The 56,948-nt window shown below is 72.1% G+C and carries 47 protein-coding genes, 1 tRNA gene, 2 pseudogenes and 1 riboswitch (2 of these 51 cut by a window edge); of the genes and pseudogenes, 28 read left to right on the top strand and 22 right to left on the bottom strand.

The features are described 5' to 3' along the window. Positions 1-218, top strand: the final stretch of a protein-coding gene (locus ACZ7LU_RS33985) for a trans-aconitate 2-methyltransferase (RefSeq protein ID WP_471918924.1). Its footprint begins 616 nt before the window's first position; the window shows 218 of its 834 coding nt (coding positions 617-834); its start codon lies beyond the left edge, outside the window; its stop codon occupies positions 216-218. Here the strand turns inward: ACZ7LU_RS33985 and ACZ7LU_RS33980 are convergent. The 4 genes from ACZ7LU_RS33980 to ACZ7LU_RS33965 are packed head-to-tail and all read right to left on the bottom strand — an operon-like array spanning position 193 to position 2,442. Then, on the bottom strand, positions 193-444 hold the full coding sequence (locus tag ACZ7LU_RS33980) for a type II toxin-antitoxin system RelE family toxin (protein WP_468555813.1): 252 nt from the start codon (positions 442-444) through the stop codon (positions 193-195). The two genes, ACZ7LU_RS33985 and ACZ7LU_RS33980, sit on opposite strands and share 26 nt — an antisense overlap. Further along, positions 441-695 carry a type II toxin-antitoxin system Phd/YefM family antitoxin gene (locus ACZ7LU_RS33975; protein ID WP_468304695.1) on the bottom strand — a complete coding sequence of 85 codons (255 nt, stop codon included), beginning with the start codon at positions 693-695 and terminating at the stop codon, positions 441-443. The genes ACZ7LU_RS33980 and ACZ7LU_RS33975 overlap by 4 nt, the downstream gene beginning before the upstream one ends. A 59-nt stretch (positions 696-754) precedes the next feature. Continuing rightward, positions 755-1,441 carry a TetR/AcrR family transcriptional regulator gene (locus ACZ7LU_RS33970; protein WP_398303459.1) on the bottom strand — a complete coding sequence of 229 codons (687 nt, stop codon included), beginning with the start codon at positions 1,439-1,441 and terminating at the stop codon, positions 755-757. Then, positions 1,438-2,442, bottom strand: a complete 1,005-nt coding sequence (locus ACZ7LU_RS33965) for an acyl-CoA desaturase (protein WP_398303461.1) — start codon at positions 2,440-2,442, stop codon at positions 1,438-1,440. Before ACZ7LU_RS33965 ends, ACZ7LU_RS33970 begins: the two co-directional genes overlap by 4 nt. A 278-nt stretch (positions 2,443-2,720) precedes the next feature. Between ACZ7LU_RS33965 and ppc the strand changes: the two genes are divergently transcribed. Next, a complete protein-coding gene (gene ppc / locus ACZ7LU_RS33960; RefSeq protein WP_398303463.1) occupies positions 2,721-5,465 on the top strand; it encodes a phosphoenolpyruvate carboxylase in 2,745 nt (914 codons plus the stop codon). A 129-nt stretch (positions 5,466-5,594) separates the two neighbouring features. Here the strand turns inward: ppc and pth are convergent, their stop codons facing one another. The 6 genes from pth to ACZ7LU_RS33930 all read right to left on the bottom strand — a co-directional run bounded on the left by pth (position 5,595) and on the right by ACZ7LU_RS33930 (position 10,725). Further along, positions 5,595-6,197, bottom strand: coding sequence for an aminoacyl-tRNA hydrolase (gene pth, locus ACZ7LU_RS33955; protein WP_468610198.1), 603 nt, complete (start codon positions 6,195-6,197; stop codon positions 5,595-5,597). Between the two features lie 103 nt (positions 6,198-6,300). Next, a complete protein-coding gene (locus ACZ7LU_RS33950) occupies positions 6,301-6,894 on the bottom strand; it encodes a 50S ribosomal protein L25/general stress protein Ctc (protein WP_398303467.1) in 594 nt (197 codons plus the stop codon). 179 nt (positions 6,895-7,073) lie between these two features. Next, positions 7,074-8,048, bottom strand: a complete 975-nt coding sequence (locus ACZ7LU_RS33945; RefSeq protein WP_150168841.1) for a ribose-phosphate diphosphokinase — start codon at positions 8,046-8,048, stop codon at positions 7,074-7,076. Positions 8,049-8,161: 113 nt separating this feature from the next. Beyond that, positions 8,162-9,610 carry a bifunctional UDP-N-acetylglucosamine diphosphorylase/glucosamine-1-phosphate N-acetyltransferase GlmU gene (gene glmU, locus ACZ7LU_RS33940; protein ID WP_468087298.1) on the bottom strand — a complete coding sequence of 483 codons (1,449 nt, stop codon included), beginning with the start codon at positions 9,608-9,610 and terminating at the stop codon, positions 8,162-8,164. Between the two features lie 130 nt (positions 9,611-9,740). After that, positions 9,741-9,813: transfer RNA gene (locus ACZ7LU_RS33935), tRNA-Gln, on the bottom strand. Between the two features lie 27 nt (positions 9,814-9,840). After that, on the bottom strand, positions 9,841-10,725 hold the full coding sequence (locus ACZ7LU_RS33930; protein ID WP_471918923.1) for a hypothetical protein: 885 nt from the start codon (positions 10,723-10,725) through the stop codon (positions 9,841-9,843). Between the two features lie 167 nt (positions 10,726-10,892). Here ACZ7LU_RS33930 and ACZ7LU_RS33925 point away from each other — a divergent pair, with 167 nt between their 5' ends. Beyond that, positions 10,893-12,215 carry a sensor histidine kinase gene (locus ACZ7LU_RS33925; RefSeq protein ID WP_398303473.1) on the top strand — a complete coding sequence of 441 codons (1,323 nt, stop codon included), beginning with the start codon at positions 10,893-10,895 and terminating at the stop codon, positions 12,213-12,215. A 44-nt stretch (positions 12,216-12,259) separates the two neighbouring features. On the opposite strand, the gene ACZ7LU_RS33920 is transcribed toward ACZ7LU_RS33925, so the two are convergent. Beyond that, positions 12,260-12,790 (bottom strand): SUKH-3 domain-containing protein, encoded by a 531-nt coding sequence (locus ACZ7LU_RS33920; protein WP_471918922.1) that lies wholly within the window; start codon positions 12,788-12,790, stop codon positions 12,260-12,262. A 70-nt stretch (positions 12,791-12,860) separates the two neighbouring features. After that, complete coding sequence (locus ACZ7LU_RS33915; protein ID WP_471918921.1) at positions 12,861-13,526, bottom strand: YwqJ-related putative deaminase; 666 nt, start codon at positions 13,524-13,526, stop codon at positions 12,861-12,863. Positions 13,527-13,799: 273 nt separating this feature from the next. Between ACZ7LU_RS33915 and ACZ7LU_RS33910 the strand changes: the two genes are divergently transcribed. The 3 genes from ACZ7LU_RS33910 to ACZ7LU_RS33900 all read left to right on the top strand — a co-directional run bounded on the left by ACZ7LU_RS33910 (position 13,800) and on the right by ACZ7LU_RS33900 (position 19,143). After that, on the top strand, positions 13,800-14,792 hold the full coding sequence (locus tag ACZ7LU_RS33910; protein ID WP_398303477.1) for an SMI1/KNR4 family protein: 993 nt from the start codon (positions 13,800-13,802) through the stop codon (positions 14,790-14,792). A 7-nt stretch (positions 14,793-14,799) separates the two neighbouring features. Beyond that, positions 14,800-18,006: an SUKH-4 family immunity protein gene (locus tag ACZ7LU_RS33905; protein ID WP_471918920.1), complete on the top strand. Its 3,207-nt coding sequence runs from the start codon at positions 14,800-14,802 to the stop codon at positions 18,004-18,006. 234 nt (positions 18,007-18,240) lie between these two features. Then, positions 18,241-19,143 carry a cellulose-binding protein gene (locus ACZ7LU_RS33900; RefSeq protein WP_468087306.1) on the top strand — a complete coding sequence of 301 codons (903 nt, stop codon included), beginning with the start codon at positions 18,241-18,243 and terminating at the stop codon, positions 19,141-19,143. Positions 19,144-19,155: 12 nt separating this feature from the next. Here the strand turns inward: ACZ7LU_RS33900 and ACZ7LU_RS33895 are convergent, their stop codons facing one another. The 3 genes from ACZ7LU_RS33895 to ACZ7LU_RS33885 all read right to left on the bottom strand — a co-directional run bounded on the left by ACZ7LU_RS33895 (position 19,156) and on the right by ACZ7LU_RS33885 (position 22,861). Beyond that, positions 19,156-20,754 carry a sodium/solute symporter gene (locus tag ACZ7LU_RS33895; RefSeq protein ID WP_471918919.1) on the bottom strand — a complete coding sequence of 533 codons (1,599 nt, stop codon included), beginning with the start codon at positions 20,752-20,754 and terminating at the stop codon, positions 19,156-19,158. Further along, positions 20,751-21,230 (bottom strand): DUF485 domain-containing protein, encoded by a 480-nt coding sequence (locus ACZ7LU_RS33890; RefSeq protein WP_471117054.1) that lies wholly within the window; start codon positions 21,228-21,230, stop codon positions 20,751-20,753. Before ACZ7LU_RS33890 ends, ACZ7LU_RS33895 begins: the two co-directional genes overlap by 4 nt. A 107-nt stretch (positions 21,231-21,337) precedes the next feature. Beyond that, complete coding sequence (locus ACZ7LU_RS33885) at positions 21,338-22,861, bottom strand: MDR family MFS transporter (RefSeq protein WP_471918918.1); 1,524 nt, start codon at positions 22,859-22,861, stop codon at positions 21,338-21,340. A gap of 377 nt (positions 22,862-23,238) precedes the next feature. Between ACZ7LU_RS33885 and ACZ7LU_RS33880 the strand changes: the two genes are divergently transcribed. Beyond that, the gene (locus ACZ7LU_RS33880) at positions 23,239-24,027 is read left to right on the top strand and encodes an ABC transporter ATP-binding protein (RefSeq protein WP_398303489.1); all 789 of its coding nucleotides are present in this window, start codon (positions 23,239-23,241) and stop codon (positions 24,025-24,027) included. Continuing rightward, complete coding sequence (locus ACZ7LU_RS33875; RefSeq protein ID WP_471918917.1) at positions 24,024-26,606, top strand: ABC transporter permease; 2,583 nt, start codon at positions 24,024-24,026, stop codon at positions 26,604-26,606. The genes ACZ7LU_RS33880 and ACZ7LU_RS33875 overlap by 4 nt, the downstream gene beginning before the upstream one ends. Positions 26,607-26,698: 92 nt before the next feature. Here ACZ7LU_RS33875 and ACZ7LU_RS33870 read toward each other — a convergent pair whose 3' ends face one another. From ACZ7LU_RS33870 to ACZ7LU_RS33860, 3 genes are read right to left on the bottom strand one after another with little or no spacing between them, the layout of a single operon-like run. Next, positions 26,699-28,180: a DUF2079 domain-containing protein gene (locus ACZ7LU_RS33870; RefSeq protein WP_471918916.1), complete on the bottom strand. Its 1,482-nt coding sequence runs from the start codon at positions 28,178-28,180 to the stop codon at positions 26,699-26,701. An 8-nt stretch (positions 28,181-28,188) separates the two neighbouring features. Next, complete coding sequence (locus ACZ7LU_RS33865; RefSeq protein ID WP_468715480.1) at positions 28,189-28,626, bottom strand: hypothetical protein; 438 nt, start codon at positions 28,624-28,626, stop codon at positions 28,189-28,191. Next, positions 28,619-29,137 (bottom strand): SigE family RNA polymerase sigma factor, encoded by a 519-nt coding sequence (locus tag ACZ7LU_RS33860; protein WP_468304653.1) that lies wholly within the window; start codon positions 29,135-29,137, stop codon positions 28,619-28,621. The genes ACZ7LU_RS33865 and ACZ7LU_RS33860 overlap by 8 nt, the downstream gene beginning before the upstream one ends. A gap of 297 nt (positions 29,138-29,434) precedes the next feature. Here ACZ7LU_RS33860 and mfd point away from each other — a divergent pair, with 297 nt between their 5' ends. Beyond that, positions 29,435-32,965 (top strand): transcription-repair coupling factor, encoded by a 3,531-nt coding sequence (gene mfd, locus ACZ7LU_RS33855; protein WP_398303499.1) that lies wholly within the window; start codon positions 29,435-29,437, stop codon positions 32,963-32,965. Positions 32,966-32,989: 24 nt separating this feature from the next. Here mfd and ACZ7LU_RS33850 read toward each other — a convergent pair whose 3' ends face one another. Continuing rightward, entirely contained in the window at positions 32,990-33,415 is a 426-nt protein-coding gene (locus tag ACZ7LU_RS33850) for a nuclear transport factor 2 family protein (RefSeq protein ID WP_471918915.1), read from the bottom strand. 97 nt (positions 33,416-33,512) lie between these two features. Further along, positions 33,513-33,932 (bottom strand): hypothetical protein, encoded by a 420-nt coding sequence (locus tag ACZ7LU_RS33845; RefSeq protein WP_468304647.1) that lies wholly within the window; start codon positions 33,930-33,932, stop codon positions 33,513-33,515. Between the two features lie 90 nt (positions 33,933-34,022). Here ACZ7LU_RS33845 and ACZ7LU_RS33840 point away from each other — a divergent pair, with 90 nt between their 5' ends. The 3 genes from ACZ7LU_RS33840 (at position 34,023) to ACZ7LU_RS33830 (ending at position 36,769) form a co-directional block, all read left to right on the top strand. Continuing rightward, on the top strand, positions 34,023-34,739 hold the full coding sequence (locus ACZ7LU_RS33840; RefSeq protein WP_398303505.1) for an MOSC domain-containing protein: 717 nt from the start codon (positions 34,023-34,025) through the stop codon (positions 34,737-34,739). After that, a complete protein-coding gene (locus ACZ7LU_RS33835; protein WP_471918914.1) occupies positions 34,736-35,458 on the top strand; it encodes an HNH endonuclease family protein in 723 nt (240 codons plus the stop codon). Before ACZ7LU_RS33840 ends, ACZ7LU_RS33835 begins: the two co-directional genes overlap by 4 nt. Positions 35,459-36,010: 552 nt before the next feature. Then, positions 36,011-36,769: a GNAT family N-acetyltransferase gene (locus ACZ7LU_RS33830; protein ID WP_471918913.1), complete on the top strand. Its 759-nt coding sequence runs from the start codon at positions 36,011-36,013 to the stop codon at positions 36,767-36,769. A 60-nt stretch (positions 36,770-36,829) separates the two neighbouring features. Here the strand turns inward: ACZ7LU_RS33830 and ACZ7LU_RS33825 are convergent, their stop codons facing one another. Next, entirely contained in the window at positions 36,830-37,585 is a 756-nt protein-coding gene (locus tag ACZ7LU_RS33825; RefSeq protein WP_468087334.1) for a hypothetical protein, read from the bottom strand. 198 nt (positions 37,586-37,783) lie between these two features. Here ACZ7LU_RS33825 and ACZ7LU_RS33820 point away from each other — a divergent pair, with 198 nt between their 5' ends. From ACZ7LU_RS33820 to ACZ7LU_RS33745, 16 genes and pseudogenes are all read left to right on the top strand, one after another. Beyond that, positions 37,784-39,859, top strand: coding sequence for an N-6 DNA methylase (locus tag ACZ7LU_RS33820; RefSeq protein ID WP_471918912.1), 2,076 nt, complete (start codon positions 37,784-37,786; stop codon positions 39,857-39,859). Between the two features lie 99 nt (positions 39,860-39,958). Further along, positions 39,959-40,549 (top strand): hypothetical protein, encoded by a 591-nt coding sequence (locus ACZ7LU_RS33815; RefSeq protein ID WP_471918911.1) that lies wholly within the window; start codon positions 39,959-39,961, stop codon positions 40,547-40,549. A 2-nt stretch (positions 40,550-40,551) separates the two neighbouring features. Beyond that, entirely contained in the window at positions 40,552-42,081 is a 1,530-nt protein-coding gene (locus ACZ7LU_RS33810) for a serine/threonine-protein kinase (RefSeq protein ID WP_468715489.1), read from the top strand. Between the two features lie 145 nt (positions 42,082-42,226). After that, positions 42,227-42,901: a SurA N-terminal domain-containing protein gene (locus tag ACZ7LU_RS33805; RefSeq protein WP_471918910.1), complete on the top strand. Its 675-nt coding sequence runs from the start codon at positions 42,227-42,229 to the stop codon at positions 42,899-42,901. A gap of 53 nt (positions 42,902-42,954) precedes the next feature. Then, positions 42,955-43,965, top strand: a complete 1,011-nt coding sequence (locus tag ACZ7LU_RS33800) for a nucleoside triphosphate pyrophosphohydrolase (RefSeq protein WP_471918909.1) — start codon at positions 42,955-42,957, stop codon at positions 43,963-43,965. Positions 43,966-44,008: 43 nt separating this feature from the next. After that, on the top strand, positions 44,009-46,018 hold the full coding sequence (locus ACZ7LU_RS33795) for a tetratricopeptide repeat protein (protein ID WP_471918908.1): 2,010 nt from the start codon (positions 44,009-44,011) through the stop codon (positions 46,016-46,018). A gap of 45 nt (positions 46,019-46,063) precedes the next feature. Continuing rightward, positions 46,064-47,395, top strand: a complete 1,332-nt coding sequence (locus ACZ7LU_RS33790; protein ID WP_471918907.1) for a cytochrome P450 family protein — start codon at positions 46,064-46,066, stop codon at positions 47,393-47,395. A gap of 119 nt (positions 47,396-47,514) precedes the next feature. Continuing rightward, a complete protein-coding gene (locus ACZ7LU_RS33785) occupies positions 47,515-48,582 on the top strand; it encodes a LysM peptidoglycan-binding domain-containing protein (RefSeq protein WP_471918906.1) in 1,068 nt (355 codons plus the stop codon). A 195-nt stretch (positions 48,583-48,777) separates the two neighbouring features. Continuing rightward, positions 48,778-48,929: riboswitch (cyclic di-AMP (ydaO/yuaA leader) on the top strand. A 4-nt stretch (positions 48,930-48,933) separates the two neighbouring features. Next, a pseudogene (locus ACZ7LU_RS33780) lies at positions 48,934-49,329 on the top strand (transglycosylase family protein); the annotation flags it as partial. 123 nt (positions 49,330-49,452) lie between these two features. After that, positions 49,453-49,656 (top strand): annotated as a pseudogene (locus ACZ7LU_RS33775) (LysM peptidoglycan-binding domain-containing protein); the annotation flags it as partial. A gap of 333 nt (positions 49,657-49,989) precedes the next feature. After that, positions 49,990-51,270 (top strand): phosphopyruvate hydratase, encoded by a 1,281-nt coding sequence (gene eno, locus ACZ7LU_RS33770; RefSeq protein ID WP_362998513.1) that lies wholly within the window; start codon positions 49,990-49,992, stop codon positions 51,268-51,270. Between the two features lie 129 nt (positions 51,271-51,399). Then, positions 51,400-51,879 (top strand): septum formation initiator family protein, encoded by a 480-nt coding sequence (locus tag ACZ7LU_RS33765; RefSeq protein ID WP_398303525.1) that lies wholly within the window; start codon positions 51,400-51,402, stop codon positions 51,877-51,879. 43 nt (positions 51,880-51,922) lie between these two features. Further along, positions 51,923-52,480, top strand: a complete 558-nt coding sequence (locus ACZ7LU_RS33760) for a DUF501 domain-containing protein (RefSeq protein ID WP_468304613.1) — start codon at positions 51,923-51,925, stop codon at positions 52,478-52,480. Then, positions 52,477-53,418, top strand: a complete 942-nt coding sequence (locus ACZ7LU_RS33755) for a Ppx/GppA phosphatase family protein (protein WP_471918905.1) — start codon at positions 52,477-52,479, stop codon at positions 53,416-53,418. Before ACZ7LU_RS33760 ends, ACZ7LU_RS33755 begins: the two co-directional genes overlap by 4 nt. Positions 53,419-53,761: 343 nt before the next feature. Continuing rightward, positions 53,762-55,165, top strand: coding sequence for an NAD(P)/FAD-dependent oxidoreductase (locus ACZ7LU_RS33750; protein WP_398303531.1), 1,404 nt, complete (start codon positions 53,762-53,764; stop codon positions 55,163-55,165). Positions 55,166-55,392: 227 nt separating this feature from the next. After that, positions 55,393-56,691, top strand: coding sequence for a class I SAM-dependent methyltransferase (locus ACZ7LU_RS33745; protein ID WP_468087353.1), 1,299 nt, complete (start codon positions 55,393-55,395; stop codon positions 56,689-56,691). Between the two features lie 118 nt (positions 56,692-56,809). On the opposite strand, the gene ACZ7LU_RS33740 is transcribed toward ACZ7LU_RS33745, so the two are convergent. Then, positions 56,810-56,948 carry the end of an ABC transporter permease gene (locus tag ACZ7LU_RS33740; protein ID WP_471918904.1) on the bottom strand. It continues 2,387 nt past the right edge of the window, so only the last 139 of its 2,526 coding nucleotides appear in the window; its start codon lies beyond the right edge, outside the window — the gene reads right to left on this strand; it ends in the stop codon at positions 56,810-56,812.

The following is a 56,948-nucleotide window of genomic DNA, read 5'->3' as shown; positions in this document are numbered from 1 at the left end:
ACCTCCTCACGGGTGAGGACCCGGTCCTCGACTGGGTCAAGGGCACGGGCCTGCGCCCGGTCCTGACGGCCCTGGCCGACGACCCGTCGGCGACGGAGGCGTTCCTCGCGGAGTACGGGGAACTGCTGCGCAAGGCGTACCCGCCGACTGAGCACGGCACGGTGTTCCCGTTCCGCAGGGTGTTCGCGGTGGCTACGGCGTGCGGCCGAGGTGCGTGACGAGGATGCGGATGACGGTGTCGTCGATGATGTACAGAACCCTGTAATCGCCGACGCGAAGGCGGCGAAGGTCGGCCGATCCGTACGCTCTGGAGCCCACTGGGCGTGGATCGTGAGCCAATCCGTCGATGGTGTCCAGGAGCGCGGCGAGGCCGCTCGGGTCCTCCTTCAGGAACCGGGCCGCGGCATCGAGGGCGTGTGGCTCGAAGAGGATCTCGTAGGTCACGGGCGTTCGAGCCCCAGCCGCTTGCGCACCTCGGCCATGGGGATACCCGGCTCGAGGGTGCCCTCCGCCTTGCGGCGCTGGTAGTCGGCGAGTGCCAGAGCGTCTTCCAGATCCTCTATGACATGCGGTGAGACGAGCAGCGCGGCCACGTGTCCGTGGTCGGTGAGGGCGATGGTCTCCCGGCTGTGGGCGGCCCGGCGCACCAGGTCGCCGAGTTGTGCACGGGCCGCGCTGATCGCAATCTCGGTCATGCGCCAAGAGTGCATGACATTAATCTAGTGGTCAATGTGTGGCCAAAGCTCGATGGGCCTCAGCTCTTGCGGTGACCTATCAGGCGCGGCTTGGGCTCAAGACCGTCCAGACCGTGCCACGCCAGATTGACCAGATGCGCCGCCACCTCCGCCTTCTTCGGCTTCCGCGCGTCCAGCCACCACTGGCCCGTCAGCGCGACCATGCCGACCAGCGCCTGCGCGTACAGCGGCGCCAGCTTCTGGTCGAAGCCGCGGCCCTTGAACTCCTGGCCCAGGATGTCCTCCACCTGCGTCGCGATGTCGGAGATCAGGGAGGCGAAGGTGCCGGTGGACTGGGCCACCGGCGAATCGCGGACCAGGATGCGGAAACCGTCCGTGTACGTCTCGATGTAGTCGAGGAGGGCGAACGCCGCCTGTTCGAGGAGCTCCCGGGGGTGCCCGGCGGTGAGCGCCCCCGTCACCATGTCCAGGAGCTGACGCATCTCGCGGTCCACCACGACCGCGTAAAGCCCCTCCTTGCCGCCGAAGTGCTCGTACACGACGGGCTTGGAGACGCCGGCCTTCGCGGCGATCTCCTCCACCGACGTGCCCTCGAACCCCTTGGCGGCGAACAGCGTGCGACCGATGTCGAGGAGCTGCTCCCGGCGCTCGGCACCCGTCATCCGGGTCCGGCGGGTGCGCCGGGGCTGCTTCTCTTTGCCGGCAGGGCTTGAATTGCTGGAGTCGGTCGCCACGTCGTCCATCATGCCGCGTCAGCGGCCTGCGGCTGGCGGCGGGAGTCGATGCGCGACTTCGACGGCCACCGCACGTCGTACGCCCAGCCGAGCCGCTCGCACCAGCGGATGATCCGCGCCGACGAATCGATCTGGCCCTTCATCACGCCGTGCCGCGCCGACGTCGGGTCGGCGTGGTGGAGGTTGTGCCAGGACTCGCCGCAGGACAGCACCGCGAGCCACCACACGTTGCCCGAGCGGTCACGCGACTTGAAGGGCCGCTTGCCCACCGCGTGACAGATCGAGTTGATCGACCACGTGACGTGGTGCAGCAGCGACACGCGGACCAGCGAGCCCCAGAAGAACGCCGTGAAGGCGCCCCACCACGACATCGTCACCAGACCGCCCACCACCGGCGGGATGGCCAGCGACACGATCGTCCACAGCAGGAACTGCCGGGAGATGCGGCGGATCGCCGGGTCCTTGACCAGATCCGGGGCGTACTTCTCCTGCGAGGTCCGCTCCTCGTCGAACATCCAGCCGATGTGCGCCCACCACAGCCCCTTCATCAGGGCCGGGAGCGTCTCGCCGAAGCGCCACGGGGAGTGCGGGTCGCCCTCCGCGTCCGAGAACTTGTGGTGCTTGCGGTGGTCGGCCACCCAGCGCACCACGGGACCCTCCACCGCCATCGACCCGGCCACCGCGAGCGCGATCCGCAGCGGCCGCTTCGCCTTGAAGGAGCCGTGCGTGAAATAGCGGTGGAAGCCGATGGTGATGCCGTGGCACCCCAGGAAGTACATGAAGACGAGCAGGCCGAGGTCCAGCCAGCTCACCCCCCAGCCCCAGGCCAGCGGCACCGCCGCGACCAGGGCGAGGAACGGGACGGTGATGAAGAGGAGCAGGGCGATCTGTTCGACCGAGCGCTTCCGCTCACCGCCCAGCGTCGCGGGGGGCGGCGAGCCGGCCGGGCCGGTCGCCCGCGGAGCGTCTTGGATCACATCGGCGTCGGAGTACGCATCGGAGGTTGTCGTCATGGGCACGTCCCCTATGGGGTCGAGGGCTGGGGTGGGAGTAGTGCACGGGCACGGTTCCTGCAACGGCTGCGATACCACGTTACCTACGGTTCCGTAACCTACGGCTACGTAAGTATGGCAGGACGGAGCTCCGGGGCAAGAGCCCGCGAGCTCTGTGCCCGAAGTGACACCTATCCTTGGACACGGTCGGACAGCGCGGTCCGCTCTGTATCTCCCCGGTTTCCCACGGAAACCCCTCCCAGTCTTGAAGCGCTTCAACACTGCAAGGAGCCGCACCTGTGAGCAGTGCCGACGACCAGGGCCAGCAGGCCACAAGCACCGCCAGCGCCGAGCTGCGCGCCGACATCCGCCGCCTCGGCGACCTGCTCGGCGAGACCCTCGTACGCCAGGAGGGTCCCGAACTCCTCGAACTGGTCGAGAAGGTCCGCCGTCTGACGCGCGAGGACGGCGAGGCCGCCGCCAAGCTCCTCGGCGGCACGGAACTGGAGACCGCGGCCAAGCTGGTCCGCGCCTTCTCCACGTACTTCCATCTGGCGAACGTCACCGAGCAGGTCCACCGCGGCCGCGAGCTGCGCGCCCGGCGCGCCGCCGAGGGCGGCCTCCTCTCCCGCACCGCGGACCGCCTCAAGGACGCCGACCCCGAGCACCTGCGCCAGACCGTGCAGAACCTCAACGTGCGCCCCGTCTTCACCGCGCACCCCACCGAGGCCGCCCGCCGCTCCGTGCTCAACAAGCTCCGCCGTGTCGCCGAGCTCCTGGAGACCCCGGTCATCGAGTCCGACCGGCGCCGCCACGACACCCGACTGGCCGAGAACATCGACCTCGTCTGGCAGACCGACGAACTCCGCGTCGTCCGCCCCGAACCCGCCGACGAGGCCCGCAACGCCATCTACTACCTCGACGAGCTGCACGCCGGCGCCGTCGGGGACGTACTGGAAGACCTCACCGCCGAACTGGAGCGCGTCGGCGTCCAGCTGCCCGAAGGCACCCGCCCCCTCAGCTTCGGCACCTGGATCGGCGGCGACCGCGACGGCAACCCGAACGTGACCCCCCAGGTCACCTGGGACGTCCTGATCCTCCAGCACGAGCACGGCATCAACGACGCGCTCGACATGATCGACGAGCTGCGCGGCTTCCTCTCCAACTCGATCCGCTACACCGGAGCCACCGACGAGCTCAAGGCCTCCCTCCAGGGCGACCTGGAGCGGCTGCCCGAGATCAGCCCCCGCTACAAGCGCCTCAACGCCGAGGAGCCCTACCGCCTCAAGGCCACCTGCATCCGGCAGAAGCTGGAGAACACCAAGCAGCGCCTGGCCAAGGGCACCCCGCACGAGCCGGGCCGCGACTACCTCGGCACGAGCGAGCTCCTCGAGGACCTCACCCTCATCCAGACCTCGCTGCGCGAGCACAAGGGCGCCCTCTTCGCCGACGGCCGGATGAACCGCACCATCCGCACCCTGGCCGCCTTCGGCCTCCAGCTCGCCACCATGGACGTACGCGAGCACGCGGACGCCCACCACCACGCCCTCGGCCAGCTCTTCGACCGCCTCGGCGAGGAGTCCTGGCGCTACGCGGACATGCCCCGCGAGTACCGCCAGAAGCTCCTCGCCAAGGAGCTCAGGTCCCGGCGCCCGCTCGGCCCGTCCCCGGCCCCCGTGGACGCCGCCGGCGAGAAGACCCTCGGCGTCTTCCAAACCGTCAAGAAGGCCCTCGAAGTCTTCGGACCCGAGGTCATCGAGTCGTACATCATTTCGATGTGCCAGGGCGCCGACGACGTCTTCGCCGCCGCCGTCCTCGCCCGCGAGGCCGGGCTCATCGACCTGCACGCCGGCTGGGCGAAGATCGGCATCGTGCCGCTCCTGGAGACCACCGACGAGCTGCGCGCCGCCGACGTCATCCTCGACGAGATGCTCGCCGACCCGTCGTACCGCCGTCTCGTCGCCCTCCGCGGCGACGTGCAGGAGGTCATGCTCGGCTACTCCGACTCGTCCAAGTTCGGCGGCATCACCACGAGCCAGTGGGAGATCCACCGGGCGCAGCGACGCCTGCGCGACGTCGCCCACCGCTACGGCGTGCGGCTGCGCCTCTTCCACGGCCGCGGCGGCACCGTCGGCCGCGGCGGCGGCCCGTCCCACGACGCGATCCTCGCCCAGCCCTGGGGCACCCTGGAGGGCGAGATCAAGGTGACCGAGCAGGGTGAGGTCATCTCCGACAAGTACCTCGTGCCGTCCCTGGCCCGCGAGAACCTGGAACTGACCGTCGCGGCCACCTTGCAGGCCTCCGCCCTGCACACCGCGCCGCGCCAGTCCGACGAGGCCCTCGCCCGCTGGGACGCCGCCATGGACGTCGTCTCGGACGCCGCGCACTCCGCGTACCGGCGCCTCGTCGAGGACCCGGACCTGCCGACGTACTTCCTCGCGTCGACCCCGGTCGACCAGCTCGCCGACCTGCACCTCGGCTCCCGGCCGTCGCGACGCCCCGGCTCGGGCGTCTCGCTCGACGGCCTGCGCGCCATCCCGTGGGTCTTCGGCTGGACCCAGTCGCGGCAGATCGTCCCCGGCTGGTTCGGCGTCGGCTCGGGCCTCAAGGCGCTGCGCGAGGCCGGTCTGGACACCGTCCTCGACGAGATGCACGAGCACTGGCACTTCTTCCGCAACTTCATCTCCAACGTCGAGATGACCCTCGCCAAGACGGACCTGCGGATCGCCAGGCACTATGTCGACACGCTCGTGCCGGACGAGCTCAAGCACGTCTTCGACACGATCGAGGAGGAGCACGAGCTGACCGTGCGCGAGGTCCTGCGGATCACCGGCGGGGACGAACTCCTCGACTCCCACCCGGCGCTCCAGCAGACCTTCGCGATCCGCGACGCGTACCTCGACCCGATCTCGTATCTTCAGGTCGCGCTCCTGAAGCGGCAGCGGGATGCCGCGGCGGCGGGGCAGGAGCCTGATCCGTTGCTCGCGCGCGCCTTGCTGCTCACGGTCAACGGTGTGGCGGCGGGGTTGCGTAACACCGGCTGACGCGCCGGCCCACGTGACAGGGCCCCGCATCGCTTCGGCGGTGCGGGGCCCTGTGTGTTTTTGACCGCGGGTTCGCCGTGGCCGGGCGCGCAGTTCCCCGCGCCCCTGAAGCGGCGCTTTGCGCGCCCCTCAGGAGTTGTATGTGCTCTGGGCGCGTTCCAGGCCCTCGATGATCAGGGCCTCCACCGCGTCCGCCGCCCGGTCCACGAAGTAGTCCAGCTCCTTGCGCTCCGTCGAGGAGAAGTCCTTCAGGACGAAGTCCGCGACCTGCATCCGGCCCGGCGGGCGGCCGATGCCGAACCGCACCCGGTGGTAGTCGGAGCCCATCGCCTTCGTCATCGACTTCAGACCGTTGTGGCCGTTGTCGCCGCCGCCCAGCTTCAGCCGCAGCGTGCCGTAGTCGATGTCCAGCTCGTCGTGGACCGCGACGATGTGCTCCGTCGGGACCTTGTAGAAGTCGCGGAGCGCCGTCACCGGGCCGCCGGAGACGTTCATGTACGACATCGGCTTCACCAGGATCACCCGGCGGTTCGCGGGGCCGGGCGGACCGATGCGGCCCTCGATCACCTGCGCCTGGGCCTTCCCGGCCCGCTTGAACTTGCCGCCCATGCGGTGCGCGAGCAGGTCGGCCACCATGAAGCCCACGTTGTGCCGGTTCATGGCGTACTCGGGGCCCGGATTGCCGAGGCCCGCGATCAGCCAGGGGGCGCTGGCGTCGGTCGTCACGTGCATGTCTCCTTCATACGCGGTCCTGCGCGCGTCTCTGACCTCATACGCGGCAGCCGCCGCCCCCCGAGGGAGCGGCGGCTGCCGTGCCGAACGTGCGTCGCGAGGCTCAGGCCTCGGCGGCCGCGTCGCCCTCGGCACCCTCGGCCGGGGCCTCCTCGGCCTGCGCGGAGAGGATCTGCAGGACGACGGTGTCCTCCTCGACGGCCAGCGTGGAGCCGGCCGGCAGCGGGATGTCCTTGGCGAGGACCGCGTCGCCGGCGTCCAGACCCGCGATGGAGACGGTGACCGACTCCGGGATGTGGGTGGCCTCGGCCTCGACCGGCAGGGTGTTCAGGACGTGCTCGAGCAGGTTGTTGCCCGGCGCCAGGTCGCCCTCGGTGTGGACGGGGATCTCGACGGTGACCTTCTCGCCGCGCTTCACGATGAGCAGGTCGACGTGCTCGAGGATGCCGATGCGCAGGGCGTCACGCTGGACGGCCTTCGGGATGACGAGCTCGCTGCGACCGTCGATGTCCAGGTTGATCAGGACGTTCGAGGTCTTCAGCGCCATCAGGGTGTCGTGGTGCGGAAGGGCGATGTGGACCGGGTCCGTGCCGTGGCCGTAGACGACGGCGGGCAGCTTGTCGGCGCGACGCAGACGACGGGCCGCACCCTTGCCGAACTCGGTACGGGTCTCGGCGGTGATCTTCACCTCGGACATGTGCACTCCTCGTATATGCAGTGACGGAAAAGAATCGGTCACCCGGCCACGAACGGCCTGCTACGAAGAGCGCGTCGATAACGGACAGCCACACAGAAAAGTGCGGCCTCCCTCGCCGAGCAACTTCAGCAGTCTACTCGGCGACGGAGGCCGCACCAAAAGGATCTTCCGAGCGGGTCCTACTGCTCGTCGAAGAGGCTCGTCACCGAACCGTCCTCGAAGACCTCACGCACCGCGTTCGCGATCGTCGGCGCGATGGAGAGCACCGTGATCTTGTCGAGCTCGAGCTCGCTCGGCGTGGGCAGCGTGTCCGTGAAGACGAACTCGCTCACCTTCGAGTTCTTCAGACGGTCCGCGGCGGGACCCGAGAGCACACCGTGCGTGGCCGTCACGATGACGTCCTCGGCGCCGTGCGCGAACAGCGCGTCCGCGGCGGCGCAGATCGTGCCACCCGTGTCGATCATGTCGTCGACCAGGACGCAGACGCGGCCCTTCACCTCACCGACGACCTCGTGCACGGTGACCTGGTTCGCCACGTCCTTGTCGCGGCGCTTGTGCACGATCGCCAGCGGCGCGCCGAGACGGTCGCACCAGCGGTCGGCGACGCGCACGCGGCCGGCGTCCGGCGAGACGACCGTCAGCTTCGAACGGTCGACCTTCGCGCCCACGTAGTCCGCGAGGATCGGCAGCGCGAAGAGGTGGTCGACCGGACCGTCGAAGAAGCCCTGGATCTGGTCCGTGTGCAGGTCGACCGTGAGGATGCGGTCGGCACCCGCGGTCTTCATGAGGTCCGCGATCAGACGCGCCGAGATCGGTTCACGCCCGCGGTGCTTCTTGTCCTGCCGCGCGTAACCGTAGAACGGCACGATGACCGTGATGGAGCGGGCCGACGCGCGCTTCAGCGCGTCGATCATGATCAGCTGCTCCATGATCCACTTGTTGATCGGAGCGGTGTGGCTCTGGATCAGGAAGCAGTCGGCGCCGCGCGCCGACTCCTGATAGCGGACGTAGATCTCGCCGTTGGCGAAATCGAAGGCCTTCGTCGGCACGATGCCGACACCCAGCTTGTGTGCGACCTCCTCGGCCAACTCGGGGTGGGCGCGGCCGGAGAAGAGCATCAACTTCTTCTCGCCGGTCGTCTTGATCCCGGTCACAGCACTGTCTCCTCAGAGAGTTCTTCCCGCTGCCGTACTCACGCGTCCCGGTGCGTCGAGTCGGCCGAATGTGCACTATCACGGTACGCCGTGTCAGACGCACCTGTTTCCGGTCAGCTTTCGCCGGCCGGCTCCCGGGACGCCGCCTCCGCCGCCTTCGCGGCCGCGCTCCCCGGACGCTTACGGGCCACCCAGCCCTCGATATTCCGCTGCTGGCCCCGGGCGACGGCCAGCGAACCGGCCGGCACGTCCTTCGTGATCACGGACCCGGCGGCGGTGTACGCGCCGTCCCCGACCGTGACAGGAGCCACAAACATGTTGTCCGAACCCGTACGGCAGTGGGACCCCACCGTCGTGTGGTGCTTCGCCTCGCCGTCGTAGTTCACGAAGACGCTCGCGGCACCGATGTTGGAGTACTCGCCGATGGTCGCGTCGCCCACGTACGACAGGTGGGGCACCTTCGCGCCCTCACCGATCGTCGCGTTCTTCATCTCCACATACGTACCCGCCTTGGACTTGGTCCCAAGCCGGGTGCCGGGCCGCAGATACGCGTACGGGCCGACGTTCGCCCGCTCGCCGATCTCGGCGTGGTCCGCCACGCTGTTGTCGACCCGGGCGCCCGCGCCCACCGTGGTGTCCCTCAGCCGCGTGTTGGGCCCGACCTCGGCGCCCTTGCCCACGTGCGTGGCGCCCTGCAACTGCGTCCCCGGGTGCACGACCGCGTCCCGCTCGAAGGTGACCGTGGCGTCCACCCACGTCGACGCGGGGTCGATGACGGTGACGCCCGCCAGCATCGCCTCGGTCAGCAGCCGGTCGTTGAACGTCCGTCGCGCCTGGGCCAGTTGCACGCGGTTGTTGATGCCCGCGATCTCCTCGTGGTCGTCGGCCACGGCCGCGCCCACCCGGTGCCCGGCCTCGCGCAGGATCCCGAGGACGTCCGTGAGGTACTCCTCGCCCTGGCTGTTGTCCGTGCGGACCTTGCCGAGGGCCTCCGCGAGGAGTCGGCCGTCGAAGGCGAAGACGCCCGAGTTGATCTCGCGGATCGCGTGCTGGGACTCGGTGGCGTCCTTGTGCTCCACGATCGCGGTGACGGCGCCGTTCGCGGCGTCGCGGACGATGCGGCCGTAGCCGGTCGCGTCCGGCACCTCGGCGGTCAGCACGGTCACGGCGTTGCCGTCGTCGCTGTGGACGGCGGCGAGCTTTTGCAGCGTCGCGCCGGTCAGGAGCGGGGTGTCGCCGCAGACCACGACGACGGTGCCGTCGACCGGGCCGCCGAGCTCCTCAAGGGCGATGCGGACGGCGTGCCCCGTGCCGTTCTGCTCGGCCTGGTAGGCGGTGCGGACCTGCGGCGCGACGGCGCCGAGGTGCTCCCTGACCTGCTCGCTCTGGAAACCGACGACGGTGACGAGCTGCTCGGGCGAGAGCGCGGAGGCGGCGTGGAGCACGTGCCCGATGAGGGAACGGCCACAGATCTCGTGCAGGACCTTGGGCAGGTCCGACTTCATACGGGTGCCCTCACCCGCTGCGAGGACGACGACGGCTGCCGGGCAGGTTGCGCTCACGGGGGATGCCCTTCGGCTTCGGATGGGTTGGGGTTCCTCTGGGGGGAGGACATCCGCAGGATACCGGGGCGTTGTGGGGCGGAAATGAGGGCGGGTCCCGACCTTGGCGGTCAGGACCCGGCAAAAAGTGCTCCCCCATCAGGATTCGAACCTGAACAGACGGTACCAAAAACCGCAGTGCTGCCTGATTACACCATGGGGGATGAAACTCGACTAAACCGGACACTGGGTCAAGTCGCCGAGTCGGCACCCAACACTATGCCGTACCAAGCCCCTTCCATGCGACGGTAGAGATCGGCGCTTTGGCGAACGTAGACGATGAGACAGCCGTGATAGGCCTCCCCGGTGTTCCTCCGGACCGTGCGAGGGTTGTGCCTACTCAGCGTCGCCCTGTTGAACGCGGTGGCTTCGACTCCGACGACGCCCGCCCAGAAGGCCTCGGCGGCGGGCACGTCGGCGCTCTCGTGGATGCTCAGGCGCAGGGTCAGCCGATCCTTCGTGACGCCTAGCGAGGCGAGCCAGCGCAGGTGGAAGCGGATCACGTCCGGGTCGCTGTTGATGAACTGCAGGACCTCGCTGCGGCGGTAGGTCTTGCTCTTGGTGCCCTCGGCCCAGTAGAGGGCCACCCCCGCGAGGAAAAGCTCACGCTCCGACAGGTGCCCCACTGTCCGCATCGCGGCGTCCTTCTGCGCTCGGCGTTCCCGCTCCTGCGCGGCGCGCAGTTCGGCGAGACCCGCGTTCATGCGCGTTCTCTGCTCCTCGGGTGTGCAGCGGGGCTCTGGCGAAGGCAGGTCCCGTACCCACAGCGAGACGGAACTCTTGGAGCAACCCAGCTCTGTCTGGATCTCGTTGTACGTCCACCCTTGGCGCCGCAGCTCGCGCGCTCGTCGCCGATGGCTGTCCTTCGCCCTCGGGCGTTTGGTCCACTCCGCGGGCGGCTCCCCCTGGACCAGTCGACTCAGGGTCTCCTTGCTGCGCACGTCGAGCTCGGCGGAGATCTGCCGCAGGCTCAGCCCCGCCCGCCGCAGCGCGACCGCCCTCTCCCGCAGTCCCTCGAAGTCCCCGTACTTGCCCGACTCGCCCGTGCCGCCCTCGGCGGGAGTGATCTCTGTCATGGGACGACCGTCGGGCGGAATGGGGTGTTCCGGGGTGGAACCGTGAAGGGTTCAACAGTTCGAGGGATAACGGTGCGTTTCGCTTTCGGTCGAACGGGGCGTGTGCTGGATCACCGAGCGGGAAACTCACCGGAAAACCGGGGCGGAACGCCCGTACGCTGGAAGGCATGACCACGACGGGGGACGACCGCACCACGGCCATGACCGGGCCGTGGTGGTGGGAGCGGTGGCGCGGTGCCGCGCTGGACGCCGGGCTCGCGGTGCTGTCCGCGGCGGAGTGCGGAGCGGAGGGAGTCGCCTTCGCGCGGGACGCGGGACTGCCCGTGCCGGTGGGCATCGCCTTCGGTGTGCTCGCGGGTGCCGCGCTGCTGATCCGGCGGCGCTGGCCCGTCGCCGTCGTGCTGATATCGATCGCGATCACGCCCGCGCAGATGGGCGTGCTCCTCACCGTCGTCGGCCTCTACACCCTGGCCGCCTCCGAGCTGCCGCGCCGCATCACGGGCGCCCTCGCCGGCATGTCGATGGCGGGGACGCTGATCGTCGCGCTGGTGCGGGCCAACCAGGACATGGCGGAGGGCAGCCCGTCGATCGGTAGCGAGTTCATTCCGTTCTTCGCGGTGACCGCGGCGATAGGGGTGACCGCGCCGCCGGTGCTGCTCGGCCTGTACGTCGGCGCGCGGCGCCGTCTCGTGGAGGGCATGCGGGAGCGGGCGGACAGCCTGGAGCGGGAGCTTCAGCTGCTCGCCGAGCGGGCCGAGGAGCGGGCCGAGTGGGCGCGGAACGAGGAGCGGACCCGGATCGCCCGTGAGATGCACGACGTGGTCGCGCACCGGGTGAGCCTGATGGTGGTGCATGCTGCGGCGCTGCAGGCGGTGGCCCGCAAGGACCCGGAGAAGGCCGTGCGGAACGCGGCGCTCGTGGGTGACATGGGCCGGCAGGCGCTGACGGAGCTGCGGCAGATGCTCGGGGTGCTGCGGACCGGGGACGGCACGGAGAGCGCGAAGCCCGTCGATCCGCTGCCGCTGGCCGCCGTGGGGTTCGCGGCGGCCGCCGCGGCGTCGCGCGCGGTCGACGAGGACGGCCCGTGCCTGGCGGAGCTGGAGGAGCTGGTGGGCCAGTCGCGGGCGGCGGGCATGGCGGTGGACCTGTCGGTGCAGGGCGAGCCGCGTGACTGTTCCGCGGAGGTGGAGCAGACCGCTTACCGGGTGGTGCAGGAGGCGTTGACGAACGTCCACAAGCACGCGGCGGGCGCGAAGACGTATGTGCGGCTTGCGTACCGGGGCGCGGAGATCGCGATGCAGGTGGAGAACGAGCCGCCGCCGGAGCCGGACGGGTCGGCGGACGCCCGCCTGCCGAGCGGTGGCAACGGCTTGGTGGGGATGAAGGAGCGGGTCACGGGCCTGGGCGGCGTCTTCGTGTCGGGCCCGACGGACGGCGGCGGCTTCCGGGTCTCCGCGGTGCTTCCGGCGGCGCCCGCGTTCGCGGGGTAGCGGCGCCGCCGGCGGGCGTAGTACGGGTGGGTCCCGGGCGGGCCCTAGAAGCTCGCGGTGGCCGAGAGGCGGGTGGGCTGGGCGCCGGTGATGAGGGTGGCGAGGGCCTGGTCGATGTGGGCGCCGAGGAACCAGTCGCCGCTGTGGTCGAGGCTGTAGACGCGGCCTTCGACGTCGATCGCCAGGAGCGCCTGGTTGTCGGGCTCTTCGCCGATGGGGCACACCTCGGTGCCGAGGGCGCGGCCGAGGTCGCCGAGGGTGCGGGCGAGGTGCAGGCCGTACATGGGGTCGAGGTGCACCGTGGCGGGGGCTATCTGGCGGCCGGGTCCCTGCGGCGTGATGTGCAGACCGCCGAATTCGGCCCAGGCCTCGACGGCGGCGGGAAAGACGGTGTGCCGGTGGCCGGCGGGTGAGGTGTGGCGGCGCAGGGCGTCGGCCCAGATCTCGGCCTGCTTTATGTCCCAGTGGCCGGGGCGCCAGCCGGCCGCGCGGAGGGCGGCGTCGACGGGGACGGGGAATCGCGTGCTGCCGCCGGCGGCGGGCGAGGTGGCCGTGGCGGGGTGTTCGGGGTGCATCGGGTGGCCCTCGTTCGGTCGTGGGGGCGGTCGTGCGGGCGGTCGTGGGGGGTGGTCGGCCGGTCGGCGGTCAGGCGTCGCTCGTCGTGGGGTCGACGACCCGGACGCCGAAGTGCGCGGTGAGGGCGGCGCAGGAGCGGCAGGGCTGGGCGAAGGCGCCGTGCAGCGGGTCGCCGTCCTCGCGGATGCGGCGGGTGGTGAGTTTGGCGTGCTTGAGGGCCTTGCGGGCCTCGCCGTTGGTCATGGGTTTGCGCGAGGCGCGTTTGGAGCGGCTCGCGTCGGCCGCCGTGAGGTGGCGGGAGATCAGGATGGCCTCGGCGCAGCGGCCGGTGAAGCGTTCGCGCTGGCCGCTGGTGAGGGCGTCGAGGAAGTCCTGGACGAGCGGGTGGAGCGCGGGCGGTTCGTCGCCGCGGCGTGCGGTGCAGGTGAGCGTGGTCTGCCCGCGTACGGAGAGGGCGGCGGCGACGGTGGGCAGGATGCCGTCGCGGCGCTGGCGCAGGATGGGCGCGTGGGCGGTGGTGGCGCTCCAGCCGACGCGGGGGTCTCCCGCGCGCGGGTCGCCTGCTGCGCGGGGATCGCCTGCGCGTGCGTCGCCTGCCCTCGGGGCGCCTGCGCGCGAGTCTCCGGTGCCCGGGATGGCCGCCGGAGCGTGCCCCCGCGCGGTGGTGTCGTTCGTCGTGGTGGCCGCCGTCGTGGACAGCGTGTGGCCGGACATGCCGCTCTGTGCCGTCTGCATCGTGCTCTTCCCTCCCCCTGCTCGCGGCGGTCACCGCGTGTGCCACGCCCCCGCGTTGCGGGGGACAGCCTGCCAAATGGGGCGGGTGGTGCGGAAGCTGGGGCACTGCGACACGCCTGGCTTTCCGTCGGGATTCGTCGCACGGTGACCGTCCGGTGGCTCGTGGTCATGGAACCGGAGGCCCGGTGACCGGTGCCGTTCTTGCGCATAGGCTGTGTCGACATCGCAGGACCAGAACCAGAACCTTCCACAGTGCCGCAGGGGGCAACCGCCATGACGACAGGTCGGCTGGGGCAGCAGTCCGCGCCGCCGAACGCGGCCTACGCCGGGCAGGTGGTGCACTTCCCTGACCCGGTCCGTGCCGCGCGCCATCCCAGGGGGGTGCGGGTGGACGAGCACGGTTTCCCGGACTTCTCGTCGTACGCGCGTGCCGCCGCGGAGATCGCCGAGCCGCCCGAGGGGTTCGGTGTCGACGAACTCCGCCTGACGGACTACGTGTCGGCGAACGCGGCGATGGCCGCGGCGGGCCACGAACTGTGGGACACGATTCCCGCGGTGGCGACCCCGCACGGCTGGACCTGGCACCACGCGGCGCACAGCCGCCGTCTGGAGCTGGTCCCCGTCGAGGTGAAGGCGCTGCTGCGGCATCACGGCGGGATCGCGACGACGGCCGTGGACCAGGAGAAGAGGGGCACCCGCCCGCTGCAGGAGACGCGTCCCGCGCACTTCGGTCTGCCGAAGGCCTCGGTCGCGGTGACCGAGCAGCAGGTGCAGGGCGTGGAGGAGGACCTCGGGTACCGGCTGCCGGGCGCCTACCGCTCTTTCCTGAAGGCGGCGGGCGGCTGCGCGCCGGTCGGCGCGGCGCTCGACGCCGAGCTGGGCCTGCTCGTGGACCAGCCGTTCTTCACGGTGCGGGACGAGGCCGCGGTCAACGACCTGGTGTACGTGAACAAGTGCCTGCGCGACCACCTGACCAAGGACTACCTGGGTGTCGGGTTCGTGCAGGGCGGCCTGCTCGCCGTGAAGGTCAAGGGCGACCGGATCGGTTCGGTGTGGTTCTGCGCGTACGACGACGCGCGCGACGTCTCGGAGGCGGCGGGGTGGCCGCCGGCCGAGCGGGTGCGGCGGCTGCTGCTGCCGTGCGGCGACGACTTCGACGTGTTCCTGTCCCGGCTCGCGGGCAATCCGCCCGAGCTGGAGACCGTGGCGAACCTGATGGTGGACGGCGGCTTCGCGCAAGCCGTCCCCGTGCCGGGTGGGGAGTGACGCAACAGTGGTGACCTTCGCGCAGGCGCAGGAGCGCGCCGAGGAGTGGATCAACGGCGACGTGCCGGGCTATCAGCACCGTGAGGTGCGGGTCCGGGAGTTCGACCTGGGGTTCGTCGTGTGGGCCGAGGACCGCGAGCACGGTCCGGTGTCGGACGGCGGCGGGCAGCGGCTCGTCATCGCGCGGGACAGCGGCGACGCGACGCTCTGGCCCGCACTTCCGGTGGGCGAGGTGATCCGCCGGTACGAGGAGGAGTACGGCCTGCCGGACGCGGCGCCGCAGGACGCGGTGCCTGCGCCCCCGGAGCGGGTCGACCTGAACCAGACGTCGTTCCTGCTGACGCCTCCGGAGTGGCTCCAGGAGGCGGCGGACAAGATGGGCATTCCGGACCGGCGCTCGGGGGCGGGGAGTTCGGGTTCCGGGGGGTCGGGTTCCGACGCACCCGGTCCCGGCGTATCTGGCTCCGACGTATCCGGTCCCGGCACATCCGGTTCCGGCGCATCCGGCTCCGGTGAATCCGGGGAGCCCGCGGTGGCCGAGGAGCTTCCGGTTTCCGGGTTCCCGGAGGTGCCGGGTGCGCCCGCGACTCCCGCAACTCCCGCCGCTCCGGGGAGCGGTACGCCGTGGCCCGCGGCCGCCGCCTCCGACGAGGACGACGTGCCGGGGCGCGACGACAGTCTGCCCGCCACGTCGCCGGGTGTGCCCGCGGGGGCGACTCCGTGGGCCGGTACGGACACCAACTCCGATGCGGGCGAGGACCATTCGGTGCCGCTGCCCGCGACGGTGTTCGCGCCGCCGCTGGCCGGCCTGGACGAGGACGACACCCCGCCGCCGGGCGTCGCACCGGAGGCCAAGACGGCCCTGATGCACGGGGGCAGTCAGCTCCCGGCGACGGCGATCGCTCCGGCACTGGACACTCCGGCGCCGGGCGGTCCGGCGGGTCCGGGTGCCCCGGCTCCGGGCGGGCCTGGGGTTTCTGGTGCTTCGGCTCCGGGCGGTCCCGCGGGGCCGGGCGCCCCGGCTTCTGCTGCTCCGGGTGCTTCGGCGCCGGGTGGCTTCGCTGCTCCGGCTGCTCCCGGCGTTGGTGCTGACGCGGCTTCGGCTCCGGGTGGGCCCGGGTCCTCGGCTCCTGGCGCCCCGGCCGCTCCGTCTCCGGGCGGTCCTGCGGCTCCGGGCGCTCCCGGTACTCCCGCCGCGCCGGCCCCGGGCGCCCCGGCCCCGGGCGCCCCGGCTCCGGGCGCCCCGGCGCCGGCCGCCCCCGTCACCCCTGCCGGTCCGCCGCCCGCCCCGCCGCAGCCGCCCGTCGGCTCGCCGACGCCTCCGCCGCCGAGCGCCCCCGAGGCCCCCGGCGCCTCCGTGTACGGGTACCCGCAGGCGCCCGGCGCCCCGGGCGCCGGGAACATCGCGGACGCCGCCACCAGCAAGGCGGAGGGGCCGCCGCACGGCTCCCGCGCGGGCGGGGCGAGCACACCGCCGCCTCCCGCCCCGCCGGGCGCGCCCGCCGGAAGTACGCCGCCGCCCTCGGGGCCCGGCGCCCCCGGCACGCCCGCCGGTGGTTACGTTCCGACGCAGCTCGTGTCCTCGCTCGGCCCGGACGGCCCTCAGCCACCGGCCGCTCCCGCCGCTCCCGGTACGCCTCCTGGTACGCCCCCCGGTGGGGTGCACCACGCGGCGACGATGCTGGCGGACCCGAGCATGGGCGGCCCCGGTGGGGTCAAGCCGCCGGCTCCCCCCGGCGCTCCGGGCGCTCCGGGTGCCCCTGGCGCCCCCCAGCCTCCCGGTCCCCCCGGTCCCCCCGGTCCCCCCGGTCCCCCCGGCGCTCCCGGTACGCCCCCGGGCGGGGTGCACCACGCGGCGACGATGCTGGCCGACCCGAGCATGGGCGGCCCGGGCGCCCCGGGCGGTGGGCTCAAGCCGCCCGCTCCCCCCGGTGCCCCCGGCACCCCCGGTGCGCCGCAGCCTCCGGGTCCCCCCGGTCAGCCCGGCGCCCGCCCCGGCGCTCCGGGCGCACCCGCCGGCCCCGGCACCCCGCCGCCCCCCGGCGGCGGCGTCCACCACGCCGCGACGATGCTGGCCGGCCCCCCGGTCGGCGGCCCGGGTGCGCCCGGCATGCCGCCGCCGCCCGCGCCGGGCCACCCCGGCCCCGGCGCCCCGGGCATGCCAGGCGCTCCCGGCATGCCGGGCGGCCCCGGCGTACCGGGTGGCCAGCCGTACGGATACCCGCAGCAGCCCACCGGTCAGCCGACCGTCGGCCCGGGCTACCAGGCCGTGCTGCGCTACCGCGCGGCCGACGGCTCCGAGCAGCAGCTCATCCGGCGTTCGGCGCCCGGCACCCCGCACCCGGAGTGGCAGATCCTGCACGAGCTGCGCGGCCTGAACGTGCCGCCGCAGCAGGTGCTGGAACTCCACACCGAGCTGGAGTCCTGCGAGCTGCCGGGCGCGTACTGCGCCCGCATGATCCGCGAGACCTGGCCGCAGGCGCGGATCACGTCGATCGCCCCGTACGGCAGGGACCACGCGTCCCGCCGCCAGGGCATGCAGCAGCTGCTCGCGCACCAGGGCGAGTTGCACCAGGTCGCGGACGGACCCGCCAGGCCCGCGCCGGTGCGCGCACCGCTGCAGCAGGTGCCGCCCGCCCCGCCGATCCCGCCGGAGGGCGTCGCGCAGGAGCTGGCCGCGGCCTTCGGTCCCGGCATTTTCCGGTTCGACCAGCGGGCGGTGTCCCGGCAGGGCGTGCCGGACATCGTGGCGCACACCCTCGTGGTGGCGGGACTGCCCGTCGACTTCGGGCCGTTCTTCTGGGCGCAGGCCCAGCCGGGACGCCCGGTGCCGACGCTGGCGGAGCTGGCGCAGGAGCGGGGTGTGCAGCCGGCGTCCGACGCGGGTTCGTACCTGGTGATGGGCAGTGACTTCGGGCGCGCGCTGTGCGTCCAGTACGGCACGGCGAACATCGTGGCGGTGCCGGTGGAGGCCGGCCCCGGTGGTGCGCCCGTGCCGCCGCAGTTCGTGAACACGGGGCTGCCCGAGTTCGCGCGCTGCATGGCGTTGCTCGGCCGGATGTGGCGGCTGCGCTTCGGGCTGAACCAGGAGCAGGCGGGCCGTTGGACCGTCGACTTCCAGAACCAGCTGGCGGCTCTCGACGGGGCGGCGCTCGCGTCGCCGGAGAGCTGGTGGTCGGTGCTGCTCGAGCAGATGTGGGACGGCTTGCTGTAGCCACTGCCCTGTGAATGAGCGAGGCGCCCGACCCGGAGCACGGGCGGGCGCCTCGGCCATTCGGGGCGTGGGCGGCGGGAATGACGCCCCGATTCCGACTTCCGGCCCCAATTGACGCATCCTTGACCGGGCGGAGTGGGCGGAGTGTCGGGTTATGAGCGCTTCCGCTTGATCCATCAAGATGTGCGCCAATCGCGCTGTACGCGCGTGGTACGCCGGAGAGGTGGTCCAAGGATGAGCAGCAGCGGTGCATCGTCGTCGCCGCACGGCTTCGTCACGGTGCGGGGGCGCGGCTACCGTCCCGAGCAGGTGGAGGCGTACGCCGCCGGTCTTTCCCGGGCGCGGGACGAGGCGTGGGAGCGGGCCGCCCGGCTGACCGTCCTCGCCAAGGACATGGAGGTGGAGGCCGAGCACCTGCGGGACGTGGTGTCGCGGCTCGCCCCCCAGACGTACGAGACGCTGGGCGAGCGCGCCCGGCAGATCCTGGCCCTCGCCGAGGCGGAGGCCGCCGCCCTGCGCGAGGCCGCGGAAACCGAGGCGCGGCGGCTGACGGAGACGGCCGAGGCCGCGGCGCGTGAGGTGCGGGAGGCCGCGCGCGCCCACGCCGAGAAGGTGGGCGCCGAGGCGGACGAGCGGGTGCGGCAGCGGCTCCTCGCGGACCGGGCGACGGCCGACGAGGCGCGGATCTCCGCGCGGCGGGACGTGAAGGCGTGGCGCGGCGAGGCGCTGGCCGCGCTGCGGGAGATGCGGCAGCGGTGCGAGGCGCTCTTCGCCGAGCAGGAGAAGGAGCAGGGCGAGCGGTGGGAGGCCGCCGAACGGGAGATCGCGGAGCGGGAGGCGGCGTCGGACGCGCGGGACGCGGAGCGGGTGGCCGCGGCGGAGGCCCGGCTCTCCGCCGCCAAGCGGGCGTTCGCCGAGGCGGAGGAGTCCGCGCGGCACCGGCAGGAGGACGCGGAGGCGCACGGCGCGGAGCTGGTCGCGGAGGCCGTCCTGGTCGAGGAGCGGCTGGCCCGCGACACGGAGCGGGTGCTGCGCGAACACGGCGAGCAGTGGGACGAGGTGCGGGCCCACATGGACCACGTACGCAGCAGCCTGGCCGCCCTGACGGGCCGCGCACCGGCGGAGGAGACGCCCTAGGCGCTGGTTCGGTCACCTTCCCCTGCGGGCCGCCCCCGCCAGGATCCAACCCTCCACCGCCTCGTACCGCTTGCGGTGGTCCTGTGCTTCGGCGGGGCCCGAGAGGCGGGTGCCGAGCCAGCCGAGGAGGAAGCCGAGGGGGATGGAGGCGATGCCGGTCGTCGTGAAGGGGAACCAGGTGAAGTCGTGGTTCGGGAAGGCGGCGCCGGGGCTGCCGGAGACCAGGTTCGTGCCGGTCATCAGGACCGTCGAGCCGAGTGTGCCGCCGAGCAGGGTCCAGAGCAGGCCCGTGCGCGTGTAGCGGCGCCAGAAGAGGGTGTAGACCAGGGCGGGGGCGAGGGCCGAGGCGCCCAGGCAGAACGAGAGGGTGGCCAGGGGCTGGAGGCTGTGGTCCTTGACGAGGACGGCGAGGGCGATCGCGAGGGCGCCGGTGGCCAGTGCGGAGGCGCGGGCCAGGGTCATCTCGCGGCGGGGCGAGCAGGCGCGGCCGTGGGCGAGGACGTCGTGGGCCAGAGAGTTGGCGCAGGCGAGGATCATGCCGGCCACCGAGGCGAGCAGTGTCAGGAACAGTGCCGTGGTGACCGTCGTGAAGACCAGCGTCTCGGCGGTCGAGGTGTGGGTGCCGAACGCGGCGCGGGCGCCGAGCAGGAAGGCCGTGTTGCCCTGCGGGTCGTCCTGCGCGATGGCGGCGCCGCCGATGAGCGCGGTCGCGCCGAATCCCACGACGGTGATGACGAGGACGAAGAGGGAGACCGAGGAGACCGCCCAGGACATGGAGCGGCGTATCTCGCGGGCGGTGCGCGCCGTGTACATGCGCATGGTGACGTGGGGGAGTGCCGCGCCGCCGAGGACCACCGTCAGCTCGGAACTGAGCATGTCCAGGCGGGGGTTGGGGCTGTCCGCGAATTGGAGGCCGGAGCGGAGGAAGGCCGGTCCCGCTCCGCTGCCGCGCTGCGCGGCGGTCAGCAGGGCGCCCGCGTCCCAGTCGAAGCGGCGCAGGATCAGCGCGGCGATCACCGCGCCGGAGCCGAGCAGCATCACCATCTTGAGGATCTGGATGAGGGCGGTGCCCTTCATGCCGCCGATCGCCGCGTAGCTGATCATCAGGACGCCGAGCGCGACGATGCAGCCGGTCTTGAGGCCGTCGTCGGAGAAGCCGAGCAGGAAGGCGAGGAGGTCGCCCGCGCCCGCGAGCTGGACGAGCATGAGCGGGAGCAGGGCGGCCAGGGTGGCCGCGCACACGGCGATGCGGACGGCGCGGCCCGGCATGCGGCGTGCCACGACGTCGCCCATGGTGAACCGGCCCGCGTTGCGCAGAGGTTCGGCCAGCAGGAACATCAGGAGGGTGAGGGAGAGCGCCGTGCCGAGGGCGAGGACCACGCCGTCGTAGCCGAGGAGGGCGATCACGCCGGTGGTGCCGAGGACGGTGGCGGCGGAGATGTAGTCGCCCGCGATGGCGAGGCCGTTGCGCATCGGGGAGAGCGCCCCGAAGCCGGTGTAGAACTCGTCGAGGTCGTCCCGGTCGGGCCCGGTCAGGACGCAGAGCAGCAGCGTGAGGGTGACCACGACGGTGAAGGCGACCAGGGACATGGTCTGTGCCTGGTCGCTCATGCGGGTTCACCGCCCGTCCGTGCGGGGGCCGACTCGCTCTGCCTGCGCAGGCGTTGGGCCAGCGGGTCGACGCGGCGGCGGGCCGTGTGCTCGTACAGAACGAGGGCGAGGCAGGTGACGGGCAGCTGGCCGAGGCCGAGCAGCAGCCCGGTGTTCAGGCCGCCGGAGACGGTGCCGGCCAGCAGGGAAGGGGCGAGGGCGGACAGGAGGAGGAAGAGCGTGAAGTAGCCGAGCGCGGTGAGGGTGGCGATCCTGCGCTGCCGTCGGTAGGCGCCGCGCAGCTTGCGCAGGTCGCTGTGGCGGCCGGGCGCGGGGTGGCGGGGGAGCGGGGGCGGCGGTGGCGGCGGTGGCGGGGGCGGTGGCTGCCAGGGGTAGGTGAGGTGGGGCTCGGGGGCGGTGAGGTGGGGCTCGGCGTGGGGGAGGTGGGGCTCGGGCCGTGGGGGCGGGACGGGGGCGTCGTACGGGGGGTGGGTCATCCCGGTTCTCCTTGCGCGGCTTCCGGTCCGTGGCGGACCGCAGGGAGCGAGGGGAGCGAGACGTTACTTGTAAGTAGGGGTGGCGTGCGGGGTTTTCGGGGATCCGGTCAGTCGGTCTGTTGTGTGGGGGACAACTGCTCCTGCTGAGGGGCGAGTTGCGCGTCCTTGAGGACGGGGAAGCGCCGCGGTGCCAGGAAGAGGAGGACGAGCAGGGCGAGTACGGCGGCACAGCCCGCCCCGAGGTACACCGCGTCGACGGCGGAGTCGACGGCCCGCCGCAGCGGCTCGGGGTCGGCCACCGACCCCGGGTCGTCCAGGATGCGCGCCACCGAGTCGAGGGACCCGGCCCCGTCGAGGCGCGCGCTGAGCACTCCGTTGGCGACCGCGCCGAACAGGGCGGCGCCCAGCGTCTGCCCGATCTGGCGGCAGAACAGGACGGACGCGGTGGCCGTGCCGCGCTCGGCCCAGCCGACGGTGGACTGGACGCCGACGATGAGCGGCAGCTGGAAGATCCCGAGGGCCGCGCCGAGCAGCAGCATGAGCAGGGCGGGCTGCCAGGCGGAGCCGGGGTAGGGCAGCAGGGGGAACGCGAAGAGGATCAGCGCGGCCGCGGAGATGCCGGTGATCGCGGTGTTGCGGAAGCCGATCCTGCGGTACACGTGCTGGCTGAGCGCGGCGGAGACCGGCCAGCTCAGCGTCATCACGGAGAGCACGAATCCGGCGGCGACGGGGGCGAGTCCGAGCACGGACTGGGCGTACGTGGGGAGGAAGACGGTCGGCGCGACCATCAGCAGGCCGAGCGCGCCGAGGGCGAGGTTGACGGCGGCGATGGTGCGCCTGCGCCAGACCCAGCCTGGAATGATCGGTTCCGCGGCCCGGCGCTCGACGAGGACGACGACGGCGATCAGCGCCAGCCCGGCGGCGAAGAGGGCGAGGGAGGGCACCGACAGCCAGTCCCAGGCGACCCCGCCCTGCACGAGCGCGGTCAGGAGGGTGCCGCCGCAGGCGAAGACGGCGAGCGCGCCGGGCCAGTCGACGCGGCCGCGCGGCACGCTCTCCCGCTCGGGTTCGTGCAGGTGGCGCATGATCAGCCAGAGCGCGACCGCGCCGATGGGCAGATTGATCAGGAAGATCCAGCGCCAGTCGGTGTACGAGGTGATGAGGCCGCCGAGCGCGGGCCCCGCGACGGCCGACGTGGCCCAGACCGTGGACAGCTTGGCCTGGATCTTGGGGCGTTCCTTGAGCGGGTAGAGGTCCGCGGCGAGGGTCTGCACGGTGCCCTGGACGGCGCCGCCGCCGAGTCCCTGGACGACGCGGAAGGCGATGAGCGACTCCATGTTCCAGGCGAGCGCGCAGAGCGCGGAGCCGAGGAGGAAGAGCACGCAGCCCGTGATGAGCACGGGCTTGCGGCCGAACGTGTCGGAGAGCTTGCCGTAGACGGGCAGGGTCACCGTGGCCGCGAGGAGGTAGCCGGAGAAGAGCCAGGAGAAGATCGAGAAGCCGCCGAGCGTGCCCACGATCTGCGGGACGGCGGTCGACACGATGGTGGAGTCGACGGCGACCAGCGCCATGGCGAGCATGAGCGCGGCGACGACCGCGCCCCTGCCCCGTATCGCTTCCTGGGTGCCCACGGAACTTCCTTCCCCCTGCACGCGGTTGCTGCGGGCCACTTTCTCACCCGGGGGAGGAGCCGGGGAGGGTGCGGGGCAGGCGCGGGGCGAGCGCGGTGCGGGGGGACGGCGACCCTGAGTCGATCTCCACCGACGGGTGGAGATCCCCTAGGGGAACCTCCGTACAACGGACTGGGGAGCGTTCGTCCCACTGGAGGATGAGCGGGCCCCGGCCGGTCCTTAGATTGGCTTTACGGCGCACCGCACCGGCGGGGGTGGGGTTTTCCCCCGGAAAAGACTGCGCTGAGCACCAGCGCGCCGAACCCCCCTGTGACACCAGACTTGTTCGCACGGCGAACGCGCCCGACCCACCGCATGACCGACATAGGAGACTTACCGTGACAACGGCTGTGACCACACCCAGGCACGGGGGCACTGGAGGGCGTACGGCCGTGGCGGCACGGGCGCGCCAGGTCGTGAAGGCGTACGGCAGCGGGGAGACCCGTGTCGTCGCGCTCGACCGCATCGACGTCGACATCGCCCGCGGGCAGTTCACCGCGATCATGGGCCCCTCCGGCTCCGGCAAGTCCACCCTCATGCACTGCCTCGCGGGCCTCGACACGGTCAGCGAAGGGCAGATCTACCTCGACGAGACCGAGATCACCGGCCTCAAGGACAAGAAGCTCACGCAGCTCCGCCGGGACCGCATCGGCTTCATCTTCCAGGCGTTCAACCTCCTCCCCACGCTGAACGCCATCGAGAACATCACGCTCCCGATGGACATAGCGGGCCGCAAGCCCGACCGGGCCTGGCTCGACCAGGTCGTGGAGACCGTGGGCCTCGCCGGGCGCCTCAAGCACCGCCCGACCGAGCTCTCCGGCGGCCAGCAGCAGCGCGTCGCCGTGGCCCGCGCCCTCGCCTCCCGGCCGGAGATCATCTTCGGTGACGAGCCGACCGGAAACCTCGACTCCCGGGCCGGCGCGGAGGTCCTCGGCTTCCTGCGCCGCTCGGTGACCGACCTCGGCCAGACCATCGTGATGGTCACCCACGACCCGGTCGCCGCCTCGTACGCGGACCGCGTCCTGTACCTCGCCGACGGCCGGATCGTCGACGAGATGCACCACCCCACCGCCGACCAGGTCCTCGACCGCATGAAGTCCTTCGACGCCCGGGGGCGCACGTCATGACCGTCCTCAAGACCTCGATGCGCAACTTCTTCGCGCACAAGGGACGCATGGCGCTCTCCGCGGTGGCCGTGGTCCTTTCGGTGGCGTTCGTCTGCGGCACGCTCGTCTTCTCCGACACGATGAGCACCACCTTCGACAAGCTCTTCGCGGCGACCTCCGCCGACGTCACCGTCACCCCCAAGTCCGCGAAGGACGCGGGCGAGACGCCCCGCAGCGGCAAGCCCGAGTCGCTGCCCGCCTCCGTCGTCCGTGAGGCCGGGAAGGTCCCGGGCGTGAAGGCCGCCGAAGGCGCCGTCAGCAGCCAGAGCGTGACCGTCGTCGACAAGAAGAACAAGAACATGGGGCCGACCAGCGGCGGCCCGACCATCGCCGGCAACTGGACGCGCAACGACCTGCGTTCGATGGACATCACCTCCGGCCACGCCCCGCGCGGCCCCACCGAGGTGATGGTCGACGCCGACACCGCGGACAAGCACGACCTGAAGATCGGTGACGAGCTGCGCACGATCGCCGCGACCGGCGACCACACCGCGAAGATCTCCGGCATCGCCACCTTCAAGGTGACCAACCCCGGCGCCGCGATCTTCTACTTCGACACCGCCACCTCCCAGCGTGAACTCCTCGGCGCCACCGGCCGGTTCACGCACGTCAACCTCACCGCGGCCGCGGGCGTCAGCGACACCGAGCTGAAGGCCGACGTCGCGGCGGCCCTGGACAAGGCCGCGTACGACATCAAGACGCAGAAGGAGACCGCCGACGACGGCCGCAAGGAGGTCGGCAGCTTCCTCGACGTCATGAAGTACGCGATGCTCGGCTTCGCCGGAATCGCCTTCCTCGTCGGCATCTTCCTCATCATCAACACCTTCTCGATGCTGGTCGCCCAGCGCACCCGCGAGATCGGCCTGATGCGCGCTATCGGCTCCAGCCGCAAGCAGGTCAACCGCTCGGTGCTCGTCGAGGCGCTGCTGCTCGGCGTGTTCGGCTCCGTCCTCGGCGTCGGCGCGGGCATCGGCCTCGCCGTCGGCCTCATGAAGCTCATGGCCGGCATGGGCATGGAGCTCTCCACCGGCGACCTCACCGTCAGCTGGACGACACCCGTCGTCGGCATGGTCCTCGGCATCGTCGTCACCGTCCTCGCCGCCTACCTCCCCGCACGACGGGCCGGCAAGGTCTCGCCGATGGCCGCGCTGCGCGACGCGGGCACCCCCGCCGACGGCAGGGCGAGCGCGCTGCGCGCCGTCATCGGCCTGGTCCTCACCGGCGCCGGCGTCTTCGCCCTCTACGCCGCGGCGCAGGCCGACAAGGCCAAGGAAGGCTCCCTCTTCCTCGGCGGCGGTGTCGTCCTCACCCTCATCGGCTTCGTCGTCATCGGCCCCGTGCTCGCCTCCGGCGTCGTCCGCGTCCTCAGCGCGGTGCTCCTGCGGGCCTTCGGCCCGGTCGGCCGCATGGCCGAGCGCAACGCCCTGCGCAACCCGCGCCGCACCGGCGCCACCGGCGCGGCCCTGATGATCGGCCTCGCCCTGGTCGCCTGCCTCTCCGTCGTCGGCTCCTCGATGGTCGCGTCGGCCACGGAGGAGCTCGACAAATCGGTCGGCGCCGACTTCATCGTGCAGCCCACCCAGCCCGGCATCTCCATCACCACGAAGGCCGCCGAGGCCCTGGAGAAGGCCGACCACATCGGCCACATCACGCGCTACAAGCAGATCGAGGCGGACCTGACCACACCCGACGGCAAGGCCGTGGACGGCGTCGGCCTGAGCGCCGCCGACCCGACGTACGCCAAGGACCTGCGCCGCGAGACGGTCGCCGGTGAACTGTCCGCCGCGTACGGGAAGAACGCCATGTCGGTCGGCGACGAGTTCGCCGAGAAGCACGGCCTGAAGGTCGGCGACGAGCTGAAGGTCGCCTTCGAGCACGGGAAGACGGCGAAGCTGCGGCTCTCGGCCATCACCAAGGACGACGGCACCGTCGACAACGGCGCGATGTACCTGAACATCACGACCCTGGAGCAGTACGTCCCCGCGGACCGGATGCCGCAGAACGACATCATGTTCGCCACGGCCGACAAGGGCCAGGAGGACGCCGCGTACACCTCCCTGAAGAAGTCCCTGGAGGCGTACCCGCAGTACAAGGTGATGGACCAGACCGACTTCAAGCAGACCCTGAAGGACCAGGTCGGCCAGCTCCTCAACATGGTCTACGGCCTGCTCGGCCTGGCGATCATCGTCGCGATCCTGGGCGTCGTGAACACCCTGGCCCTCTCCGTGGTGGAGCGCACCCGCGAGATCGGCCTGATGCGGGCCATCGGCCTCTCGCGCCGCCAGCTGCGCCGCATGATCCGCCTGGAGTCCGTGGTCATCGCCCTCTTCGGTGCGCTGCTCGGCCTCGGCCTGGGCATGGGCTGGGGCGCGACGGCCCAGCAGCTCCTCGCCCTGGAGGGCCTGAAGGTCCTGGAGATCCCGTGGCCGACGATCATCGCGGTCTTCGTCGGGTCGGCGTTCGTGGGCCTCTTCGCGGCGCTGGTCCCGGCCTTCCGGGCCGGCCGGATGAACGTCCTCAACGCCATCGCCACCGAATAGCCACCGCCACGGGGGTGCGGGGGAGACACCGGCCCCGGCGGGCGCGCGCACAGCGCACCCGCCGGGGCCGGTGGTGTGTGTCCCCCTGGGCCCTACTCCCTGCGCAGCAGCACGTACCCGTACGCCGCGTCCTCGGCGACGTACCGCTCGCCCGGGTGCAGCTTGCCCGCGTACGCGACCGGGTCCTTCGTCCAGCCGGAGCGGACGTCGAGAGCGATGTACTGGGGGACGACCGGGTCGGCCGCGCCCACCCAGAAGACGCGGGCCCGCGAGGTCAGCCTGCTGACCGGCCCGATGTTCGCCTCGACGGTGGCGCCGTCCGGGACCCGGTCAAGAACTCGCTCCACGGCGGTGACCTGCTCGCTCTTCTCGTACGTCCACGACTCGGTGACGCCCGCCAGCGGCAGGGACGTCGTGAGGGCGAGCGCGGCCGCGGCGGCGCAGGCCGGCAGCAGGTCCGCGTACCGGCGCAGCCACGCCCGCCGGTCGCGGCGCGCGGCGGCGACGGCGTCGGCGAAGGCGAGCAGCACGACGGGCATCAGGACGGCGCTGTAGTGCCAGTCGGTGCCCCAGTAGTGGTCGTCGGCGGAGACGAACCGCCAGCCGAGGGTGGGGAGCGCGACCAGGAGCAGCGGCGAGCGCAGCGCGAGCAGCCCGGTGGGGATCAGCAGCCAGGCGAGGGTGCGCAGCTTGGTGCCGGCACCGTCGAGGACCCCGGCGCCGCCCGCATCGCCGACCTTGTCCCAGTAGTCGTACGCGCCGACCGAGTTGAACGCGGGAATGACCAGGGTGAGGGTGACGAGAGTGGCGACCACGCCGAACGCGGCGACCCCGAGGGCGTGGCGCAGGGCCTTCGGGTCCGTGCGGCGGCACCGGATCGCCACGACCACGGCGATCGCCGCGAGGGTCGCGCCCAGGTCCTCCTTGACGAGGACGAGCGGCAGCGCCCAGAGCAGGGCGGCCCGCCACCGCTGCCGCAGCAGCGCTTCGAGGGAGAAGGCGATCAGCGGCAGCGCGAAGCAGATCTCGTGGAAGTCGAAGTCGACGGCGCGCTGGACGCCCCACGACAGTCCGTACGCCACCCCGACGGCGAGCCCCGGGCCGCGCCCCAGGAGCCGGGTCGCCGCCCGGGTCACGGGGACGACGGACACGGCGATGAGCAGCGCCTGCGCGACGAGCAGCGTGACCGGCGAGGGGAAGACGCGGTAGGCGGGCGCGAGGAGGGCGGTGACGGGGCTGAAGTGGTCACCGAGGATGTTCGCGCCGGGCCCCTTGAGGTCGGCCACCGGCACTTGGAGGTGCGCGTAGGCGCGGACGGCCTGCTCGAAGATGCCGAGGTCCCAGGAGCGCGTCTCGAGGCGCCGGTACCGGCTGACGGACACGACGGCGTACGCGAGGAACAGGCCGGCGGCGAGCAGGTGCGGGGCGCGGTCCCAGAGGCGTCCCGCCCTGTCGGGGGCGGTGCCGGTCCGGTCCCGCTCCGGTATGGGCTCGTGGGAGGGGGAGTAGGCCGGCCCCTCCGGCGTGCGAGGAGCGGGGTCCGGGGCGGAGCCCTGTGCGGTGGCGGTGCGCATCAAAGAAGTCAGTCCCCCGGCGGAGCGGTGGTCGGTGTGGTGGTGGGCGGTGTGGTCGGTGTCGCGGAATCCGGCGGCGGCAGGGACGTCGACGGCATCCGGGACGGCGTCCCCGTCGGCGGGGGCGAGTCCCGCGCGGGGGAGCCCGACCGGTCGGGCAAGGAGGACGACTCCGGGAGGGAGGCCGACTTCGTCGGGCTGGGCGGCACCGCGGGCCCCACCGGTTCGCCCTCGCGGCCCAGCTGCAGCGCGGCGACCGCCGCGCCCCCGGACACCAGGCACACGGCGAGCGCCGCGCCCGCCGCGTAGGTCCGGCGCCTGCGGCGGGCGCCGCGCGCGGCGACCTGTCCGGCGGGGACCGGCGAGGCGAGCCTGCCGCCCGACGCGGCGGCCCGCTTCAGCGCGACGGCGAGGCTGTCGTCGGCCGGGGAGTGGGGCTCAGGCACGGTGCTCCTCCGAGGTGGGCGCGTCGCCGGCGGGCGCGTCGTCGAGATGCGGCGCGAGCGCCGCCCTGGCACGGGACAGGTGGGACTTGACGGTCCCGGCCGCGATCCCGGTCTCCGCGGCGACCTGCTGCACGCTCAGGTCGCACACGTAGTGCAGCACCGCCACGCGCCGCTGCCGCTCGGAGAGCCGCCGCAACGCGGCGACCAGCGCGACCGTGTCCGGCTCGGGCTCGGGCACGGTGCCCGCCCGCTCCCCGTGGTGGCGCCGCCAGGCGTCCGCGGCCCGCCCGCGCCGCCGCCACCGGCTGACGGCGAGCCGCCAGGCGACGGTCCTGATCCACGCCTCGGGCCCGGCGTCGCGCTCGAGACGGGCGCGGCGCGCCCAGGCGCGGACGAAGGCCTCCTGGACGACGTCCTGTGCCTCGTGGAGGTCGCCCGTCATCAGATACACCTGCCCGACCAGCGGTCGCACGGAGTGCGCGTAGAACGCCTCGAACTCCTCGTCGGTCAAGTGGTCTCCTGGTGCGTGTGGCGCATGGCTCTCGAAGGCAGTACGCCTGGGACACACGTCCGGTTTACGCGGTGGGAAAGAATTTTCGAGCAGCGGTTTCCGGTCATGGTTTCCGGTCATTGTGCGGGAGGGCGCGCACGGCCCCGCCCGCCGGGGCTCGCCGGGCCCGCCCGTACCATGCCGCGCCGATCACCCCGTAGTCGTACGCTGGAGACCCCCGGCCCGTGCGACGTGCCGGGCGGTTCGCGTTGCCCACCCACTCCGGCTCACCCCCGGTACCTGGACGGAAAGCCTTCAATGAGCCTGCACGGTCTGCTCGACGCTGTCGTCAAGGACTCGGCACTCGCCGAAGCGGTCAAGGCCGCGACCGACGGCCACCGCACGCACATCGACCTGGTCGGCCCGCCCGCCGCCCGGCCCTTCGCGGTGGCGGCGCTGGCCCGCGAGTCCGGCCGCACCGTCCTCGCCGTGACGGCCACCGGCCGCGAGGCCGAGGACCTGGCCGCGGCGCTGCGCACGATCCTGCCGCCCGACGGCGTCGCGGAGTACCCGTCGTGGGAGACGCTGCCGCACGAGCGCCTCTCGCCCCGCTCCGACACGGTCGGCCGCCGCCTCGCCGTGCTGCGCCGCCTCGCCCACCCCCGCACGGACGACCCGGAGACCGGCCCGGTCTCGGTGGTCGTCGCACCGGTCCGCTCCGTCCTCCAGCCGCAGGTCAAGGGGCTCGGCGACCTGGAGCCCGTGGCGCTGCGCTCCGGCGAGACCACCGATCTGAACGAGGTCGTGGCGGCGCTGGCGGCAGCCGCGTACTCCCGGGTCGAGCTGGTCGAGAAGCGCGGCGAGTTCGCCGTGCGCGGCGGCATCCTCGACGTCTTCCCGCCCACCGAGGAGCACCCGCTGCGCGTGGAGTTCTGGGGCGACGACGTCGAGGAGATCCGGTACTTCAAGGTCGCCGACCAGCGCTCGCTCGAAGTCGCCGAGCACGGTCTGTGGGCGCCGCCCTGCCGCGAGCTGCTGCTCACCGACGAGGTGCGGGAGAAGGCCGCCGCCCTCGCGGAGCTGCACCCGGAGCTCGGCGAGCTGCTCGGGAAGATCGCCGAGGGCATCGCGGTCGAGGGGATGGAGTCGCTGGCCCCGGTCCTGGTGGACGACATGGAGCTGCTGCTCGACGTGCTGCCGAAGGGCTCCATGGCGGTGGTCTGCGACCCGGAGCGGGTGCGGACGCGCGCGGCCGACCTGGTGGCGACGTCGCAGGAGTTCCTCCAGGCCAGCTGGGCGGCGACGGCCGGTGGCGGCGAGGCGCCCATCGACGTGGACGCCGCGTCGCTCTGGGGCATCGCGGACGTCCGCGACCACGCCCGCGACCTCGGGATGATGTGGTGGTCGGTTTCGCCGTTCGCGGCCGACGAAGACCTTGGCGCGGACACCCTCAAGCTGGGCATGCATGCCCCCGAGACGTACCGCGGCGACACCGCGAAGGCCCTCGCCGACACCAAGGGCTGGCTCGCCGACGGCTGGCGCACCGTCTATGTGACCGAGGGCCACGGCCCCGCCGCCCGCACCGTCGAGGTCCTCGGCGGCGAGGGCATCGCGGCCCGCCTCGACGGCGACCTCGGCGAGCTGACGCCCTCCCTGGTGCACGTCTCCTGCGGCTCGATCGACTACGGCTTCATCGACCCGGCGCTCAAGCTCGCCGTCCTCACCGAGACCGACCTCTCCGGCCAGAAGGCGGCCGGCAAGGACGGCCAGCGCATGCCGGCCCGCCGCCGCAAGACCATCGACCCGCTGACCCTGGAGGCCGGCGACTACATCGTCCACGAGCAGCACGGCGTCGGCCGCTACATCGAGATGGTGCAGCGCACCGTCCAGGGCGCCACCCGCGAGTACCTCGTCGTGGAGTACGCCCCCGCCAAGCGCGGCCAGCCCGGCGACCGGCTCTACATCCCCACCGACCAGCTGGAGCAGATCACCAAGTACGTCGGCGGCGAGGCCCCGACGCTGCACCGGCTCGGCGGCGCCGACTGGACGAAGACGAAGGCGCGCGCGAAGAAGGCGGTCAAGGAGATCGCCGCGGACCTCATCAAGCTGTACTCCGCCCGCATGGCCGCGCCCGGCCACGCCTTCGGGCCCGACACGCCCTGGCAGCGCGAGCTGGAGGACGCCTTCCCCTATGTGGAGACGCCCGACCAGCTCACCACGATCGCCGAGGTCAAGGAGGACATGGAGAAGACGGTCCCGATGGACCGCCTGATCTGCGGCGACGTCGGCTACGGCAAGACCGAGATCGCGGTCCGCGCCGCCTTCAAGGCGGTGCAGGACGGCAAGCAGGTCGCGGTGCTCGTGCCCACGACGCTCCTCGTCCAGCAGCACTTCGGCACGTTCTCCGAGCGGTACTCGCAGTTCCCGGTCAACGTGAAGGCGCTCAGCCGCTTCCAGACGGACACGGAGTCGAAGGCGACCCTCGAAGGGCTGCGCGACGGCTCGGTGGACATCGTCATCGGCACCCACCGCCTCTTCTCCTCCGAGACCAGGTTCAAGGACCTGGGCCTGGTCATCGTCGACGAGGAGCAGCGCTTCGGCGTCGAGCACAAGGAGCAGCTGAAGAAGCTCCGCGCCAACGTCGACGTCCTGACGATGTCGGCCACCCCCATTCCCCGTACGCTCGAAATGGCCGTCACCGGCATCCGGGAGATGTCGACGATCACGACGCCCCCCGAGGAGCGCCACCCGGTCCTGACCTTCGTCGGGCCGTACGAGGAGAAGCAGATCGGCGCCGCCGTCCGCCGCGAACTGCTGCGCGAGGGCCAGGTCTTCTACATCCACAACCGCGTCGAGTCGATCGACCGCGCGGCGGCCAGGCTCCGCGACATCGTCCCCGAGGCGCGCATCGCGACGGCCCACGGCCAGATGTCGGAACAGGCCCTGGAGCAGGTGGTCGTCGACTTCTGGGAGAAGAAGTTCGACGTCCTTGTCTCGACGACGATCGTCGAATCGGGCATCGACATCTCCAACGCCAACACGCTGATCGTGGAGCGGGGCGACAACTTCGGCCTGTCGCAGCTGCACCAGCTGCGCGGCCGCGTCGGCCGGGGCCGCGAACGCGGCTACGCCTACTTCCTCTACCCGCCGGAGAAGCCGCTCACGGAGACCGCCCACGAGCGCCTCGCCACGATCGCCCAGCACACGGAGATGGGCGCGGGCATGTACGTGGCGATGAAGGACCTGGAGATCCGCGGCGCCGGAAACCTCCTCGGCGGCGAGCAGTCGGGCCACATCGCGGGCGTCGGCTTCGACCTGTACGTCCGCATGGTGGGCGAGGCGGTGGCCGACTACCGCGCGTCCCTGGAGGGCGGCGTGGAGGAGGAGCCGCCGCTGGAGGTCAAGATCGAGCTGCCGGTCGACGCGCACGTCCCGCACGACTACGCCCCCGGCGAGCGCCTGCGCCTCCAGGCCTACCGCGCCATCGCCTCCGCCAACACGGAGGAGGACATCAAGGCGGTACGCGAGGAACTCACCGACCGCTACGGCAAGTTGCCGGAGCCGGTGGAGAACCTCCTCCTCGTGGCGGGCCTGCGCATGCTGGCCCGCGCCTGCGGTGTCGGCGAGATCGTCCTCCAGGGCACCAACATCCGCTTCGCGCCGGTGGAGCTGCGGGAGTCGCAGGAGCTCAGGCTCAAGCGCCTCTACCCCGGCACGGTCATCAAGGCGACCGCGGGCCAGGTCCTGGTCCCCCGCCCGAAGACGGCGAAGGTCGGCGGCAAGCCGCTGGTCGGCCGGGAACTGCTCGGCTGGGTCGGGGAGTTCCTGACGTCGATCCTGGGCTCGTAGGCGTACGGGAGAGGCCATAAAGGGTTACGCGGTGCACGCCTCGGCGATCGAGAGACTGTTCTCGTAGAGGTGGTGCCGCGTGATCCGCCCGTCCTCGACGGTGAGGCGCAGCGCGAAGGGGCCCTCGAAGGACTTTCCGGTCGCGCGCACGGTGCCCGAGAGGTGCCCGAACAGGACGGCGTCGGTGCCGTCGACGAGGAAGGTGTCGAGGGAGGCCCGGGCGTCCTCGGCGACGGAGTGCTCGGCCATCTCCGCGGCCTGCGCGGCACACTCGGCGCCGGTGGAGCGCGGGCGGATCCACGGAACGACGGGGTTCTCGGCGAGCAGCCAGTCGACGTCGTCGGCGAACAGCTCCACCATCCGCCCGGTGTCCCCGGCGAGCCGGGCCCGGAGGAACTCCTCGACGACGGAGCGGGTGTGGGCGGCGATGTCGGTGCTCGTGGCGGTCATGGGGCCCTCCTCGGGGTGCGGCTCTCGGCTGATGGGTCCGATCCTGCCGGGGAGGCGGAGAGCGGTCGATTACCGCGGAGGTAATCGTCCGCCCGTCTCAGTCCTGGAACAGCTGGTCCTCCTTGTCCCGGCACAGGGCGTGGGCCGCGCCCATGATGCGGGACGTCTGCTTCTTGGTGGTGCCGAGCCGGCGCGTGGACTCGGTGAACTGCTCGCCGAGCGCGGCTCCCCGGACGGTGCACAGGGCGTCGCCCTCGGCGACGAGCGCGTCGTCCTTGATGTGGTCGAGGTCCGGGTAGTGCTTCCGCAGCGTCTTCAGGAAGAACGCGGCGGCGGGCCCTTGCAGTCCGCGCCCCTCGGGGACGGGCGACGCGCTCACCGACGGTGACGCGCTCGCGGAAGAAGCGGAAGGAGCGGCCGGGGCGGACGAGTCGTCGGACGGGCCGCACGCCGTGGTGCCGAGAGCGATCGCGGCGAGCACGAGGACGAGCCGGGACCTGGGCAGACGCTTGCGCATGAATCTCCTGATAGGTGAGTGAACAGGAGATATTCTCACGGCCGTTACCGTGGTGGGCGCGAGAGTCCGCCCAGGGGAGGAGAGAGCGCCGTGACGCTCAAGGTCGTGGGTCTGCGCCGGTATCCGGTGAAGTCGATGCTCGGCGAGGAACACGACCGGCTGGAGGTCCACGAGCGCGGCGTCGTGGGCGACCGCCTGTGGGCCCTGCGCCACGCCGACGGCAAGCTGGGCAGCGGCAAGAACCACGCTCGCTTCCGCCGCATCCCGGGACTGCTCGAACACTACGCGTCGTACGACGAGGACGGTCTGCCCGTCGTCACCGCGCCGGACGGCGCCACGCTGCGCCCCGGCGATCCCCGCGTCCCCGAACGCTTCGGCGAGGGCGTCGAGCTGGTCCGGGAAGGGCCGGACAGCGGGCCGGAGGGCCACAAGGACGTCTCCGCCGTCTCCCTCGTCGGCACCGCCTCGCTCCGCGCGCTCGGCGACCTGCTCGGTGACGCCGACCCCGTCGACGTACGGCGGCTGCGCAAGAACATCGTCGTGGAGACCGAGGAGCCCTGGGTCGAGGAGAACTGGATCGGCCGCGAGATCGTCATCGGCGGCGGGCAGGGTGCGGAGCCGCTGCGGCTGCGCGGGGTCAAGCGCGTCAAGCGCTGCGTCATGGTCACCCAGGCCCAGCCCGGCCTCCCTGTCGACAACCGCGTCCTCAAGACCCTCACCGCCGTCCGCGGCATGTGCATCGGCATCCACACGGACGTCGTGACGCCCGCCGGAGTCGCCCTCGGCGACACGGTGGTGGTCCTGTGAACCGCCGTACCACCTCGGCCCTGCTCGCGCTGGTCACCGCCCCCGCGCTCCTGACCGGCTGCGACACCGGCTCCGAGGACACGGCGGAAGGCGGCGCGGGACCCCGCGCCGAGGCCGGGTCCGCACTCGCCGCCGTCGACTCCCTCACCGTCAAGGGGCGGGCGCCCAAGACGGGTTACGACCGCGACCGGTTCGGCAGCCCGTGGGCCGACACCGACTCCAACCACTGCCCGACCCGGGACGACATCCTCAAGCGGGACCTGGAGGACGTCCGGTACCAGGGCGGCGGGTGCCGGGTGGTCTCCGGGAAGCTCGCGCCCGACCCGTACACCGGCAGGGAAGTGACGTTCCGGCGCGGCCGCAGCCAGGTCGACATCGACCATGTCGTGGCGCTCTCGGACGCCTGGCAGAAGGGCGCGTTCCGTTGGGAGCCGAGCAAGCGCATAGCGTTCGCCAACGACCCGCTCAACCTCCTCGCGGTCGACGCGGGCACCAACCGCGGCAAGAGCGACGGCGACACGGCGACGTGGCTGCCGCCGAACAAGTCGTACCGCTGCGCGTACGTCGCCGGACAGGTCGCGGTGAAGAAGAAGTACGGGGTGTGGGTGACTGCCGCGGAACGCGACGCAATGCGAAAGGTTCTCGGGGCCTGCCCCGACGAGAAACTCCCGTCGGGCGACGCCCCGACGAAGGCCCCGCCCCGCTTCCGTGCCCCGTAGGGGCCTATAAGCGGCTCCGCCGCGTGGGCGAGACTAGCCCGGGGTGGGCAGACGCGTCTGCGGGGTTTTGGCCGTTGGCCTGGTGCGGGTCGTCGGGGGCTGGTCGCGCAGTTCCCCGCGCCCCTGGGTGGGCCCCGCTCCCGCTTTAGAGCCCCGCAGGGGCCTCTAAGGGGCGCGGGGCTGTGTCATATGCGGCTCCGCCGCGTGGGCGCGACCGGTCCGGGGCGGGCAGACGCGTCTGCGGGGTTGCGGCCGTTGGCCCGGTGCGGGCTGTCGGGGGCTGGTCGCGCAGTTCCCCGCGCCCCTGGGTGGGTCCTGCCCCCGCTTTAGGGCCCCGCAGGGGCCTCTAAGGGGCGCGGGGAACTGCGCGAGCGGGCCAAGGCGGCCCGCAGTCGCCGACGATTGCGCCGTGGGCAGACGCATCTGCGGGGTTGCGGCCGTCGGGGGCTGGTCGCGCAGTTCCCCGCGCCCCTGACGGGGCACGAGCCGACCGGAGCGGCGCCGCAGAAAAACAGATACCGCCCGCCCCGCGGGACACGTACCGTGCGGGACATGGACCTCAAGATCACGACCTTGGCCGAGCGGCCCGACCTCGCGGACCCGCTGTGGCACATGGCCGAGGACTGGCCGGAGTTCATCCTGCACGACCCGGTCGGCTGGTCCTTGATCGGACGGATCGTCAAGGAACTTCCGGAGTACGTCCTGGTGGCCACGGACGAGACCGGCACGGGCGGGACCGGCAAGGTCATAGCCCGTGCGTTCAGCGTGCCGCTCGCCCTGCGCTCCCGCGGCGACGGCGAACTGCCCGACGGAGGCTGGGACCAGGTGCTGCTGTGGGCCTTCTCCGACCTGCGGCACGGCAAGGCCGCCGACACCGTGAGCGCCATCGAGATAACCGTCGACGAGGCGGCGCGCGGCAAGGGGATATCCGGGCGGATGCTCGCGGCCATGCGGGACAATGCTCGTGCGCGCGGCTTCACCGAGGTCGTCGCGCCCGTGCGGCCCAACGCCAAGCACCTCGAACCGGCCTCGCGGATCGACGAGTACGCGTACCGCACCCGCGAGGACGGCCTGCCGCACGACCCGTGGCTGCGGGTGCACGTGCGGGCGGGCGGCGTCATCGAGAAGGTCGCGCACGCCTCCATGACGGTGTCCGGGTCGACCGCGCAGTGGCGGGAGTGGACCGGGCTGCCGTTCGACGAGGAGGGTCCGGTGGAGGTGCCGGGCGCGCTGGTGCCGGTCCACTGCGAACCGGCCCGCGGCTACGGCGTGTACGTCGAGCCGAACGTGTGGGTGCGGCACACGCTCTGAGCGGCCCGAGCGGCCCGAGCGGCCCGAGCGGCCCGAGCGGCCCGAGCGGCCCGAGCGGCGTCAGCTGCCCAGGTTGTCGAGGTCGAGGACCTTGCCGGCGGGCGGCGCGGTCTTCACGGGCTTGTCGTAGTCGGTGAATGTCAGGTACTCCGGCTTCGCCGTGCCCCTGTCGACGATCTTCAGCAGGTACGGCTTGCCCTCGGTGGCGACGTAGATCGTGTACTTGTCCTTGGCGTCGTGGGCGTTGATCTTGATGGCGGGAGTGCCGTCGAGGGTGGTCGTCGCGCCCCTGCGGGCGTTGGAGTTGATGCCCTCGAAGTCCGTGAGCAGTTCGTCGAGGTCGCACATGCCGGCGATGTCCTTCGCGTCGGCGCCCGACGCCTTCGTCTTCGCCCAGCGGCCCGCGAGCATGTCGACCACGGCGTCGGTCTCGTCCTTCGGCTCCCCCTTGCTCTGGGCGCGCAGGAACTTCTCGTCGTACTTCACGTAGACCGTCTTGTCCCCGGGGACGATCAGGTCGAACGAGCCCTCGTCGCCCACCGCCAGTTTGCCCGCGCACTTGCCCGAGGTGTCGAGGGCCAGGTTCATCTTCATCCGGCCGGGCTCGTCGTCCGAGACCTCGCCCGCGAGCTTCAGCGACTCGGCGCCCTTGGTCGCCTTGACGGCCTTGTCGACGATCTCGGTGCCCGACATGCCCGCGAAGGGCTCCTTCGGCTTGTCGTCCTTCTCGGAACCGCAGGCGGTGAGGCCGACGGCCGCGGCGACGAGGCAGGCCGCGACGGCGGCGGTACGGCGCGGGTGGTGACGGTGACGCATGGAAATCCCCCCAGGGAACTCGTTCGGTGGGGAACATCAGACCAGGATCCTGTGAACCGAGTCAACGCGAGTATCGGTGGATCTTGGGTTAACGCCGTGAAGCGGTCCGTGCCGCTGATCGCCTGGGTATGCTCGACCCCGCGCGACTGACCCCGCGCACGACGCGCGACTGACCCCGCGCACGAGGGGAGCTGCCAGATGACGCCGCGGGACGACGCGACCGAAGTCACCGCCGCCGGGATCGCCCGCCTTGCCGGGGTGGGGCGCGCCGCCGTGAGCAACTGGCGCAGGCGGCACGGCGACTTCCCCAAGCCCGTCGGGGGCACCGACACCAGCCCCTCCTTCGCGCTCGCCGAGGTCGAGCGGTGGCTGCGCGGCCAGGGCAAGCTCGTCGAGGTCCCGCTCCGCGAACGCGTCTGGCAGCAGCTCGCCGGCCACCCCGCGGGCCCCGTCACCGCCCTCCTGCACGCCGGCTGCGCCCTGCTCCTGATCCGCGACAAGCCGTCCGCCTGGCTCGCGGTGAGCGCCGTGTCCGACGAACGGCTTGCGCAACTCCTGCCGGGTGAGCTGGACGAGGTGGTGGCGGCGCGGTTCGGGGTGCGGCGCGGGCGCGCCGTCCGCGTCCCCGCACCCACCGAACTCCTGCCGTCCGCACCGCTGTTGCGCGGAGTCGCCGAGCTCGCGTCCGAGCTGGGTGCGAAGCAGACGTACGAGTTCCTGCTCGGCCGTCAGACCGACGCCAACCCCCGCCAGTACACGCTCACCCCGCCGGGGCCCGCCGAGCTGATGGCGCGGATCGCCGAGAGCAGGGCCCCCGCCCGCACCGTCCTCGACCCCGCCTGCGGCACCGGCGCCCTCCTGCGCGCCGTCACGCCCCGCCCCGACCAGTACCTGTACGGCCAGGACAGCGCCCCGGAGCTCGCCGCTCTCACCGCGCTCCGGCTCGCCCTGCACTCCGACGCGACCGTGCGCACCGCCGCCGCCGACACCCTGCGCGCCGACGCCCACGAAGGCCGCAAGGCCGACGCCGTCCTCTGCCACCCGCCGTTCAACGAACGCAACTGGGGCCACGACGAACTGGCCTACGACCCCCGCTGGGAGTACGGCTTCCCGGCCCGCTCGGAGTCCGAACTCGCCTGGGTCCAGCACGCGTTGGCCCGCCTCACCGACAGCGGCACCGCCGTCCTCCTGATGCCGCCCGCCGCCGCGTCCCGCCGCTCGGGCCGCCGCATCCGCGCCGACCTGCTGCGCCGCGGCGCGCTCCGCGCCGTCATCGCCCTGCCGGCCGGCGTGGCGCCCCCGTACAACCTGCCCCTGCACGTCTGGGTGCTGCGCAGGCCGGACCCCGCGGCGCGGCCCGCGCCCGAGCTGCTGCTCATGGAGACGGCCGCTCTGCCGGCCGCCGACGGACGCGACAAGCAGCTGTGGCCCGCCGTGCGGGACGCCGTGCTCGACGCCTGGCAGCACGTCGAGCGGCACGGCACCCTCGACGAACGCCCCGGCTCGGCCCGCTGCGTGCCCGTGCTCGAACTCCTCGACGACGAGGTCGACCTGGCCCCCGCGCGCCGGCTTCCGCCACCCGCCGAGGCCGGCGGCGGCACGGAGCTCGCGGCTGTCCACAGCGGCCTGGGCGAGGCGCTGCGCCGGGCCGCCGACCTCACACCGCCACAAGGCGATCTGACCCCGTCGACCGCGGACACCGCACGCCCGCCGCTCACCACCGTCGGCGAACTGGCCCGCGCCGGCGCCCTGTCGCTGCACACCGGCACCGGCGCGGGAGCCACGGGCGCCCCCGTCCTCACCGACCACGACGTGCTCGCCGGCACCGCCCCCTCCGGCATCGCGCACGAGGGCCCGGCGGACGACGACCCCGTGCGCACCGAACCCGGCGACATCGTCGTCCCGGTCTTCGGCGGCGGCGCCGCGGCCCGCGTGGTCGACGAGGCCACCGCGGGCGCCGCCCTCGGCCGCGGCCTGGCCCTGCTGCGCCCCGACCCGGCCGCCCTCGACCCGTGGTTCCTCGCCGGGTTCCTGCGCGGCACCGCCAACCACCGCCAGGCGAGCAGCTACGCGTCGACCGCCGCCCGGCTCGACGTCCGCCGCCTCCAGCTGCCCCGGCTGCCGCTCGCCGGACAGCGCGGCTACAGCGAACGCTTCCGGCGGCTCGCCGACTTCGAGGACGCCCTGCGCCACGCGGCCCGGCTCGGCGACCGGCTGGTGCGCGGCATGCACGACGGTCTGACGGAGGGAACCCTTCCGCCCGGGGCCGCGTGACCAGTACGACAACGGTTCGGTACACCCGGGACCGGTCGTGCCGGACGGCCTATACGCTCGAACCCTCAACCATTCGTTCATCGGGCACCAGGAGCAGCCATGCACGGCCAGGGCTACGCGCCGCCGCAACCGCAGCCCCCCTCCGGGGGGACGCATGTGACGCTGCGCGTGCTGTTCGTGGTGCTCGCGGTGCTGTCCTGCGGGCTCCTCTCCTGGGCCGCGATGCTGCGGCTCGCCCTCGTGACCCGCAAGTCGTACGACTGGGTCGTCCTCGGCCTCGTGACGGCCCTCGACATCGTGGCCATCGTGCTCGTCGGCATCGACCCGGGCGAGGAGGAGTTCCAGGGCCCCGGCAACGCCGGCATGATCGTGACGCTCTGCACGATGGTCGCCGCCGTCGCGTACTACCTGTTCGCGGACATACGCCACTTCAGCCCGTACCGGCAGCAGCCGCAGTTCACCGGCTACGCGCAGCCGCAGCCTTCGTACGGCTACCCGCAGCCGCCCGCCCCGGCCGCACCCGCCCCGGCCGCACCCGCCCCGCTCCACGCGCAGCCCACCCAGCTCGGTCACCCGCCGTTCCAGCAGACCCCGCCGCCCGCGCGCCCCGCCCCCGCCCGCATCCACCAGGTCAGGGCCGAGCTCGACGAGCTGAGTGACTACCTGCGCAAGCAGGAAGGCGGCAGCTGACGGTGCGCGTCGTCGCCGGGCGCTACGAACTCTCCACGCTCATCGGCCAGGGCGGCATGGGCCAGGTCTGGACGGCCTACGACCAGCGCCTGGACCGGCGCGTCGCCGTCAAGCTGCTCAGGCCCGACCGGGTCGCGGGCGCCGAGGCCGAGGAGCTGCGCCGCCGCTTCGTGCGCGAGTGCCGCGTCACCGCGCAGGTCGACCACCCCGGCCTCGTCACCGTGCACGACGCGGGCAGCGAGGGCGAGGACCTCTACCTCGTCATGCAGTACGTCGACGGCGCCGACCTCGGCGACCACCTCGCCGAGCACGACCCCTACCCCTGGCAGTGGGCCGTCGCCGTCGCCGCCCAGCTGTGCGCCGTGCTCTCCGCGGTGCACGCCGTGCCGATCGTCCACCGCGACCTCAAGCCGCGGAACGTCATGGTCAAGCAGGACGGCACCGTCTCCATCCTCGACCTCGGCATCGCCTCGGTCATGGACACCGACACCACCCGCCTCACCCACACCGGATCGCCCATCGGCAGCCCCGCCTACATGGCCCCCGAACAGGCCATGGGCGGCGCGGTCGGCCCGTACACCGACCTCTACGCACTCGGCGTACTGCTGCACGAACTCCTCAGCGGCGACGTGCCGTTCTCCGGATCCACCGCCCTCGGCGTCCTCCACCGCCACCTCTACGAACCGCCGCTGCCGGTCCGCCGGCTGCGCCCCGAGGTGCCCGAGGCCCTGGAGACCCTCGTCCTGCGGCTGCTCGCCAAGGACCCCCAGCACCGCCACGGCAGCGCCCAGGAGGTCTACGCGGAACTGGCGCCGCTGCTGCCCGCCCGCGGCATCCCCGCCGGCCACCCCCTCGACCCCACCCGCCCCTTCGTGCGCCCGCACGCACCGTGGCCGGACCGCGCGACGACACCCGCGCCCGCCCCCGACATGCCGCCGCACCCCCCGGGCACACCGGACGCACCCCCCGGGCAGGACATCGCCCGGGCCGTCGAGGACGTCAAGCGGCTCCTCGGCGAGGGCCGCATCACCCAGGCCGTGGACATCCTCGGCGCGATCCTCCCGGCCGCCGCCGCCAAGCACGGCGAGCACTCACCCGTCGTCCGCACCCTGCGCAAGCAGTACGCCGCCACCCTCATGGACGACGGCCAGTACCGCCGCGCCCTGCCCGAACTGCGCCGCCTCGCCGACGAGCGCGCCGCCGAGTCAGGACAGGCCGACCCGCACTCGCTCCAGTTCAGGTACGAGGCCGCGCAGTGCCTGGAACAGCTCGGCGAACCGGCCGCGGCCCTCGCCGAGTACCGCGCGCTGCTCCCCTACTACGAGAACCAGTACGCGACGGAGGACCGCCACCAGTCCCTGGAGATCCGCCGCCGCATCGGCCAGCTGCTCCTCGCCCTCGGCGACCGGCACGCCGCCCACGACACGCTGGCCCGGCTGCTGCACGACGCGGAGCTGCTGCACGGCCCCGGCCACCCGTTCCCCGCGGAGATCCGGCGCACGCTCCAGTGGCTCGGACAGGTGCGCGGTTAGCGACGGGCGGTGGAGTGGTGCCGGGTGCCCGAACTCCGGCCGAATCGTTGGTCGAATGGCTGGCCGAGAAGACGGCCACTGCCTACCATCGATCACTGCCGGACTTTGTGCACCGACGCACAAACTCGTAGCAGGGAGGCCCACCTTGCACCGCCGCAACAGCCGTCGCACCGCGCTCATCCTCTCCACCGCCGCGCTCGCCGCCGCTCCCCTCCTCACCGCCTGCGGCAGCGAAGCGCACCCAGGCGCCGCGGCCGTCGTGGGCGGCGACCGCATCACGGTCGCGCAGCTGGAGGGCCGGGTGAACGAGGTGCGCGAGGCGCAGCGGGCCGCCATCCCCGACGACGCGCAGTACTCCCAGGCCATCGCCAAGTCCGGCGGCCTCACCCGCAACACCCTGCACACGATGGTGCTCGACAAGGTCCTGCACCGCGCGGCCACCGACGCCGGGGTGAGCGTCACGCGCCGCGACATCCAGACCATGCGGGCCGCCATGGAGCAGCAGGAGGGCGGCAAGAAGGCCCTCGAGCAGTCCTGGCTGCAGCAGTACGGCGTGGCCCCGGCGCGCCTCGACGACAGCCTGCGCACGGAGATCGAGGCGCAGAAGCTCGCGAAGAAGCTGGACGCGGACATGCAGTCGCCCGAGGGCCAGGCGGTGTTCTGGAAGGCCCTTTCGGCCGCCTCCAAGAAGCTCGACATCGACCTGAACCCGCGCTACGGCGCATGGGACGTCGACAAGAACAAGCGCACGGACGCGAAGACCCCGTGGGTGCGCGAGGTCACCGACGCCGGGGCATCGGCGGAGGAAAGGCCGGCGTAGAAGGCGCAGGAGTATAGGGGAGGGCCGCCGGCGGGCTGGGTTACGTTCGACGGGTGAACGAGACCGAGACCACGCCCCCGGCCGACTCCGCCGACGCGCCCGCCGGCCGCGTCATCCTGCTGACCTCCAGCCACCGGGTCGCGCCCGGCCTCCTGTCCTGGCCCGCCTGGCAGGCGCTGCACGGCGCCGACGCGGTGCTGTGCGCCGACGCCTCCCACCCGCAGCTGCCGTATCTGCGGGAGGCGGGCGTGCGCGTCGAGCAGGCCGCGCCCGGTGCGCAGGAGCTGGTCGACGCCTGCGCGGGCGGCCGCACGGTCGTGGTCGTCGCCACCGCCGAGGGCGACCGGGAACTCACGGACGGCCTGGCCCGGCTCGCGGGCTCCGGCCGCGTCGCCATGCCGGACCTGGAGCTCCTCCCCGGGTCGTACGACCTGCCGGGCGCCCGCCTGCTCGACCTGGTCCAGGTCATGGACCAGATCCGCGACGAGTGCCCGTGGTCCTCGCAGCAGACGCACAAGGGTCTCGCGAAGTACGCGATCGAGGAGGCGTACGAACTGGTCGAGGCGATCGAGGAGGGCGACAGGGAGGAGCTGCGCGAGGAGCTCGGCGACGTCCTCCTCCAGGTCGTCTTCCACGCACGGATCGCCGAGGAGGCCTCCGGCGAGCCCGGCGACGAGCCGTTCTCCATCGACGACGTCGCGGGCGGCATCGTCGAGAAGCTCATCCACCGCCATCCGCACGTCTTCGGCGACGACTCGGCGGACACGCCGGAGGACGTGAAGGCGCACTGGCTCCGCACGAAGGCGGAGGAGAAGCAGCGCACGTCGGTCACCGAGGGCATCCCGCTCGGCCAGCCCGGCCTGGCGCTGGCCGCGAAGCTGGCGTCCCGGGTGCGGACAGCGGGCCTTGAGGTGGAGGTGCCCTCCGGGCAGGGCGTCGGCTATGAACTGCTCGCCCTGGCCCTGCGCGCCGAGGCGGAGGGCGTCGACCCCGAGGCGGCACTCCGCGCGGCCGCGCGGGCCTACCGGGACGCGGTGCGGGCGGCCGAGGGGGCGGACGCTTAGTACCGTTGCCTCCTGAGGCGGTTCGACGGGCGTGGGGGCTTGTGTGGCAACGGATTTGGAGGCGCTGGCCGCCGAGGCGGCGAATGTCCTCGTGGCGGCGATGCAGGGGGACGAGGGCAGATGGGGGACGGCACGCGTTCTGTTCACCGAGTTCTTCGAGCAGTCGCCTGCCGGAGTGGCCGAGGGCGAGCTCAAGGCCGGCAGGCGACGGGCGGCGGGACGGAGTGGGAGTTTCGACCAAGTCGCGCTGCGGCTGGCCTGGGCCGAGATACTGCACGGCTGCCTCAGGGCCGGAGGCCGAAAGCAGGCGAGCCGCCTCCGCACGGTCATGGCCGTCCTCGCCCCCGACGCCGGTCGGCCCGTGGCACCGACGGCGGGCTGCGACGTCGCCCCGGCCGCCGTCGTCGCCGACCTCGCGGACTCCTCCATCGACTATGCGCCCCCTGCCTGGTACACCGCCGACCAGTCCGAAGGTGACAAGGAGGCTGAGAAGCAGGCCGATGCCGCCGCCCGGAACTCCGTCACCGGCGGCGCGCAGAGCACCGTCGTGCAGGCCGACTCCATCGGCTCGCTCACCGTCAACGCCCCAGCCCCGTCACCCGCACCCCAGCACGCCGCCGCCGACGGCTGGCCCCGCCTCGACGGGCTCCGCCGCCTCGGCCTCGGCGTGCGCCCCACCCGCAGACCGGCCGGTACGACGGCGCTGCCGCCCTACGTCACCAGGGACTGCGACGACGAGCTGACCGTCCTCCTGAAGCAGGCCGCGCACTACGGCGGCCTCGTCATCGTCACGGGCGGCCCCCTGTCCGGAAAGACCTCGACGGCGTGGGCGGCCCTGCGGGCGAGTGTGGCGGAGGACGCCCGGGTCTTCGTCGCGAGCGGCGGAGCGAACCTTCGCGACCTCCCGGACCAGCTCCGGGGCCGGGAGGCCACGGGCACCCACGTGGTGTGGCTGGACGACCTGGACGGCCACCTCGCGGAGCCCGGCACCCCCGGCGTCCTCGCCAGGCTCACCCATGACCGCGTCCTCGTCCTGGCGACGATGCGGGACGAGGCGTACGACAGACACCGCTTCGGACACCATCCGGCCGCCCGCGTCCTGAGCGTCGCGCAGACCGTCGAGGTGCCCACCGAGTGGAGCGAGGCGGAGCTGGCGCGGCTCGCGACGGCCGACGACCCGCGCCTGACGGACGCCGTCCGCTGGCGCGGGGACCTCGGCATCACGGAGTTCCTCGCCCTCGGCCCGGACCTGTGGGAGGAGTGGCGCAGGGCGCGCCGCGCGGGCACGCGGCTGCTCGGCCACCTCCTGGTGCGCGCGGCGATCGACCTGGCGCGGTGCGGGCTGACCCGGGGCGTCACGCCGAAACTGCTGAGGAAGGTCCAGGAGGAGTACGACCTGGAAGGCCCCCTCGTGACCGGGGCGACGTCCGAGGAGACGTTCGAGGAGGCGCTCGCCTGGGCCACCGCGCCCCGGCACGGCGTGACGGGCCTGCTCGTACCGGGGGAGTGGCCCGGCACCTGGCGGGCGTACGGCTCGCTGATCGCGGACGCGGCCCGCTCCGAGCTGACGGAGCCGGTGCCGGACGGCGTGTGGGTCCGCGCGTACGAGGAACTGGAGCCGCATGAACCTGCCGAGCTGCGCGGTCTGGTGACCGCCTTCCGGCTGACTCTCATGCCCCGCGCCGCGAACGGGGACGCGGACGCCATGTCATGGCTCGGCCTGCTGGCGGGGGACGAGGGGGACACGGCGGCCGCCGAGGACTGGTTCCGTAAGGCCGCCGACCGCGGGCACTCCCGGGCGGCCGGCCGCCTCGGCCACCTCCTCGCGACCCGGGTCGCGTACGAGGAGGCGCTCCCCTATCTCACGGCCGCCGCGAAGGCGGGCGAGACCGGGGCGGCCGCCCTGCTCGGCCAGGTCCACCAGCACCTGGCGGTCCACTACTTCCGCATCGCCCAATCCGAGGGCGACGCCTCAGCGACCCGTCGCCTGAAGGGCCCCCTCCGCCCCACAGGCCCCCTCTCCATCCACTCCCCGGACCCTCACTTCGACTGACGCCCGAGGAAGAGCCCCGGCTCCCCCTAGGGATACGGTCGCCGCATGCACGACCAGCCGCCCGCGACCTGCCCCGCAGGAGCCACCCCCGCGCCCGGGGCGACCCCGCAGCCCGAACTCTTCAGCTGGGAGTTCGCCACCGACCCCTATCCCGCGTACGCCTGGCTGCGCGAGCACGAGCCCGTGAGCAAGCAGCGGCTTCCCAGTGGGGTCGAGGCCTGGCTGGTCACCCGGTATGCCGATGCGCGGCAGGCCCTTGCCGATCAGCGGCTCAGCAAGAATCCCGCCCACCACGCCGAGCCCGCCCACGCCAAGGGGAAGACCGGCATCCCGGGCGAGCGCAAGGCCGAGCTGATGACGCATCTGCTCAACATCGACCCGCCGGACCACACCCGGCTGCGCCGCCTCGTCGCGAAGGCGTTCACGCCGCGCCGCGTCGCCGAGTTCGCGCCGCGGGTGCAGGAGCTGACGGACCAGCTCATCGACCGGTTCGCCCGCGAGGGAAGCGCCGACCTCATCCACGAGTTCGCCTTCCCCCTCCCCATCTACGCCATCTGCGACCTGCTCGGCGTCCCCCGCGAGGACCAGGACGACTTCCGCGACTGGGCGGGCATGATGATCCGACATGGGGGCGGGCCCAGGGGCGGTGTCGCCCGGTCCGTCAAGAAGATGCGGGGCTACCTCGCCGAGCTCATCCACCGCAAGCGCCTCGAACCGGGCGACGACCTCATCTCCGGCCTCATCAAGGCCTCCGACCACGGCGAGCACCTCACCGAGAACGAGGCCGCCGCGATGGCCTTCATCCTCCTCTTCGCCGGGTTCGAGACCACCGTCAACCTCATCGGCAACGGCGTGTACGCCCTCCTCACCCACCCCGAGCAGCGCGAGCGGCTGCAGAGGGCGCTGGACGACGGCGACACCGGCCTCCTGGAGACCGGCATCGAGGAACTGCTGCGCTACGACGGGCCCGTCGAGCTCGCCACCTGGCGGTTCGCGACCGAGGCGCTCAGCATCGGCGGACAGGACATCGCGGCGGGCGACCCCGTCCTCGTCGTGCTCGCCGCCGCCGACCGCGACCCCGCCCGGTTCGACGATCCCGACACCCTCGACCTCTCCCGCCGTGACAATCAGCACCTCGGATACGGGCACGGCATCCACTACTGCCTCGGCGCCCCGCTCGCCCGCCTGGAGGGCCGCACCGCCCTCGCGACCCTGCTGCGACGCCTTCCCGACCTGCAACTGGCGGCGGATCCCGCGGATTTGCGGTGGCGTGGCGGGCTGATCATGCGAGGACTGCGCACGCTGCCCGTGGAGTTCACAACCGCACAGAAAACGGTGCCCGGCGTACACCCCACTGACGGGCCGTCAGGACTGTGATGTTCACGTGATCTCTGCTGCATCGACTTGTGACAAGCGTTCGACTGCGGCTACGTTCACGACGACTTGAGCGCCCCAGGCGCCCAAGTCGTCGCTGCAGTCTCCTGAAAGGCACCCGCATGCTCTCCGGCAATGGTCGTCACCGACGCCCCCGCCAGGCCCCGGCCCTCATCGTCGCGGCAGGTGTCACCGGATCAGCCATCGCCATCCCGCTGCTCGGCGCCACCAGCGCGAGCGCCGCCGAGACCACCACGTGGGAGAAGCTCGCCGAGTGCGAGAGCGGCGGCGCGTGGAGCGCCAACCCCGGCAACGGCTACTACGGAGGCCTCCAGCTCTCGCAGGAGACGTGGGAGGCGTACGGCGGCCTCGACTACGCGACCAGCCCCGACCAGGCCAGCCGCTCGCAGCAGATCGCCGTCGCCGAGAAGATCCTCCGCGACAAGGGCACCGCGGCCTGGCCGAGCTGTGCCCCGATCGCCGGGCTCAGCAAGGGCGGTGCCGCGGCCGACGTCGACCCGGGCGGGCCCGTCACCCCGACGCCCTCCGACTCGACGGGTTCGGCCGACTCCAAGGACCCCGAGGGCTCCAAGGATTCCAAGGACGCCAAGGAGCCCGAGGGTTCCAAGGACTCCAAGGCCCCCGAGAAGGGGACGGACAAGTCTTCCGGCGAGACCACGGACTCCGCCGACCCGGAGCGGCCCTCCGACGACGCGAGCGACACGCCCGCCTCCGGCGACGGTTCGCGAGAGAAGAATCACGACGAGTCCGGCGAAAAGGACGGCAAGGGCGGCAAGGGCGACGCCGAAGACGCCGACGGCAAGGGCGACTCCGGCAAGTCCGGCCAGAAGGACACCACTTCACCCGCGCCCGAGAAGTCGACCGACCCGGCCGACGACGCCACCGACCCCAACAGCTCCTCCTCCGGCCGCCACCGCGGCGACCGCGCGGACGAGAGCGACAGCGCCGGCGACCGCCCCGGACGGCACGCCTCGCGCGGCGCCGACCGCTCCGAGAAGCTCGCCGACGGGACGTACACCGTGCGTTCCGGGGACAACCTCTCGGTCATCGCGGACGACTTCGGGGTCGACGGCGGATGGCACGAGCTCTACAGCGAGAACAAGAAGACCGTCGGAGGCGACCCGGATCTCATCCTCCCCGGTCAGAGCCTCGATGTGGGCGAAAAGTAACGGGATTTGACGATGCGTCTGCGGGGGACTTGGCCGGTGTTGTCCGGTTTGGCGCGAGTGAGAGATGGGTCTCAGAAGCCCTGATCGTCTTTGAAATTCGGTGGGGAGCGTGTCTACGGTCGTGACCGCTCGCCACTGGTGAGCCCCGCCGGTCGGTACGCCGAATCCTGCCAACGGCCGGACGGGAACAGTCGTCGCTCAAGAGCGCCGTGGGCAGGAGCGGGGGACCCAAGGTAAGTGCCGTGTCATGCGGCTAGGGGTGAAGCCGCACTCGCGAGAGTGCGGCCGGGCAACCACATCGGCCCGAACCCGACAGCTCACCTCGCAGGCGTCGGTGTAGGGGATGAACTCATGCTGCTTTCCGGCAAGGGCAAGCACCGTCGCCCGTCCAAGGCCACTCGTGTCGCCACGCTCGTCGGCGTGACCGGCGCCGCCGTCGCCGCCCCGCTGATGGCGGCCGGCTCGGCCAACGCCGCCACCGGTCAGGAGTGGGACGCCGTCGCCCAGTGCGAGTCCGGCGGCAACTGGTCCATCAACACCGGCAACGGCTACCAGGGCGGCCTCCAGTTCTCGCCGTCCACCTGGGCCGCGTACGGCGGCACGAAGTACGCGCCGACCGCCGACAAGGCCTCCAAGGCCCAGCAGATCGAGATCGCCGAGAAGGTCCTCGCCGGCCAGGGCAAGGGCGCCTGGCCGAGCTGTGGCGTCGGCCTCTCGGGCGCCGCGTACAACGGCGGCGGCTCGCAGCAGCAGGCCCCGCAGCAGCAGAGCAAGCCGCAGCCGCAGCAGACGCAGCAGCAGGCCGCTCCGCAGCAGCAGGCCGCGCCGAAGCAGGCCGCTCCCAAGCCGCAGCCGACGCCGCAGACCGAGACCAAGAAGACCGTCGAGACCCCGACCGGCAAGAAGGTCGAGAAGGGCGACGGCGAGTACAAGGTCAAGACGGGCGACACCCTGTCCAAGATCGCCCAGGCGCACGACGTCAAGGGCGGCTGGCAGAAGGTCTACAAGCTCAACGGCGACATCATCGACGACGCCGACTTCATCTACCCGGGCCAGCAGCTCCACCTGAGCTGACCCGGCCGGTCACGGCCGTGCCTCGGCGGACGCACGGCCGTACCCCCCGTCCCCACGGGCTCCCCGCCCCGGTGCGCGTATCCCCCGTACGCACCGGGGCGGGGGCATGTCCGCACCCGTTCCCTCCGCCGCCTCCGGCCCCTCTTGTTCGCTACTAGCGAGTAGAGAACATGGCCTTACGCCCTGTTTCCGCGCCATATGGGCCTTGTGTCGTCCCAGGGGACGGGCGGTCGGCTGGCCGAAGGCCCGGAGCCGGTTAGGCTCAGGAGACGCAGGGCCGAAGCGGCCCGGCGTAATCGTGTTTACGCGTCACACTCCCAGAAGGAGATGCTCGTGCCGTCCATCGACGTCGTCGTAGCCCGGGAAATCCTGGACTCCCGAGGCAACCCCACGGTCGAGGTCGAGGTCGGCCTCGACGACGGCAGCACCGGTCGTGCCGCCGTCCCGTCCGGTGCCTCCACCGGTGCCTTCGAGGCCATCGAACTCCGTGACGGTGACCCCAACCGTTACCAGGGCAAGGGTGTCGAGAAGGCCGTCCTCGCCGTCATCGAGCAGATCGGCCCGGAGCTCGTCGGCTACGACGCCACCGAGCAGCGCCTGATCGACCAGGCGATGTTCGACCTGGACGCCACCGACAACAAGGGCTCGCTCGGCGCCAACGCCATCCTCGGCGTCTCGCTCGCCGTCGCGCACGCCGCCTCCGAGGCCAGCGACCTGCCGCTCTTCCGCTACCTCGGCGGTCCGAACGCGCACCTGCTGCCCGTCCCGATGATGAACATCCTGAACGGCGGGTCGCACGCCGACTCGAACGTCGACATCCAGGAATTCATGATCGCCCCGATCGGCGCGGAGTCCTTCTCCGAGGCCCTGCGCTGGGGCACCGAGGTCTACCACACGCTGAAGAAGGTCCTGAAGGACAAGGGCCTCTCCACCGGCCTCGGCGACGAGGGCGGCTTCGCCCCGAACCTGGACTCCAACCGCGCCGCCCTCGACCTCATCCTCGAGGCCATCAAGCAGGCCGGTTACGTCCCCGGCGAGCAGATCGCGCTCGCGCTCGACGTCGCCGCGTCCGAGTTCTACAAGGACGGCAAGTACCAGTTCGAGGGCAAGGAGCGCTCGGCCGCCGAGATGACCGAGTACTACGAGGAGCTCGTCGCCTCGTACCCGCTCGTCTCCATCGAGGACCCGCTGTTCGAGGACGACTGGGCCGGCTGGAACGCCATCACCGAGAAGCTCGGCGACAAGGTGCAGCTCGTCGGCGACGACCTGTTCGTCACCAACCCGGAGCGCCTGGCCCGCGGCATCGAGGAGAACTCGGCCAACGCCCTGCTCGTCAAGGTCAACCAGATCGGTTCGCTGACCGAGACCCTGGACGCCGTCGAGATGGCCCAGCGCAGCGGCTTCAAGTGCATGATGTCCCACCGCTCCGGCGAGACCGAGGACGTCACCATCGCCGACCTCGCCGTCGCCACCAACTGCGGCCAGATCAAGACCGGCGCCCCGGCCCGCTCCGAGCGCGTCGCCAAGTACAACCAGCTCCTGCGCATCGAGGAGATCCTCGACGACGCGGCGGTCTACGCGGGCCGTAGCGCGTTCCCGCGCTTCAAGGGCTGATCACCGCTTCAGGGCTGATCACGCACGAAGCCCGGCAGTGACGCCGGGTTACCTACGTCCCCGCACATGGTCCCGTACCGTGTGCGGGGACGTACGTACGTGCAGGCGCTGCGCCGGGGAGGCGGAACCATGGCCAAGGCCGGGACCAAGGACCGGTTCTCCACCGCGACCCGTCTGCGGCTGCTCGGTGAGCAGACCGCGGAGCGCGTCTACCGCTCCCAGACCAAGCGCCAGGCCCGCCGCTCCCGGCTCACCGGGCGGGCCGCCCTTCTCGCGCTCGTGCTCTGCTCGTTGGTCGTCGCGCTCGCGTACCCGATGCGGCAGTACGTCTCGCAGCGCGCCGAGATCGACGACCTGCGCAGACAGCAGGCCGAGCACCGCGCGGACGTCGAGAAGCTCCGCGACGAAAAGGCCCGCTGGCAGGACGACGCGTACGCGGAGCAGCGCATCCGCGACCGCCTGCACTACGTGATGCCGGGCGAGACCGGCTTCACGGTGATCGACCCGGCGGCGGCACAGAGCCGCCGCACGGACCAGGGGGCGGCAGCGCGCCCCTGGTACTCGAACGTCTGGGACGGCGTCGACAAGGCCGACCGCCCCGACGACTGACTCCCCGATCCGTACCCGACCCGTACCGACACGAAAGACAGGCATGGAAACGCCCCCGCCGAGCACCCCGCGCACCGAGCCCACCGACGCCGACGTCGAGGCCTTCAAGCAGCAGCTCGGCCGACCGCCGCGCGGCCTGCGGGCCATCGCGCACCGCTGCCCCTGCGGACAGCCGGACGTCGTCGAGACGGCGCCGCGCCTCCCGGACGGGACGCCCTTCCCGACGACGTACTACCTGACGTGCCCGCGGGCCGCCTCCGCGATCGGCACGCTGGAGGCCAACGGCGTCATGAAGGAGATGTCGGAGCGGCTCACGACGGACGAGGAGCTGGCGAAGCAGTACCGCGCCGCGCACGAGGACTACATCGCGCGCCGTGACGCCATCGAGGTCCTTGAGGGCTTCCCGAGCGCGGGCGGCATGCCGGACCGCGTGAAGTGCCTGCACGTCCTGGTCGGTCACTCGCTGGCCGCCGGCCCCGGTGTGAACCCGCTGGGCGACGAGGCCATCGCGATGCTCCCTGAGTGGTGGGCGAAGGGCCCGTGCGTCACGCCGTGCACGGACGCCACCGCCGACGCCGCCGCCGACGGGGGCGCCGAGTGACCCGCGTCGCCGCCATCGACTGCGGCACGAACTCGATCCGCCTCCTGGTGGCGGACGCCGACCCGGCCACGGGCGAACTGGTCGACCTGGACCGGCGGATGACGATCGTCCGGCTCGGCCAGGGCGTCGACAGGACGGGGCGTCTCGCCCCCGAGGCGCTGGAGCGCACCTTCGCGGCCTGCCGCGAGTACGCCGCCGTCATCAAGGAGCACGGCGCCGAGCGCGTCCGCTTCGTCGCCACCTCGGCGTCCCGCGACGCCGAGAACCGCGACGCGTTCGTCCAGGGCGTCCTGGACATCCTGGGCGTCGAGCCCGAGGTCATCTCCGGCGACCAGGAGGCCGAGTTCTCCTTCACCGGCGCCACCAAGGAGCTGACGGGCCGCGACGACGTCGCCGCGCCCTACCTGGTGGTGGACATCGGCGGCGGCTCCACGGAGTTCGTGGTCGGCACGGACCACGTGCGGGCGGCCCGCTCCGTCGACGTCGGCTGCGTCCGCATGACCGAGCGTCATCTCGTACGCGACGGGGTCGTCACCGACCCGCCCGCGGCCGAGCAGCTCGACGCGATCCGCGCCGACATCGAGGCCGCCCTCGACCTGGCCGAGCGCACGGTGCCGCTCAAGGAGGCCCGCACGCTGGTCGGCCTCGCGGGTTCGGTGACCACGGTCGCCGCGATCGCGCTCGGCCTCGACACGTACGACTGGCGGGCGATCCACCACGCCCGCATCCCGTACGAGCAGGTGAGCGCCATCGTGGACCGCCTCACGCACGCCACGCACGACGAGCGCGCCGCGATCCCGGTGATGCACCCGGGCCGCGTCGACGTCATCGCGGCGGGCGCCCTGGTGCTGCTCGCGATCATGGACAGGGTGGGCGCGCGCGAGGTCGTGGTGAGCGAGCACGACATCCTCGACGGCATCGGCTGGTCGCTCGCCTGAACCCGCTCGCGGGAAAGTTCGTGAAGTTCTTCACAAGGAAAAAGGCCCTGATGGGCGAGGTTCGACGGTGTCGGGCCGCCTAAAGGGGGCTTTTCGAAGGGCCGCGCCCGTGGCCGGGATGTTTCGTGCGGGTCACCGGAGTGTGGTGTCGGGCTCCGGTTCGGGCCGGGCGGGGCCTCGGAGTGCAGCTCACAAGGGGTGCACAACGACTCGTGTGGCATCGTGGTTCCCCACCGGCACCATGACCTCGGTCACGTGGGCGGCGAAGTGTAGCAGAGGCCCTTGGCATGCTTGTGAAGGGGCGCACGAGCGACCCCCGCCGGGCGGGTGGATACTCGATGGCATGAGCACCACGGAGCGTCCCAGGATCCTCGTAGTAGGCGGTGGGTACGTAGGCCTGTACGCAGCTCGGCGCATTCTCAAGAAGATGCGCTTCGGAGAGGCGACCGTCACGGTCGTCGACCCCCGGTCGTACATGACCTACCAGCCCTTCCTCCCCGAAGCCGCCGCCGGCAGCATCTCGCCGCGGCACGTCGTCGTACCGCTGCGACGCGTACTGCCGAGGGCGGAAGTCCTCACCGGTCGGGTCACCACCATCGACCAGGACCGCAAGGTCGCCACGATCGCGCCGCTCGTCGGCGAGGCCTACGAGCTGCCTTTCGACTACCTGGTCATCGCGATGGGCGCGGTCTCCCGCACCTTCCCGATCCCCGGCCTCGCCGAGCAGGGCATCGGCATGAAGGGCATCGAGGAGGCCATCGGCCTGCGCAACCACGTCCTGGAGCAGCTGGACAAGGCTGACTCCACGACCGACGAGGAGGTCCGCCGCAAGGCGCTGACCTTCGTCTTCGTCGGCGGTGGCTTCGCGGGCGCGGAGACCATCGGCGAGGTCGAGGACATGGCCCGCGACGCGGCCAAGTACTACAAGAACGTGAAGCGCGAGGACATGCGCTTCGTGCTCGTCGACGTCGCGGACAAGATCCTCCCCGAGGTCGGCCCGAAGCTCGGCCAGTACGGCAAGGAGCACCTCGAGGGCCGCGGTGTCGAGGTCTACCTGAAGACCGGCATGGACTCCTGCGTGGACGGCCACGTCGTCCTGAACAACGGCCTCGAGGTCGACTCGAACACGATCGTGTGGACCGCGGGCGTCAAGCCGAACCCGGCGCTGTCCCGCTTCGGTCTGCCGCTCGGCCCGCGCGGCCACGTGGACACCCAGACGACGCTCCAGGTGCAGGGCACGGACTACATCTGGGCCGCGGGCGACAACGCCCAGGTGCCGGACGTCGTCGGCCGCAAGGCCGGCAACGAGAACGCCTGGTGCCCGCCGAACGCCCAGCACGCGCTGCGGCAGGCGAAGGTCCTCGGCGACAACGTGATCTCCGGCATGCGGGGCTTCCCGCAGAAGGAGTACAGCCACGCCAACAAGGGTGCGGTCGCCGGTCTCGGCCTGCACAAGGGCGTCGCGATGATCGTCATGGGCAAGATGAAGATCAAGCTCAAGGGCCGTCTCGCCTGGTACATGCACCGCGCGTACCACGGCATGGCGATGCCGACGTTCAACCGCAAGATCCGCGTCTTCGCGGACTGGACGCTCGGCATGTTCCTCAAGCGCGAGGTCGTCTCCCTGGGTGCTCTGGAGGCCCCGCGCGAGGAGTTCTACGAGGCGGCCAAGCCCGCCCCGAAGCCCGCTGCCGCCGCCGAGCCGGCGCCCGCGGTGAAGACCGAGGAGAAGGCCAAGGCCTCCTGACCTCGCGTCACTGATCCACCCGAAGGGGCCGCCCGCCATCCGTGGTGCGGGCGGCCCCTTCGGCGTGTCCGGCGAAAAATAGATGCCGGGGGCATCTATTTTGCCGTACCGTGACGCGGCAACGGGACTGCGTCCAGGCCCCTTCGGTGTTGACGTGGTGTTGGACCGTTCCGGGATTTTCCCTCATTGTCACAACAAGGGATGCCCCATCCACGGAGGTGTGCGCCATGCAGGACGCCGCACAGCGGCTGAAGACCCTCGCCGAGCAGCTCATGGGAGCCCCGCTGCCGGTGCGTATCCGCGCCTGGGACGGGTCGGAGTCGGGCCCGCCGAACGCCCCCGCCCTCGTCGTACGCAACCGCCGCGCCCTGCGCCACCTCCTGTGGAAGCCGGGGGAGCTGGGCCTCGCCCGCGCCTGGGTGGCCGGTGACCTGGACGTCGAGGGCGACCTGTACCAAGCCCTGGACACGATGGCGGAGTTCATCTGGGAGCGCGACGACGGTGCCAGGAGCCTGCGGCAGTCCCTGCGCGACCCGGAGTTCCGCGCCGCGGTCCGCTCCCTGGTCGCCCTCTCCGCCCCCTTCCTGCCGCCCGCCCCGCCGCCCGAGGAGATGCGCAGACACGGCCGTCTCCACCTGCACACCAAGGGCAGCGACCGCCGCGCCATCAGCCACCACTACGACGTCGGCAACGACTTCTACGAACTGGTCCTCGGCCCGTCGATGGTCTACTCGTGCGCCTACTGGGAGTCGCCCGACGGCACCCTGGAGGACGCCCAGCGCGACAAGCTCGAACTCGTCTCCCGCAAGCTCGGCCTGAAGCCCGGCATACGGCTGCTCGACGTCGGATGCGGCTGGGGCTCCATGGCGATCCACGCGGCACGCGAGCACGGCGTGAGCGTCGTCGGCGTCACCCTCTCCCAGGAGCAGGCCGCCTACGCCAGGAAGCGGGTGGCCGAGGAGGGACTGACGGACCGGATCGAGATCCGCGTCCAGGACTACCGCGACGTGCGCGACGGACCGTACGACGCTATCAGCTCCATCGGCATGGCCGAACACGTCGGCAGCGAACGCTATTTGGAGTACGCCCGCGACCTGTACGCCCTCCTCAAGCCCGGCGGGCGGCTGCTCAACCACCAGATCGCGCGCCGCCCGCAGGCCGACGAATCGGCGTACTCCGTGGACGAGTTCATCGACGCGTACGTCTTCCCGGACGGCGAGCTGGCGCCCGTGGGCACCACGGTGGCGCTCCTGGAGCGGGCCGGCTTCGAGGTCCGCGACCTGGAGTCCATCCGCGAGCACTACGCCCTCACCCTGCGCCGCTGGGTCGCGAACCTGGAGGCGCGCTGGGTGGAGGGCCGGCGGCTCACCTCACCCGGCCGCGCCCGCATCTGGCGCCTCTACATGGCCGCCTCCGCGCTGGCCTTCGAACACAACCGCATCGGCGTCAACCAGGTCCTCGCGGTGAAGACCCCGGAGACCGGGGCCTCGGGCCTGAGCCTGCGGACGAGGGACTGGCGCGGCTGACCGTCTCAGCCCGTCCGGCGTTTGAGGACGAGCCGCGCAGCGGCGATACAGGGCAAGCCGAAGGGCCCCGGCGAGATTCCCCTCGCCGGGGCCCTTTTCCGTACTGCCGAGCGGAGCGCTACTCGCTCTTGATGGCCATCAGCGGGTTCAGCTTCGCCGCGCTGCGGGCCGGCCACATCGCCGCGAGGACACCGACCAGGGCCGCGATCCCGAGGAAGATCACGATCCGGCCGAACGGGATCTCCATCGAGTACGTG

The sequence above is a fragment of the Streptomyces sp. NPDC039462 genome, from assembly GCF_055639375.1.
This window is presented reverse-complemented; position numbering and strand designations above follow the sequence as displayed.

Excerpts from the sequence above, each read along its gene's own strand:
- mfd (WP_398303499.1), top strand. The coding sequence starts at position 29,435 with ATGAGCCTGCACGGTCTGCTCGACGCTGTCGTCAAGGACTCGGCACTC.
- ACZ7LU_RS33785 (WP_471918906.1), top strand. The coding sequence starts at position 47,515 with ATGCTCTCCGGCAATGGTCGTCACCGACGCCCCCGCCAGGCCCCGGCC.
- ACZ7LU_RS33930 (WP_471918923.1), bottom strand. The coding sequence starts at position 10,725 with ATGACAGAGATCACTCCCGCCGAGGGCGGCACGGGCGAGTCGGGCAAG.
- ACZ7LU_RS33765 (WP_398303525.1), top strand. The coding sequence starts at position 51,400 with ATGGCCAAGGCCGGGACCAAGGACCGGTTCTCCACCGCGACCCGTCTG.
- ACZ7LU_RS33830 (WP_471918913.1), top strand. The coding sequence starts at position 36,011 with ATGGACCTCAAGATCACGACCTTGGCCGAGCGGCCCGACCTCGCGGAC.
- ACZ7LU_RS33915 (WP_471918921.1), bottom strand. The coding sequence starts at position 13,526 with ATGCAGACGGCACAGAGCGGCATGTCCGGCCACACGCTGTCCACGACG.
- ACZ7LU_RS33890 (WP_471117054.1), bottom strand. The coding sequence starts at position 21,230 with ATGACCCACCCCCCGTACGACGCCCCCGTCCCGCCCCCACGGCCCGAG.
- ACZ7LU_RS33920 (WP_471918922.1), bottom strand. The coding sequence starts at position 12,790 with ATGCACCCCGAACACCCCGCCACGGCCACCTCGCCCGCCGCCGGCGGC.
- ACZ7LU_RS33965 (WP_398303461.1), bottom strand. The coding sequence starts at position 2,442 with ATGACGACAACCTCCGATGCGTACTCCGACGCCGATGTGATCCAAGAC.
- ACZ7LU_RS33925 (WP_398303473.1), top strand. The coding sequence starts at position 10,893 with ATGACCACGACGGGGGACGACCGCACCACGGCCATGACCGGGCCGTGG.
- ACZ7LU_RS33970 (WP_398303459.1), bottom strand. The coding sequence starts at position 1,441 with ATGATGGACGACGTGGCGACCGACTCCAGCAATTCAAGCCCTGCCGGC.
- ACZ7LU_RS33825 (WP_468087334.1), bottom strand. The coding sequence starts at position 37,585 with ATGCGTCACCGTCACCACCCGCGCCGTACCGCCGCCGTCGCGGCCTGC.
- ACZ7LU_RS33895 (WP_471918919.1), bottom strand. The coding sequence starts at position 20,754 with ATGAGCGACCAGGCACAGACCATGTCCCTGGTCGCCTTCACCGTCGTG.
- ACZ7LU_RS33820 (WP_471918912.1), top strand. The coding sequence starts at position 37,784 with ATGACGCCGCGGGACGACGCGACCGAAGTCACCGCCGCCGGGATCGCC.
- ACZ7LU_RS33815 (WP_471918911.1), top strand. The coding sequence starts at position 39,959 with ATGCACGGCCAGGGCTACGCGCCGCCGCAACCGCAGCCCCCCTCCGGG.
- ACZ7LU_RS33850 (WP_471918915.1), bottom strand. The coding sequence starts at position 33,415 with ATGACCGCCACGAGCACCGACATCGCCGCCCACACCCGCTCCGTCGTC.
- ACZ7LU_RS33745 (WP_468087353.1), top strand. The coding sequence starts at position 55,393 with ATGCAGGACGCCGCACAGCGGCTGAAGACCCTCGCCGAGCAGCTCATG.
- ACZ7LU_RS33875 (WP_471918917.1), top strand. The coding sequence starts at position 24,024 with ATGACCGTCCTCAAGACCTCGATGCGCAACTTCTTCGCGCACAAGGGA.
- ACZ7LU_RS33950 (WP_398303467.1), bottom strand. The coding sequence starts at position 6,894 with ATGTCCGAGGTGAAGATCACCGCCGAGACCCGTACCGAGTTCGGCAAG.
- pth (WP_468610198.1), bottom strand. The coding sequence starts at position 6,197 with ATGCACGTGACGACCGACGCCAGCGCCCCCTGGCTGATCGCGGGCCTC.
- ACZ7LU_RS33760 (WP_468304613.1), top strand. The coding sequence starts at position 51,923 with ATGGAAACGCCCCCGCCGAGCACCCCGCGCACCGAGCCCACCGACGCC.
- ACZ7LU_RS33870 (WP_471918916.1), bottom strand. The coding sequence starts at position 28,180 with ATGCGCACCGCCACCGCACAGGGCTCCGCCCCGGACCCCGCTCCTCGC.
- ACZ7LU_RS33845 (WP_468304647.1), bottom strand. The coding sequence starts at position 33,932 with ATGCGCAAGCGTCTGCCCAGGTCCCGGCTCGTCCTCGTGCTCGCCGCG.
- ACZ7LU_RS33750 (WP_398303531.1), top strand. The coding sequence starts at position 53,762 with ATGAGCACCACGGAGCGTCCCAGGATCCTCGTAGTAGGCGGTGGGTAC.
- ACZ7LU_RS33900 (WP_468087306.1), top strand. The coding sequence starts at position 18,241 with ATGAGCAGCAGCGGTGCATCGTCGTCGCCGCACGGCTTCGTCACGGTG.
- ACZ7LU_RS33910 (WP_398303477.1), top strand. The coding sequence starts at position 13,800 with ATGACGACAGGTCGGCTGGGGCAGCAGTCCGCGCCGCCGAACGCGGCC.
- ACZ7LU_RS33790 (WP_471918907.1), top strand. The coding sequence starts at position 46,064 with ATGCACGACCAGCCGCCCGCGACCTGCCCCGCAGGAGCCACCCCCGCG.
- ACZ7LU_RS33975 (WP_468304695.1), bottom strand. The coding sequence starts at position 695 with ATGACCGAGATTGCGATCAGCGCGGCCCGTGCACAACTCGGCGACCTG.